This window comes from Streptomyces shaanxiensis (assembly GCF_039537145.1).
Classification (GTDB): Bacteria; Actinomycetota; Actinomycetes; order Streptomycetales; family Streptomycetaceae; genus Streptomyces; species Streptomyces shaanxiensis.
This window is the reverse complement of sequence record NZ_BAAAZY010000010.1, coordinates 1252980-1295100: the sequence shown is the minus strand read 5'-3', so window position 1 is coordinate 1295100 and position 42121 is coordinate 1252980. Positions and strand designations below refer to the sequence as shown.

Annotated in this window: 43 protein-coding genes (1 of these 43 running past the window's edge); 16 read left to right on the top strand and 27 right to left on the bottom strand. The window is 71.0% G+C overall.

All coding sequences use genetic code 11. From position 1 onward, the window contains the following. Positions 1-20: 20 nt before the first annotated feature. The 8 genes from ABD932_RS19225 to crcB (ABD932_RS19190) form a co-directional block, all read right to left on the bottom strand. Positions 21-962: a glutaminase gene (locus ABD932_RS19225; protein ID WP_345014261.1), complete on the bottom strand. Its 942-nt coding sequence runs from the start codon at positions 960-962 to the stop codon at positions 21-23. A gap of 50 nt (positions 963-1012) precedes the next feature. Beyond that, positions 1013-2425, bottom strand: a complete 1413-nt coding sequence (gene aspA, locus ABD932_RS19220) for an aspartate ammonia-lyase (protein ID WP_345014260.1) — start codon at positions 2423-2425, stop codon at positions 1013-1015. Positions 2426-2541: 116 nt separating this feature from the next. Then, complete coding sequence (locus ABD932_RS19215) at positions 2542-3558, bottom strand: asparaginase (protein ID WP_345014476.1); 1017 nt, start codon at positions 3556-3558, stop codon at positions 2542-2544. A 50-nt stretch (positions 3559-3608) separates the two neighbouring features. Further along, positions 3609-5048 (bottom strand): amino acid permease, encoded by a 1440-nt coding sequence (locus ABD932_RS19210; RefSeq protein ID WP_345014259.1) that lies wholly within the window; start codon positions 5046-5048, stop codon positions 3609-3611. Then, positions 5045-5722 (bottom strand): FadR/GntR family transcriptional regulator, encoded by a 678-nt coding sequence (locus ABD932_RS19205; RefSeq protein WP_126397614.1) that lies wholly within the window; start codon positions 5720-5722, stop codon positions 5045-5047. Before ABD932_RS19205 ends, ABD932_RS19210 begins: the two co-directional genes overlap by 4 nt. Positions 5723-5922: 200 nt before the next feature. Then, positions 5923-6297, bottom strand: coding sequence for a fluoride efflux transporter CrcB (crcB, locus tag ABD932_RS19200; RefSeq protein WP_345014258.1), 375 nt, complete (start codon positions 6295-6297; stop codon positions 5923-5925). Beyond that, positions 6294-6674, bottom strand: coding sequence for a DUF190 domain-containing protein (locus ABD932_RS19195; RefSeq protein WP_345014257.1), 381 nt, complete (start codon positions 6672-6674; stop codon positions 6294-6296). Before ABD932_RS19195 ends, crcB (ABD932_RS19200) begins: the two co-directional genes overlap by 4 nt. Beyond that, a complete protein-coding gene (gene crcB / locus ABD932_RS19190; protein WP_345014256.1) occupies positions 6671-7132 on the bottom strand; it encodes a fluoride efflux transporter CrcB in 462 nt (153 codons plus the stop codon). The genes ABD932_RS19195 and crcB (ABD932_RS19190) overlap by 4 nt, the downstream gene beginning before the upstream one ends. A 290-nt stretch (positions 7133-7422) precedes the next feature. On the opposite strand from crcB (ABD932_RS19190), the gene ABD932_RS19185 reads away from it, so the two are divergent. Further along, entirely contained in the window at positions 7423-7893 is a 471-nt protein-coding gene (locus tag ABD932_RS19185; protein ID WP_345014255.1) for an SRPBCC family protein, read from the top strand. A 30-nt stretch (positions 7894-7923) separates the two neighbouring features. Here the strand turns inward: ABD932_RS19185 and ABD932_RS19180 are convergent, their stop codons facing one another. The 3 genes from ABD932_RS19180 to ABD932_RS19170 all read right to left on the bottom strand — a co-directional run bounded on the left by ABD932_RS19180 (position 7924) and on the right by ABD932_RS19170 (position 12115). Beyond that, positions 7924-8211: an ArsR family transcriptional regulator gene (locus ABD932_RS19180; RefSeq protein WP_345014253.1), complete on the bottom strand. Its 288-nt coding sequence runs from the start codon at positions 8209-8211 to the stop codon at positions 7924-7926. Positions 8212-8404: 193 nt separating this feature from the next. Further along, entirely contained in the window at positions 8405-9979 is a 1575-nt protein-coding gene (locus ABD932_RS19175; RefSeq protein WP_345014250.1) for a glycoside hydrolase family 53 protein, read from the bottom strand. A 114-nt stretch (positions 9980-10093) separates the two neighbouring features. Next, a complete protein-coding gene (locus ABD932_RS19170) occupies positions 10094-12115 on the bottom strand; it encodes a beta-galactosidase (protein WP_345014249.1) in 2022 nt (673 codons plus the stop codon). A 183-nt stretch (positions 12116-12298) separates the two neighbouring features. Here ABD932_RS19170 and ABD932_RS19165 point away from each other — a divergent pair, with 183 nt between their 5' ends. From ABD932_RS19165 to ABD932_RS19140, 6 genes are all read left to right on the top strand, one after another. Continuing rightward, positions 12299-13627 carry an ABC transporter substrate-binding protein gene (locus tag ABD932_RS19165; protein ID WP_345014247.1) on the top strand — a complete coding sequence of 443 codons (1329 nt, stop codon included), beginning with the start codon at positions 12299-12301 and terminating at the stop codon, positions 13625-13627. Further along, on the top strand, positions 13624-14547 hold the full coding sequence (locus ABD932_RS19160) for a carbohydrate ABC transporter permease (protein ID WP_345014245.1): 924 nt from the start codon (positions 13624-13626) through the stop codon (positions 14545-14547). Before ABD932_RS19165 ends, ABD932_RS19160 begins: the two co-directional genes overlap by 4 nt. Further along, positions 14544-15452 (top strand): carbohydrate ABC transporter permease, encoded by a 909-nt coding sequence (locus ABD932_RS19155; protein WP_345014243.1) that lies wholly within the window; start codon positions 14544-14546, stop codon positions 15450-15452. The genes ABD932_RS19160 and ABD932_RS19155 overlap by 4 nt, the downstream gene beginning before the upstream one ends. Beyond that, on the top strand, positions 15449-16480 hold the full coding sequence (locus tag ABD932_RS19150; protein WP_345014242.1) for a LacI family DNA-binding transcriptional regulator: 1032 nt from the start codon (positions 15449-15451) through the stop codon (positions 16478-16480). Before ABD932_RS19155 ends, ABD932_RS19150 begins: the two co-directional genes overlap by 4 nt. 295 nt (positions 16481-16775) lie before the next feature. Then, a complete protein-coding gene (locus ABD932_RS19145; protein ID WP_345014240.1) occupies positions 16776-17126 on the top strand; it encodes a VOC family protein in 351 nt (116 codons plus the stop codon). A gap of 94 nt (positions 17127-17220) precedes the next feature. Then, entirely contained in the window at positions 17221-17610 is a 390-nt protein-coding gene (locus ABD932_RS19140) for a MarR family winged helix-turn-helix transcriptional regulator (RefSeq protein WP_345014238.1), read from the top strand. A gap of 60 nt (positions 17611-17670) precedes the next feature. Here ABD932_RS19140 and pqqB read toward each other — a convergent pair whose 3' ends face one another. Next, positions 17671-18522: a pyrroloquinoline quinone biosynthesis protein PqqB gene (gene pqqB / locus ABD932_RS19135; RefSeq protein WP_345014236.1), complete on the bottom strand. Its 852-nt coding sequence runs from the start codon at positions 18520-18522 to the stop codon at positions 17671-17673. Positions 18523-18648: 126 nt separating this feature from the next. Next, positions 18649-19134 (bottom strand): LysR substrate-binding domain-containing protein, encoded by a 486-nt coding sequence (locus ABD932_RS19130; RefSeq protein ID WP_345014234.1) that lies wholly within the window; start codon positions 19132-19134, stop codon positions 18649-18651. Between ABD932_RS19130 and ABD932_RS19125 the strand changes: the two genes are divergently transcribed. The 3 genes from ABD932_RS19125 to ABD932_RS19115 are packed head-to-tail and all read left to right on the top strand — an operon-like array spanning position 19055 to position 21941. Then, on the top strand, positions 19055-19435 hold the full coding sequence (locus ABD932_RS19125; protein WP_345014232.1) for a type 2 periplasmic-binding domain-containing protein: 381 nt from the start codon (positions 19055-19057) through the stop codon (positions 19433-19435). The genes ABD932_RS19130 and ABD932_RS19125 overlap by 80 nt on opposite strands. Beyond that, the gene (locus ABD932_RS19120; protein WP_345014230.1) at positions 19432-20568 is read left to right on the top strand and encodes an acyl-CoA dehydrogenase family protein; all 1137 of its coding nucleotides are present in this window, start codon (positions 19432-19434) and stop codon (positions 20566-20568) included. The genes ABD932_RS19125 and ABD932_RS19120 overlap by 4 nt, the downstream gene beginning before the upstream one ends. Continuing rightward, positions 20565-21941: an FAD-binding oxidoreductase gene (locus ABD932_RS19115; protein ID WP_345014228.1), complete on the top strand. Its 1377-nt coding sequence runs from the start codon at positions 20565-20567 to the stop codon at positions 21939-21941. The genes ABD932_RS19120 and ABD932_RS19115 overlap by 4 nt, the downstream gene beginning before the upstream one ends. Positions 21942-21962: 21 nt before the next feature. Here ABD932_RS19115 and ABD932_RS19110 read toward each other — a convergent pair whose 3' ends face one another. The 3 genes from ABD932_RS19110 to ABD932_RS19100 all read right to left on the bottom strand — a co-directional run bounded on the left by ABD932_RS19110 (position 21963) and on the right by ABD932_RS19100 (position 24591). Beyond that, complete coding sequence (locus ABD932_RS19110) at positions 21963-22364, bottom strand: SseB family protein (protein ID WP_345014226.1); 402 nt, start codon at positions 22362-22364, stop codon at positions 21963-21965. Between the two features lie 111 nt (positions 22365-22475). Then, complete coding sequence (locus ABD932_RS19105) at positions 22476-23717, bottom strand: acyl-CoA dehydrogenase family protein (RefSeq protein WP_345014224.1); 1242 nt, start codon at positions 23715-23717, stop codon at positions 22476-22478. A gap of 133 nt (positions 23718-23850) precedes the next feature. Beyond that, on the bottom strand, positions 23851-24591 hold the full coding sequence (locus ABD932_RS19100) for a Type 1 glutamine amidotransferase-like domain-containing protein (RefSeq protein ID WP_345014222.1): 741 nt from the start codon (positions 24589-24591) through the stop codon (positions 23851-23853). A 218-nt stretch (positions 24592-24809) separates the two neighbouring features. Here ABD932_RS19100 and ABD932_RS19095 point away from each other — a divergent pair, with 218 nt between their 5' ends. Both ABD932_RS19095 and ABD932_RS19090 read left to right on the top strand, forming a co-directional pair. Beyond that, positions 24810-26156 (top strand): phosphoribosyltransferase family protein, encoded by a 1347-nt coding sequence (locus ABD932_RS19095; protein WP_345014220.1) that lies wholly within the window; start codon positions 24810-24812, stop codon positions 26154-26156. Between the two features lie 128 nt (positions 26157-26284). Next, on the top strand, positions 26285-27196 hold the full coding sequence (locus tag ABD932_RS19090) for a peptidoglycan-binding domain-containing protein (protein ID WP_345014218.1): 912 nt from the start codon (positions 26285-26287) through the stop codon (positions 27194-27196). 7 nt (positions 27197-27203) lie between these two features. Here the strand turns inward: ABD932_RS19090 and ABD932_RS19085 are convergent, their stop codons facing one another. Both ABD932_RS19085 and ABD932_RS19080 read right to left on the bottom strand, forming a co-directional pair. Continuing rightward, positions 27204-27752, bottom strand: coding sequence for a cysteine hydrolase family protein (locus ABD932_RS19085; protein WP_345014216.1), 549 nt, complete (start codon positions 27750-27752; stop codon positions 27204-27206). Beyond that, positions 27749-29251: a purine-cytosine permease family protein gene (locus ABD932_RS19080; RefSeq protein ID WP_345014214.1), complete on the bottom strand. Its 1503-nt coding sequence runs from the start codon at positions 29249-29251 to the stop codon at positions 27749-27751. Before ABD932_RS19080 ends, ABD932_RS19085 begins: the two co-directional genes overlap by 4 nt. A 158-nt stretch (positions 29252-29409) precedes the next feature. Here ABD932_RS19080 and ABD932_RS19075 point away from each other — a divergent pair, with 158 nt between their 5' ends. Beyond that, on the top strand, positions 29410-29706 hold the full coding sequence (locus ABD932_RS19075) for a hypothetical protein (protein ID WP_345014212.1): 297 nt from the start codon (positions 29410-29412) through the stop codon (positions 29704-29706). Positions 29707-29715: 9 nt separating this feature from the next. Here ABD932_RS19075 and ABD932_RS19070 read toward each other — a convergent pair whose 3' ends face one another. Continuing rightward, positions 29716-30357 (bottom strand): TetR/AcrR family transcriptional regulator, encoded by a 642-nt coding sequence (locus tag ABD932_RS19070; RefSeq protein ID WP_345014210.1) that lies wholly within the window; start codon positions 30355-30357, stop codon positions 29716-29718. A 3-nt stretch (positions 30358-30360) separates the two neighbouring features. Next, positions 30361-31056: a type 1 glutamine amidotransferase domain-containing protein gene (locus ABD932_RS19065; protein WP_345014208.1), complete on the bottom strand. Its 696-nt coding sequence runs from the start codon at positions 31054-31056 to the stop codon at positions 30361-30363. Positions 31057-31185: 129 nt separating this feature from the next. On the opposite strand from ABD932_RS19065, the gene ABD932_RS19060 reads away from it, so the two are divergent. Next, positions 31186-32145 carry a LysR family transcriptional regulator gene (locus ABD932_RS19060; RefSeq protein ID WP_345014206.1) on the top strand — a complete coding sequence of 320 codons (960 nt, stop codon included), beginning with the start codon at positions 31186-31188 and terminating at the stop codon, positions 32143-32145. A gap of 11 nt (positions 32146-32156) precedes the next feature. Here ABD932_RS19060 and ABD932_RS19055 read toward each other — a convergent pair whose 3' ends face one another. From ABD932_RS19055 to ABD932_RS19040, 4 genes are all read right to left on the bottom strand, one after another. Beyond that, positions 32157-32762 (bottom strand): helix-turn-helix domain-containing protein, encoded by a 606-nt coding sequence (locus ABD932_RS19055; protein ID WP_345014204.1) that lies wholly within the window; start codon positions 32760-32762, stop codon positions 32157-32159. 64 nt (positions 32763-32826) lie between these two features. Further along, positions 32827-33303 (bottom strand): (2Fe-2S)-binding protein, encoded by a 477-nt coding sequence (locus ABD932_RS19050; protein WP_190071949.1) that lies wholly within the window; start codon positions 33301-33303, stop codon positions 32827-32829. Positions 33304-33321: 18 nt separating this feature from the next. Continuing rightward, on the bottom strand, positions 33322-35664 hold the full coding sequence (locus ABD932_RS19045; RefSeq protein WP_345014200.1) for a molybdopterin cofactor-binding domain-containing protein: 2343 nt from the start codon (positions 35662-35664) through the stop codon (positions 33322-33324). 163 nt (positions 35665-35827) lie between these two features. Next, positions 35828-36496: a hypothetical protein gene (locus ABD932_RS19040; RefSeq protein WP_345014198.1), complete on the bottom strand. Its 669-nt coding sequence runs from the start codon at positions 36494-36496 to the stop codon at positions 35828-35830. Between ABD932_RS19040 and ABD932_RS19035 the strand changes: the two genes are divergently transcribed. Then, on the top strand, positions 36468-37340 hold the full coding sequence (locus tag ABD932_RS19035) for a hypothetical protein (RefSeq protein WP_345014196.1): 873 nt from the start codon (positions 36468-36470) through the stop codon (positions 37338-37340). The two genes, ABD932_RS19040 and ABD932_RS19035, sit on opposite strands and share 29 nt — an antisense overlap. On the opposite strand, the gene ABD932_RS19030 is transcribed toward ABD932_RS19035, so the two are convergent. Further along, positions 37306-39273: a collagenase gene (locus ABD932_RS19030; protein ID WP_345014194.1), complete on the bottom strand. Its 1968-nt coding sequence runs from the start codon at positions 39271-39273 to the stop codon at positions 37306-37308. The genes ABD932_RS19035 and ABD932_RS19030 overlap by 35 nt on opposite strands. A 150-nt stretch (positions 39274-39423) precedes the next feature. Beyond that, the gene (locus ABD932_RS19025; protein ID WP_345014192.1) at positions 39424-40377 is read right to left on the bottom strand and encodes a LysR family transcriptional regulator; all 954 of its coding nucleotides are present in this window, start codon (positions 40375-40377) and stop codon (positions 39424-39426) included. Positions 40378-40501: 124 nt separating this feature from the next. Here ABD932_RS19025 and ABD932_RS19020 point away from each other — a divergent pair, with 124 nt between their 5' ends. Beyond that, positions 40502-41947 (top strand): glyceraldehyde-3-phosphate dehydrogenase, encoded by a 1446-nt coding sequence (locus ABD932_RS19020; protein ID WP_345014190.1) that lies wholly within the window; start codon positions 40502-40504, stop codon positions 41945-41947. A 74-nt stretch (positions 41948-42021) separates the two neighbouring features. Here the strand turns inward: ABD932_RS19020 and ABD932_RS19015 are convergent, their stop codons facing one another. Then, positions 42022-42121, bottom strand: the end of a protein-coding gene (locus tag ABD932_RS19015; RefSeq protein WP_345014188.1) for a thiamine pyrophosphate-binding protein. 1541 nt of this gene lie beyond the right edge of the window; only the last 100 of its 1641 coding nucleotides appear in the window; the start codon falls outside the window, past its right edge; the stop codon is at positions 42022-42024.

Genomic DNA, 42121 nt, shown 5'->3' with positions numbered 1-42121 from the left:
CCCCGCGCCGAAAAGTTCCGTCAGAACACCGACACGCCCGTCAGCGTCGTGAATCTGTCCAGGGCCGCCACCCCCGCAACCGAATTGCCGCGTTCGTCCAGCCCCGGGCTCCACACGCACAGCGTGCACCGCCCCGGTACCACCGCGATGATGCCGCCGCCCACGCCGCTCTTGCCGGGCAGGCCCACCCGGTACGCGAAGTCGCCCGCCGCGTCGTACGTTCCGCAGGTCAGCATCACCGCGTTGACCTGCTTGGCCTGGCTGCGGGTGAGGAGGCGGGTGCCGTCGGCGCGGATGCCGTGGCGGGCCAGGAACGTGGTGGCCAGGGCGAGGTCGGCGCAGGACGCCGTGACGGAGCACTGGCGGAAGTACTGGTCGAGCAGGGCCGGGACCGGGTTGTCGATGTTGCCGTAGGACGCCATGAAATGGGCCAGGGCCGCGTTGCGGTCGCCGTGGGCCGACTCGGAGGCGGCCACGTCCTTGTCGAAGTCCAGGGTCGGGTTGCCGCTCTCGGCGCGGAGGAAGGCGAGGAGTTCGCCCGAGGCGTCGCCGGTACGGGTCTGGAGGCGGTCGGTGACGACGAGGGCGCCCGCGTTGATGAACGGGTTGCGCGGGATGCCGTTCTCGTACTCCAGCTGGATCAGGGAGTTGAACGGGTTGCCTGAGGGCTCGCGGCCCACGTGCTCCCAGAGTTCGTCGCCCTCACGGGCCAGGTCGAGCGCGAGGGTGAAGACCTTGGTGATGGACTGCGTGGAGAACGGCTCACGCCAGTCCCCCACGCCGTACACCGAGCCGTCGAGTTCCGCGACGGCCATGCCGAAGCGACGCGGGTCGCAGGCCGCGAGCGCCGGGATGTAGTCGGCGGGCCGGCCACGGCCGGGGGTCCGCCCGATCTCCTCCGCGATGCGCTCCAGGATCGGCTGGAAGGTCAGTGACGACGTCGACGCTGCCATGATCACCATTGTGCCTCCCTGCCGGTCCCGGTGCGCATCCGCGGTTGGGGGGGGGTGGGTCAGGCCAGTGCCTGGCCGCTGCCCGCGACGACCTCCGGACGGAGCAGGTCGGCGAGGGTCTCGGCGGGCAACAGGCCCTTCTCCAGGACGAGTTCGGCCACGCCCCGGCCGCTGACGAGGGCCTCCTTGGCGATGTCGGTGGCCGCCGTGTACCCGATGTGCGGGTTCAGGGCGGTGACCAGGCCGATGGAGTTCTCCACGGTCCGGCGCAGCGCCTCGGTGTTGGCGGTGATGCCGTCCACGCAGCGCTCGGCCAGGGTCAGGCAAGCGGCCCGCAGATGGGTGATCGACTCCGACAGGGAGTGCAGGATGATCGGCTCGAAGGCGTTGAGCTGGAGCTGTCCGGCCTCGGCTGCCATGGTGATGGCGACGTCGTTGCCGATCACCTCGAAGGCCACCTGGTTGACGACCTCGGGGATCACCGGGTTGACCTTGCCCGGCATGATCGACGAACCGGCCTGCACCGGCGGCAGGTTGATCTCACCGAGCCCCGCACGCGGCCCGGAGGAGAGCAGCCGCAGGTCGTTGCAGCTCTTGGACAGCTTGACGGCGATCCGCTTGAGCACGCCGGACATCTGGACGAACGCCCCGCAGTCCTGGGTGGCCTCGACCAGGTTGGCGGCGGTGACCAGCGGCAGCCCGGTGATCTCGGCGAGGTGGCGGCGGGCCGACTCGGCGTATCCGGCGGGGGCGTTGAGGCCGGTGCCGATGGCCGTGGCGCCCAGGTTGATCTCATGGATCAGCTCGACGGCCTCGGCAAGCCGGGAACGGTCCTCGTCGATCATGACGGCGTACGCGGAGAACTCCTGCCCGAGCGTCATCGGCACCGCGTCCTGCAACTGCGTACGGCCCATCTTGAGCACGTCGCGGAACTCGACGGCCTTGCGGGCGAAGGCGTCCTGCAGGACGGACATCGCCTTGAGCAGACCGCGCACCGCGAAGACGGTAGCGATCTTCACTGCGGTCGGGTAGACGTCGTTCGTCGACTGCCCGAGGTTGACGTCCTCGTTGGGGTGCAGGTGCCGGTACTGGCCCTTCTCGAACCCCAGCAGCTCCAACGCCCGGTTGGCCACGACCTCGTTGGCGTTCATGTTGGTCGACGTGCCGGCGCCGCCCTGGATGACGTCGACGACGAACTGGTCGTGCAGCTTGCCCGTGCGGATCTCGCGGCAGGCCGCGACGATGGCGGCGGCCTTCCTGGGGTCGAGCAGCCCGAGCTCCTCGTTGGCGAGGGCGGCGGCCTCCTTGACGGCGGCGAGGGCGTCGATGAGGTGGGGGTAGGCGGAGATCGGCGTCCCGGTGATGGGGAAGTTCTCCGTGGCACGCAGGGTGTGGACACCCCAGTAGGCATCGGCGGGTATGTCACGGTCGCCGAGCAGGTCGTGTTCGCTACGGGTGGAGGCGACGGTCATGAGGGAACGAGTCCTCTTTCAAAGGGGTTGAGGGTGAGCGCCCCATCAGGGGCGCGGGGAACTGCGCGACCAGCCACGAAAGCCCGCAGCCGCCGACAAAGAAGACCGGCACATACTTAGGCGCACGCCGAGACAACAACCGGCTCCAGCGACCGAACGGGCCGCACACACCCGACCTCCCGGCCGCCCCCAAGAAGTGCCTCTCCCTGGAACTCGGTGAGCAACTCCGGATCCACCCCGGCCCAAGCAAGAGCGGCGGCAGCTACCGGCACCCGCGCCCGATTCGCCCCATCGGCGATCTTCACCGCGATGGCCCGACCGTCCGGCAGCGCAGCAACCTGCACGCCCTCGAACCCATCCTTGGCGAGCAGCCCCGGCACGGCCCGCATCAACGCGGCAACGTCCCGCCCCGAGCCGGAGGCCATCTCCGCATGCTCCCGCATCGCGTCGGCGACCCGCGCCTCCGGCGTACCCGACACCGCGGTGGTGATCCGTGCGGCGGCCCGGGCAAGGCCGTGCAGCGACACGGAGAACAACGGCGCCCCACATCCGTCGACGGTCACGCGCGCGATCCGCTGCCCCGTGAGATCCTCGACGATCTCGGCGATCGCCTGCTGCAGCGGGTGCCCGGGGTCGAGGTAGTCCTCCAGGGACCAGCCGTTGAGCCGGCAGGCGTACAGCATGGCCGCGTGCTTGCCGGAGCAGTTCTGGGCGAGCCGGGAGGGCAGGCGGCCCTCCCGGACCCATGCGTCGCGGACGACCGGGTCGTACGGCATGTCCGGGACGTTGCGCAGGTGGTCCTCGGTGAGCCCGGCGAGTTCGAGGATGCGCCGGGTTCCGGCGAGGTGGCGTTCCTCGCCGGAGTGGCTCGCCGCGGTGAGCGAGAGCAGCTCGCCGTCCAGCGGGAGCCCGACCCGCGCCATGGCGACGGCCTGTACGGGCTTGAGCGCCGAGCGCGGGTAGAAGGCGGCCTCGATGTCACCGAGCTGGAACCGGACCTGGCCGTCGGCGCCGAGGACGACGACGGAGCCGTAGTGGATGCCTTCGGTCATTCCGCCGCGTACGAGGTGGGCGACGGGGGCGTGGAGGGGTTCGCGGACAAGGGGTGCGTCCGCTATGGAACTGCTGTACATCACTGCCTGGTTGTCGTGGGTCGATGAGGGGTCGTCGACCGACACGGGTTTCACGCGTCGGCCTTCGGGGTGGTGCGCGCGGCCCGGGCACGGATGCCGTACCAGCCCGCGACCAGCGCTCCGACGATCAGCGGCAGGCACAGCACGGTGGTGCGGCCGGCGCCTCCGTCGGCGTACATGAGGACCAGGACGGAGGCGAGGAAGGCCAGCGTCACGAGTTCGGTCCAGGGGGAGCCCGGCAGTCGGTAGCCGGGGCGGGTGAGCTCGCCCTTCTGGGTCTTCTGCCAGAAGAGCAGGTGACAGATCATGATCATGCCCCAGGTGGCGAGGATCCCGATCGCCGCGAAGTTCAGCACGATCTCGAACGCGTCCGCGGGGACGACGAAGTTGAGGCCGACGCCGAGGACACAGATGCCGCTGGTGAGCAGGATGCCGCCGTACGGGACCTGGCTGCGGCTCATCACCGAGGTGAACTTGGGGGCGGAGCCGGACATCGCCATGGAGCGCAGGATGCGGCCGGTGGAGTACAGGCCGGAGTTGAGCGAGGACATGGCCGCGGTCATCACGACCAGGTTCATGACGCCGCCGGCGGCCGGGATGCCGATGTTGGACAGCACGGTGACGAAGGGGCTCTCGCCCGCCTTGTACGACGACCAGGGCAGCAGCATCGAGAGCAGCACGACCGAGCCGACATAGAACAGACCGACGCGCCACATGATCGAGTTGATCGCCTTCGGCATGATCTTCTCGGGGTTCTCGGTCTCACCGGCCGCGACGCCGACCAGTTCGACGGAGGCGTAGGCGAAGACGACGCCCTGGATGATCAGCAGCATGGGCAGCAGGCCGTTGGGGAAGAGGCCGCCGTGGTCGGTGATCAGGGACGGGCCGGGGGTCGTGCCGTCGACCGGGTGCTGGGTGACCAGCAGGAAGATGCCGATACACATGAAGACGACGAGCGCGCCGACCTTGATGATCGCGAACCAGAACTCCAGTTCGCCGAAGATCTTCACCGAGATCAGGTTCACGGTGAGGACGACGGCCAGGGCTATCAGCGCGATCACCCACTGCGGGATGTCGGAGAACATGCCCCAGTAGTGCGTGTACGTGGCCACCGCGGTGATGTCGGCGATGCCGGTGGTGGCCCAGTTCAGGAAGTACATCCAGCCCGCGGTGTACGCGCCCTTCTCTCCCATGAACTCCCGGGCGTACGACACGAAGGCGCCGGAGGACGGGCGGTACAGGACGAGTTCGCCGAGGGCGCGCACGACCAGGAAGGCGAAGACGCCGCAGACCGCGTAGGCGATGAACAGGGACGGGCCGGCGTCGGCGAGTCGGCCGCCGGCGCCGAGGAACAGGCCGGTGCCGATGGCTCCGCCGATGGCGATCATGTTGACGTGCCGGGACTTCAGCGACTTGCTGTAGCCGAGGTCTCCGGCGTCGACGTGACCGGACTGGGGGCGCGTCTCGTCTTTGAGGTGCTGCTCGCTCACGCCTCGGGTCCGCCTTCCGTGGTGCTGTCCGTGCGCGGGGGGCGCACGATGTCGGTGAGGGTCGTTTCGACGCGGTCCAGGTGGTGGGCCATGGCATCGGTCGCGTCGAGTTCGGAACCGTCGATCAGCGCCTCGACGATGGCCCGGTGCTCGCGGTTGGACTGCTCGCGGCGGCCGCCCAGCTCATTGAGGAAGGCCGACTGACGCGCCAGTGCGTCGCGGATCTCCTCGATGACCCGGCGGAAGACCGGGTTCTGGGCGGCCTCGGCCACGGCCAGGTGGAAGAGGGTGTCCATCGCGACCCACGCGGTGGTGTCCGTCTCCCGCTCCATGCGGTCGAGCAGGTGGGCCAGGTGGTCGAGGTTCTCCGGGGTGCGGCGCAGTGCCGCGTACCCGGCGACCGGGATCTCGACATGCCGGCGCACTTCCAGCAGGTCGCTGGCCGCGTAGTCGCCGAAGGTGGGGTCCTCGACGGCGTTGGCGACGACGAAGGTGCCCTTGCCGGTCTTGGAGACGGTCAGCCCCATGGTCTGCAGGGCCCTGAGGGCCTCGCGCAGCACGGGACGGCTGATCTCCAGGGTGCGGCAGAGCTCCGCCTCGGAGGGCAGCTTGTCGCCGATGGCGTATTCGCCGCGCTCGATGGCGCTACGGAGGTGCGCCAGGACGGCCTCCATGGCGCTGATGCGACGCGGAGGCTGTCCGGCTGTCCGGCTGTCTGACAGGTTCACGGGAGAGATACTCCGGGTGAGCCGTGGGTGGTGTCAAGGGATGCGAATGGCGAGATTCACCGGGGACGGCGCTTGAGAGCCGCCATCCCGCCCGGTCGGCCGTGACATACAACGACGCGAACCGGTCCCCCATGGCCACACGGCCGCTACGACCACACAGTCTCGGCGATCGACACCCCGAGGAACGCCGCCCCGAGTCCGGCGGTCACGCTCCCCACGACATTGGCGACGGCGTACAGCCCGGCACCGGTCTCGGTCAGCCGCAGGGTCTCGTACGAGAAGGTCGAGTACGTGGTCAGCGCCCCGCACAGGCCGGTGCCCAGGAGCAGCTGGAGGTGGGAACTCGCAGCGCCCGCGGATGCCGCGCCGGTGAGCAGGCCCAGGATCAGGCAGCCGGTGACGTTGACCGCGAAGGTGCCCCAGGGGAACACCGAGTCGTGCCGGGACTGCACGGCCCGGTCGGTGAGGTAGCGCAGGGGCGCGCCGACGACCGCACCCGCGATCACCAGGAGCCAGTTCACGGCGACTTCTCACCCTTCGTGTCCGATGTGCGCGCGGTGTCGTCGCGCCCGGTGTACCGGATGACCTCACAGTCGTCGAGCGTGACGAGCCCTTCGGTGACGAGCTCGTCGAGCTGGGGCAGGAAGGCCCGTACGCGCTCGTCCGCGTCAACGATCACGATCGCGACCGGCAGGTCCTCGCTCAGGGACAGCAGCCGTGAGGTGTGGATCAGGGAGGACGCGCCGAAGCCCTCGATGCCACGGAAGACGCTGGCGCCCGCGAGGCCGGCGGCGTGGGCGCGACGGACGATCTCCGAATAGAGGGGCTTGTGGTGCCAGATGTCGTTCTCGCCGACGAGGACGGTCAAGCGCAGGGCTCTGCCGGTCAGCCGTGTCATGGCTGCCTCCACTTCAGAACACGGCGGGTCGCCGCCGCCGCGAGCCAGACCGCCGCGAGGGCGGCGATCAGGGTCCCGGCGAGGTAGGCCAGTGCGGTACGGGGGTGGCCGTTGTCGGCCAGGTGCTGGATGTCGACGGCGTAGGTGGAGAAGGTGGTGAAGCCACCGAGGACTCCGGTGCCGAAGAAGGGGCGGACGAGGCGGTGGGCGGCCCACACGTCGGTGATGACCACCATGAACACACCGATCACGGCGCAGCCGACCACGTTGGTCCAGAGGGTCGCCCAGGGGAATCCGCCCTGCGGGGTCGGCCACCACAGGGCGAACGCATAGCGGGCCGTGGCGCCGATGGCGCCGCCGAGTGCGACCACCGCGACGACCGGCGCCTGTGTCCGCCAGGCGGGCTGCCGCGGAATGCGGGCGGGGGCGCTGAGGTTCTCGGTGTCCGGGGCTGTCATGGGCGTACGTCTCCTACTCGCCGGGGCCCGGGCATGCGGGCCGCGTCGTCGCAAGTAGGGACCGTTGGCGGCAGCACTGCCGCGGTTCGGGTACGGCGGGCCCCACCGCCGCGCCGCGAGGGTCGTCGCGGCCGGGAATCAGGGTAACTCCGGGCGGCCGGAAGGGTCACTTCGGAACCTCGGCCTGCGCGGGCCCGCCCGCTGCGGATGCTCCGAGTGCGCCGCGCCGCTACTGTCGAAGGGCCCGCTGAGCAGCAGAAGCCCTGTACTCCAGAAGGAGCGTGGTCGGCGTGGCCCGCAATCGCCGTCTGATCCTGAGCTCGCCGTCCGAGGTCTGGAGCCTGCTGTCCGACGGCCGTCGCTACGGGGAGTGGGTCACGGGAACCCAGCGGGTTCTCGCCGTGGACCCGGATTGGCCCGACGTGGGCGCCCGGCTGCGCGTCCGGGTCGGTATCGGCCGCGTCACCCTCGACGACACCGTCGTCGTACGCATCTCCCAGCCACAGCAGCGCCTGGAGCTCGAAGCGAAGGCGGATCCCTTCGGGGCGGCCCGGATCGCCATGAAGCTGATCCCCTGGGGCGAACACACGCTCTTCGTCATCGACTGGCACCCCCTGCGGGGCCCCGGTACCCGGATGCACGGGCTGCCCGTCGACTACGTCGTCGCGATCCGCAACGGCATGATGCTGACGAAGCTGGCCCGGATCGCGGTGCGCGAGCATCACGAGCTCAGCCCGGAATCGGCACTCCGCACGGGCTAGGGGACGGCCGGTGCGGTTGCTGTCCTGCGGCTACCAACCCTTCTCGAACATGCGCGCCACCTCGGCGATCCGCATCTCGTCACGCCGGTAGTGCACGCGCCGCCGGATCCGCTTGGTGCGCAGCAGGCCGAGGTCCACGAGGAGGCCGAGGTGGGTCTCGGCGACCTTGCGCGACACGCCGAGCTTCTCGGCCATGGCGTCCGCGGTGACGCCGTCCTCGACCGGGTCGCCGTGTCGCGGCTTGGGGAAGTGCGCGGCCGGGTTCTTCAGCCATTCGAGGATGTCCAGGCGCCTTGCGCTGACGGGAGTCCTCAGCATCTCGTCCCTCCCTCTGACGGGCCGCGTCCTCACGCGGCTTCCCACTGTCCCGCAGTCGAAGCCACCGCGTCCGGGACTCTCGGACCCTTGTCCGGTACCGAACGGCCGTACGACACAAGGCTGTTCACCCGTAACGCGGCGGGGCCCGGCCGCATGGGGATGGCCGGGCCCTTCTGTCGTGGATTCAACGAACTCAGCGGTGGCTGAACCACGCCGTCGACGACAGCGCCTTGTCGTCGTAGCCGAACAGCGCCTGGTTCTCCCAGCCGTTGCCGGAAGAGGCGTCGGTCGGGTCCCAGCCGTTGCCGGAGACGGCGGTCCAGGTCGCCTCCCAGTAGAAGACACCGAGGCCGCGACCGTTCGGGACGGCCTCCACGATGCTGGCCACGTCGTTCATCCACCGGCGCTGTCCGGCCGTGTTCGCCGGGTAGCCGGAGACCAGTTCGCCGGTGGTGTTGATGATCTCCTCGTGCGAGTCCTCGCTGTCCAGCCGGAACGGGTAGGCCGTCTCGGCGACGAAGACCGGCTTGCCGTAGCGGGAGGCCGCGTCGTCCAGGGTGGTCTGGAAGTCGTAGAGCGAGCCGTGCCAGTAGCCGTAGTACGACAGGCCGATGGCGTCGAACTTCACCCCGTTGGAGACCGCGCTGTCGAACCACCAGCGGGTGCCGGACAGGTCACCGCCCTTGGCGAGGTGCAGGGCGACCGCGGTGGAAGAGTTCACCGCCTTGACCGCGTCGTAGCCCGAGTTGAGCAGGCCGGCGAGCTGTGACCAGTTGTTCGTGGAGCCCTCGTTCCACAGCATGCCGCCGTTGATCTCGTTGCCGACCTGGACCATGTCGGCGGTGGTGCCTTGAGCCTTCAACGCGTTCAACACGTCGTACGTGTGGTTGTACACGTCGGTCTTGAGCTGGCTGTACGAGTGGCCGGCCCAGGCAGAGGGCTTGCTCTGGGCACCCGGGTCGGCCCAGGTGTCCGAGTAGTGGAAGTCGACCAGCAGCTTCATGCCGGCCGCCTTGACCCGCTTGGCCATGGCGAGGACGCGCGTCTTGTTGTTGTAGCCGTCGGCCGGGTTGACCCAGACCTTCAGGCGCGCGTAGTTCATGCCGGCGTTCTTCAGGATGGTGACCGCGTCGCCGGTCGTGCCCGAACTCGTCTTGTAGACACCGCCCTTGGCCTCGCTCTTGGCGAGGGAGGAGATGTCGGCGCCGTGGATCGACGTGCCGCCCGTGCCGGAGGCGAAGGTCAGGTCGTCGACGTTGATCCAGTTGCCCGCGTTCGCGTCACTGTTGATGCTGATCGTGCACTGGTTGTTGGTCACGTTGACCGGCACGACGATCCGGATCCAGCCACTCGCCGAGACCGGCAGGTCGGTGCGCTGCTCCGTGCCGCCGCAGTTCTTCAGCGCAAGGTACGCCGAGTTCTGGCCACCGCCGGAGCGGACCCAGGCGGTGAGCTTGTAGTTCCCGTTGGTGAGCCCGGACAGGTACTGGTACGTCTCCACCTTGTAGGCGGAGGACGAGTAGTGGGTCAGGCGGTAACTCCCGCCGTGGCCACCGGCTTCGGTGAAGGAGGCCGAGTTCTGGCCGCCCGCCGAGTACGTGGACCAGCCGGACGGTGTCGCGGTGCCGGTGCCGTCGGACTCGAAGCCGCCGTTGGTGAGCGTGCTCGCCGCCGAGGCGGTCTGCGCGGGCAGGGCGGTGAGGGCGAGTCCGGCGGTGAGCGGAATCAGCAGGCCCCGGAGGGTGCGGGTGCGTCTGGGATGGAACATCTTCGTCCGTCGTCCCTTCGACGTATGGGGATGGGGGTGTCCCTCGCCAGGAAGTCGGCGAGTGAAGCCCCTCCGCCCGCGGCTCGCGGCACGCGCGGGCGGAGGGGAGTCGGCTCAGCCGTCGAGTCGTACGACCCGGACGGCTCCCGCGGGCACCTCGAGACGGCCCGCGGCGCGTTCACCGGTCAGCAGCTCGGTGCCGGGCGTCTCCAGCGGCACCTTGGCGTCCGACGCGGTGTGGTTGATCGCGAACAGGTAGCTGCCCGACTCGCCGGCGCGGCGCACGACCTCGACATCGCGGGGCAGGTCGACACGCGGTGCGACCTGGGCGTCCTCGATCGCCCAGCCCAGCAGCGCGTCGAGCCCCTCGGCGCCCAGGCGGGTGGAGACGTACCAGGCGGTGCCCTCGCCGAGCCGGTGCCGGGTGACGGCCGGGTGGCCTGCGGTCAGGCCGTCGGCGTAGGTCCACACGGTCTCGGCGCCGCGCGGGACGACGAACTCCGTCCACACGTCGCCGCTGAGCTCGGAGCCGTCCGGGCCGGTGATCCGCACCAGCTGGTCCTGGAGGAGCGGCGAGAACTCCTCGACCGTCAGGCCCAGGACGTCCCGCAGCGGGCCGGGGTAGGCGCCCTCGTGCACGGCGTCGTGCTCGTCGACGATGCCGGAGAAGTACGACACGACGAGGGTGCCGCCGTTCTCGACGTATCGGCGCAGATTGCGGCCGGCCGCCTCCGTCATCAGGTACAGGGCGGGTGCGACGACCAGGGGGTGGGCCGACAGGTCGGCTTCCGGGTGGGCGAAGTCGACCGTGAGGTGGCGGTCGTAGAGCACCTCGTAGAAGGCGTCGGCGCGCTCGCGCGGGTCGTGGTCCTCGCTGGGGCGCCAGTCGAGGTTCTGTGCCCACCAGGAGTGCCAGTCCCACAGCATGGCCACGTCGGCCTGGGTGCGGGTGCCGCGCACGCCGCTCAACGAGTCGAGGGCGGCGCCGAGTTCGACCACCTCGCGCCACACGCGCGTGTCGGTGCCGCCGTGCGGGACCATCGCCGAGTGGAACTTCTCGGCACCGCGCCGGGACTGCCGCCACTGGAAGAACATGGCGCCCTCGGAGCCGCGCGCCACATGGGCGAGGGAGTTGCGGGCCATCTGGCCGGGGGCCTTGGCCGGGTTGCGGGCCTGCCAGTTGACGCCCGAGGTGGAGTGCTCCAGGAGGATCCAGGGCGCTCCGCCGGCCACGGACCGGGTGAGGTCGGCGGCCATCGCGAGGTTGACATGGGTGCGGCGGCCGTCGGTGATCAGGTAGTGGTCGTTGGTGACGATGTCGACCTCACGGCCCCAGGCCCAGTAGTCGACGGAGTCGCACTGGCTGAGGGCCGTCATGAAGTTGGTCGTGACGGGGACGCCCGGCGAGAGGCGGTGCAGGATGTCCCGTTCCATGACGAAGTTCTCGCGCATGGTGGCGTCGGCGAAGCGCTTGTAGTCCAGCGCCTGGGCCGGGTTGACGGACGTCGGCGTCAGGCGCGGCGGGTTGATCTGCCCGAAGTCGGCGTAGCGCTGGCCCCAGAAGGCGGTGCCCCAGGCCTCGTTGACCGCGTCGACCGTCCCGTACGTCGACTCCAGCCAGCGGCGGAAGTGCGCGGCGCAGGAGTCGCAGTAGCAGGCCGAGACGGGGACGCCGTACTCGTTGTGCACGTGCCACATCGCCAGCGCCGGGTGGTCGCCGTAGCGTTCGGCGAGCTGGGTGGTGATGGAGGCGGCCGCCGCCCGGTAGTCCGCGTTGCTGTGACAGATCGCGGCGCGGGAGCCGAACTCGTGGCGCACCCCCTCCGGCGTCACGGGCAGGGCCTCGGGGTGGGCCCGGTAGAACCACACCGGCGGGCAGACGGTGGGCGTGCCCAGGTCGACGCGTATGCCGTTCTCGTGCAGCAGGGCGAACAGGCGGTCCATCCAGCCGAAGTCGTACACACCGGGTGAGGGTTCCAGCAGGGCCCAGGAGAAGATCCCGACGCTCACCATCGTGACGCCGGCCTCCCGCATCAGCCGGACGTCCTCCTGCCAGACGCTTTCCGGCCACTGCTCGGGGTTGTAGTCCCCACCGAAGGCGAGCCTGGCGAGGCCCCTGGGGGTGGTATCCGGCATGGATCTCTCCCGTTTAATCGATCATTTGGGAACGTGCACACACCCGTTCAGCGGTGCGAGCCCAACATAACCGCACAGCAACAACCATTGACAAGTGTCCGGGATGTTTCTCTACTGTGAACGCTCACAGAAGCATGGCGGGCCCTCGCAGCAGGCGGAGGCCCCAGGTCAGGGGAGAGATCCATGCCCAACACCAAGCGGCGGTTCTTCGTCAGAAGCGCAGCTGTGTCCGTCGCCGTCGCCCTCGGCGCCACCGCCCTCGCCGCCTGCGGCTCGTCCGAGGACGACAGCGAGGCCGAATCCGGCCCCGTCTCGCTGACGTACTGGACCTGGACGCCCGGCATGGACAAGGTCGTCGACCTGTGGAACAAGGGCCAGGGCAAGAAGGACCAGATCACGGTCACGGTGAAGAAGCAGGCGTCCGGCGACACGCTGGTCACCAAGATCCTCACCGCGCACAAGGCCGGCAAGGCCCCGGACCTGGTCCAGGCCGAGTACCAGGCGCTGCCGACACTGGTCAGCAATGACGCGGTCGCGGACATAGCGAGCGAGGTCGGCGACGCGAAGAGCAAGTTCGCCGACGGCGTGTGGCAGCAGACCACGCTGGGCACGGACGCGGTCTACGCGGTCCCGCAGGACATCGGGCCGATGATGTTCTACTACCGCGAGGACCTCTTCAAGAAGTACGGCCTGACGGTACCGACGACCTGGGAGCAGTTCGCCGAGACCGCCCGTGCGCTGAAGAAGAAGTCCCCCGACACGGACCTCACCACCTTCTCCGCCAACGACTCCGGCCTCTTCGCGGGCCTCGCCCAGCAGGCCGGCGCCAAGTGGTGGACGACCTCCGGCGAGAAGTGGAAGGTCGGCATCGACGACGCCGCCTCCCAGAAGGTCGCCAAGTTCTGGGGCGACCTCGTCAAGGAGGGCGCCATCGACAACCAGCCGATGTACACACCGGCCTGGAACAAGGCGCTCAACACCGGTAAGCAGATCGCCTGGGTCAGCGCCGTGTGGGCCCCGGGCACCCTGACCACGGCCGCGCCCGACACCAAGGGCAAGTGGGCCATGGCCCCGCTCCCCCAGTGGTCGCAGTCGGAGAACGTCACCGGCAGCTGGGGCGGCTCCTCCACCGCCGTCACGACGGACTCCAAGCACAAGGCGGCCGCCGCGAAGTTCGCCGCCTGGCTGAACACCGACGGCGACGCCCTCAACGCGCTGGCCAAGGAGAGCGGCATCTACCCGGCCTCCACCTCGGCCCAGCTCAGCGGCGCCTTCACCACGCCGCCGGACTACTTCTCCAACCAGGCCGACTTCTACACGAAGGCCGCCGAGATCGCCGAGACCACGGCTCCGTCGGCGTGGGGCCCGAACGTGAACGTCGCCTACACGACCTTCAAGGACGCCTTCGGCAAGGCCGCCAAGAACAAGTCGGACTTCGTCGCCGCCCTGACCACCATGCAGGACGACACGGTCGCCGACCTCGAGAAGCAGGGCTTCGAGGTCTCCGAGTGACCAGCACAAGCCGGAGGGCGTACGGGGTGAAGGGGGCCCCGTACGCCTTCCTCCTCCCCGCAACGATCCTCTTCGCCCTGTTCTTCGCACTGCCCATCGGCTACGCGATCTGGCTCAGCTTCCGCAAGGTGAAGGTCTCCGGGCTCGGCCTCGGTGCCGGTGCCCGCAAGGAGGTCTGGGCCGGTCTGGAGAACTACACCGACGCCCTCACCGACAGCGAACTGGTCGACGGCGCGCTGCGCGTGCTCGGCTACGGCTGCATCGTGGTCCCGGTGATGCTGGGCCTCGCCCTGCTGTTCGCGCTGATGCTCGACTCCGAGAAGGTGCGCCTCGCGCCCTTCACCCGGCTCGCGATCTTCCTGCCGTACGCCATCCCCGGCGTCGTGGCGGCGCTCCTGTGGGGCTTCCTGTACCTGCCGGACGTCAGCCCCTTCTACTTCGTGCTCGACAAACTGGGGCTGCCGCAGCCGGACCTGCTGGACGGCGGTCCGCTCTACCTCGCCCTGTCGAACATCGCGGTCTGGGGAGGCACCGGCTTCAACATGATCGTCATCTACACCTCGTTGCAGGCGATCCCGGCCGAGGTGTACGAGGCGGCCAAGCTGGACGGTGCCACGCCGCTGCAGGTCGCGCTGCGGATCAAGATCCCGATGGTGACGCCCTCGCTGGTGCTGACCTTCTTCTTCTCGATCATCGCCACGCTCCAGGTGTTCAACGAGCCGACCACCCTCAAGCCGCTCACCAACTCCGTGTCCACGACGTGGAGTCCGCTGATGAAGGTGTACCAGGACGCCTTCGGCAAGGGCGACATCTACGCGGCGGCCGCGCAGGCCACGATCATCGCTCTGGCCACGCTGCTGCTGTCCTTCGGCTTCCTGCGGGCCGCGAACCGTCGTAACAAGCAGGAGGCAGCGCGATGAGTTCTCTTGCCGTGAGCAAGACCAGCCCGGCCGCCGGTACCACGCCCGGTACCGCCCAGAGCCGCCCGCCGCTGCGGCGCCGGATCGCGCTGATCCCGACGGTCACCCTGGTCCTCGGCGCGGTCTACTGCCTGCTGCCCGTCGCCTGGGTGGTGATCGCGGCGACGAAGTCCGGCAGTGAGCTGTTCTCCACGTTCACCTTCCTGCCGGGCACGGGCTTCGCCGACAACTTCTCGGACCTGAGCGCCTACCGGGACGGCGTGTACTGGCAGTGGATGGGCAACTCCGCCCTGTACGCCGGTGTCGGCGCCCTGCTGTCGACGTGCGTGTCGGCGTTCAGCGGCTACGCCCTGGCGATGTACCGCTTCCCCGGCCGCGAGGCGATCTTCAACGTGCTGCTGGCGGGTGTGCTGATGCCGCCGGTGATCCTGGCCATCCCGCAGTACCTGCTGCTGGCCGAGGCCGACCTGACGGACTCGTACCTCTCGGTGCTGCTCCCGCAGATCCTCTCGCCGTACGGCGTCTACCTCGCGCGGATCTACGCGGCCGCGGCCGTCCCCGCCGACGTGGTCGAGGCCGGCCGGATGGACGGCGCGAGCGAGTGGCGGATCTTCACGCGGGTCGCGCTGCCGATGATGGTGCCCGGCATGGTGACGGTGTTCCTGTTCCAGTTCGTGGCGATCTGGAACAACTTCCTGCTGCCGTACATCATGCTCAGCGACGACGAGCGGTTCCCGATCACGCTGGGCCTGTACACGCTCCTCGAACAGGGCGCCAACACGCCCGCGCTGTACACGCTGGTGATCACCGGGGCGTTCCTCGCGGTGATCCCGCTGGTGGCACTCTTCCTGGTCATCCAGCGGTTCTGGAGCCTCGATCTGCTCTCCGGAGCCGTAAAGTCATGACCATGAGCAACACGGGGGGCCGACGCAGACCGCCGACGATCCACGACGTGGCGCGCGAGGCAGGAGTCTCACGGGGCACCGTCTCGCGCGTGCTCAACGGCGGGCACTACGTCAGCCCGACCGCGCAGGAGGCGGTCAACGCGGCGATCCGCAAGACGGGTTACGTCGTCAACCGGCATGCGCGCTCGCTGATCACCGGGCGTTCGGACTCCATCGGGTTCCTGCTGACCGAGCCGCAGGAGAAGTTCTTCGAGGACCCCAACTTCAACGTCCTGCTGCGGGGTTGCACCCAGGCGCTGGCCGCGCACGACATCCCGTTGCTGCTGATGCTGGCGGGCACGAAGGACGAACGGCGGCGCATAACGCGGTACATCACGGCGGGGCACGTCGACGGGGTGCTACTGGTCTCCAGCCACTCCGGTGATCCTGTGGCCGAGGAGCTGCGTGAGGCGGGTGTGCCGCTGGTGGCGTGCGGCAAGCCGATCGGGCTGGGCTCCAAGGTCAGCTATGTGGCGGCGGACGACCGGGACGGCGCCCGGGACATGGTGCGCCATCTGCTGTCCGTCGGCCGCCGCCGTATCGGCGTGGTCACCGGTCCGCTGGACACCCCGGGCGGTGTGGAGCGGCTCGCCGGCTACAAGGAGGTGCTCGCCGAGGCGGGCATCGAGATCGACGACCGGCTCATCGTGTCCGGCGACTACAGCCGGGCCAGCGGTGAGGCGGGCGCCGAGCGGCTGCTGGCGCAGGCGCCGGACCTGGACGCGGTGTTCGTCGCATCCGACCTGATGGCACAGGGCGTGCTGACGGCCCTGGGGCGGACCGGGCGCCGGGTGCCGCAGGACGTCGCGGTCGGCGGCTTCGACGACTCCCCCGCCGCGCTCGCCGCACGCCCCGAGCTCACCACGATCCGGCAGCCCTGGGACCGGATCAGCGCGGAGATGGTGCGGGTGCTGCTGGCGCAGATCGGCGGTGAGGATCCGGCGGCGGTGATTCTGCCTACGGAGCTGGTGCGGCGGGAGTCGACGTAAGGGCGCGTGAACGGATCCTTGTCGTCCGCCCGAAGGGCGCGCCCGGACGGCGGCGATGGGGGGGCGCCACACGCAGCGGCGCGCGGGGATCTGTTCACGGGCCCCAAGGGCGCGAGCGGACCGTGAGGGCGCACCGCCCGGCGCTACGGCCGGCGGCGGGCCCTCGACCCGGCGGTCGGCGGCGCGCTCCCGCCGTGCGATCGGTCAGGAATCGAGAAGTACGCAACCGCTCCCCCGTCCTAGCGTGAAACCACCGACGAGACGCGTCGGAGCACGCTTCACCGAGGAGAGCGCCATGACCGCCGGACTCAACACGATCATCTACCCCGTCAAGGACCTCGACCGGGCGAAGGCCCTGTTCAGCACCCTGCTGGGCACACAGCCGTATGCGGACGAGCCGTACTACGTCGGCTTCAAGGACGCCGGACAGGACGTCGGCCTGGACCCCAACGGCCACGCGAAGGGCATGACCGGCCCGGTCCCCTACTGGCACGTGGCCGACATCAGGGCGACCCTGGCGGCCCTGTTGGAGGCGGGGGCGGAGACCCTCCAGGACGTGAAGGACGTCGGCGGGGGCAGGCTGATCGCCTCCGTGAAGGACGCCGACGGCAATCTCGTGGGGATCCTCCAGGACCCGACCGAGTGACGGCCCTAACCTCGCCTACCCCGATCCGCACATCTGTTGCGCGTGCACTAGTTGCATAGTCAACGAATGGCTGAATCGGTGCTACCGTTCCGGTATGGCACTGAAGACGGCCGACGCGGGGCTCGAGGAACGGTGGCGGGACATCCTGGCGGTGCACGCGCGCACGATGTGCGAGATCGATCGCGTCCTGCACCCGCACGGGCTGGGCGCGAGCGATTTCGAGGTGCTCGACATCCTGGCGTCCGCCGCGCCCGAGGAGGGCGACCAGTGCCGGGTGCAGAACCTCGTCGGACGGGTTCATCTCAGCCAGAGCGCCCTGTCCCGGCTCATCGGCCGGCTGGAGAAGGACGGCCTGGTGGAGCGTTCCATCTGCGCGGAGGACCGGCGCGGGGTCTTCGTCACTCTCACCCGCAAGGGCCGTGACCTGCACGCCGAGGTCCTGCCGCTGCAGCGCGACGCGCTGGCCCGGATGCTGGGCGCCTGACGCCGCAAGCCGGAGGCCCAGCGGCTGGAGCCGATCGCCTGAAGGCCGCGACCCGACCGGCTAGAGCACGAACTCCGCCCCGTCCGCGAGGACTTCGACGCCCGCCTCCGCCACCTGTGCGCGAGCCGTCGAGGCCGGGTCGAGCAGCGGATTCGTGTCGGCGAGGTGGGTGTAGACACGGCGGACGTGCGGGTGGCGGGTCAGGGCGGTGAGGCTGCCGACGGGCCCCGAGACGGGCAGATGCCGTCCGGCCCGCGCCGCCTCGTCCGCCGCGAAATGGGTGCCGTCCAGCACGACGCAGTCCGCCGCCGCGACGAGGTCGTCCAGCACAGCGGTCCAGGTGCCGACGCGGGGCGCGTACACGAGGACGCCCCCGGTGGCCAGGTCCTCGATCCGGTACGCCGTCACCCAGCGACGGTCCTTCGCCCGGCCCGGCACGTACGCGGGCGGCTCCCCCACGACGGGGTGCGCCGTGACGACCAGACCGCCGGACAGCACGAACCCGCCCTCCGTCAGGCTGTCCGCCCACTCCCACGGGGCGTGGCGGTCCAGGGCCACCCGGGCCGGAGCCAGCGCGGCGAGCACCGGAGGAGCGGCGTACGTCTTCATGCCCGCGGCCTCGCGCAGCACCGCCAGGCCGGCCAGGTGATCGGCCTCGCCGTCGGTAAGCAGCACGCCGCGCACCGGAGTGTGCCGGGGTCCGGGCCACAGGGCGGAGGCGGCGGTGAGCTGAGCACGGATGTCCGGCGAGGTGTTCAGCAGCCACCAGTCCCGGGAGTTGCCGGTGACGGCCGCGCACTCCGGGGTACGGGTGGGCAGCTTGCCGTCACGGGCGGCGGCGCACCGCGCACAGGCGCAGTTCCACCGTGGGAAACCACCCCCGGCGGCGGTACCGAGCAGGACGACCCTCAAGACGACCCCCCACCCTTTCGCTCGGCCCTCCCGATGGGATCTTCCCTCTCCATACGGCCGAACCACCCCCGAACAGGGAGCAGTTCCGGCCGACCTTCACCGAGCCGGGTAGATCACCGCCGGACGTCACCCCTGGCGCAGCAGTTCCCGTACGGCACCGAAGGCGGCCTCGGTCGTCGCCGGATCCGCGCCCGGGCGGGCGAGTGCGCTCATCGCGATCGGCGTGACGGCGGGCAGGCCCTCGCACGGGGCGAGCCCGTCGGGCGCGGCGCCGACCGAGGCGAGCAGGGCGACGCCCTGGCCGGTGCGGGCGATGTCGAGGACGCCCGCGAGGTATCCGGCGTCACCGACGACCGTGGCGGCCACTCCGTGCCGGGCGAGGGTCGCGATGGCGCGGCGGCGGATCGCGCACGGTTCCTCGATGGCGACCAGCGGCACCGGAGCGGGTGCGGCCGGAGGCGCCCAGCCGGGGACGGCGTGCCAGGTGAGCGGGAGGCCGCCCACGGGGGTGCCCTCGGTGGCGGCGGCCTCCGTGACGTACACCGCGACATCGACGCTGCCGCGTTCCACGGCCTCCACGAGCCGGGCCGAGCGGTCGATCCGGAACCGCACCCGGCAGCCGGGGCGCACCTCCTGGACGGCGGCGGTCGCCTACGTACGCGACGGCCACCTCGACGGCTTCGCGAAGATCACCGCCGACGCCACCCACCAGCCCCTCGCCCAGGCGAAGAAGGACCTGGTCGACGCGCAGGCCCAGCGGCCGACCCAGGCCCGGACGGTCGGCGACGACACCATCGCCTCGCAGCAGAAGGTCGCCGACGTCTTCACCGAACTCGGCGCGCTGAAGGAGCACTTGGACGTGAAGTCGTTCTGGACCACCGACCTGAACGCCGATCTGAAGAAGGCCCTGTGACGACCGAGACGACAGCGCCAACCGGGACGACCGCGCGTATCGCCGATCTGGCCGTCGAGTACGACCGCTCGGCCGCCTTTCCCGTCGAGTCCCTGCGGATCGCGCACGAGGCGGGACTGCTCACCGCGACGATCGGTGAGCGGTACGGCGGCCGCGGCGGGGGCGTCGAGGAGACCGCCCGGATCCTGCACTCCCTGGGGCGGCTCGACCCGTCGGTCGCGCTGATCACGGCGATGACGCTGAACACCCACGCCCGGCAGGCCGCTCAGCCGCACTGGCCGCAGGAGCTGTACGCGCGCGTGGTCAAGGAGTCGTTCGAGCGGCCGGTCCTGATCAACCACGCGCGTGTGGAGCCCGAGTTGGGCTCCCCCGCGCGGGGCGGGCTGCCCGCGACCCGGGCGCGCCGTACGGCCGACGGCTGGGCGGTCAGCGGGACCAAGCGGTTCGTGACGGGCGCCGAGGGGCTGGACTGGTTCCTGGTGTGGGCGCACACCGACGAGCCGGAGCCGCGAGTGGGCACCTTCCTGGTGCCCGGCGGCTCCCCGGGCATCGAGACAGCGACCCGCTGGGACCAGTTGGGGCTTCGGGCCAGCGGGAGCCACGACGTGACGTTCGACGAGGTGGAGGTCCCGTACGAGCACGTGATCGGGATCGGCCCGTACGGTCCGGCCGCCGAGCAGGACAACCGGGCGGGCGCGGCCCTCCATGTCCCGCTCGCCGCGCTCTACTTGGGCGTCGCCCGCGCGGCGCAGGCCTACTTCCACGCCTTCGCCCGTGAGCGCGTGCCCGCCAACCTGGGCCATCCGGTGGCCCGTACGGAACGCTTCCGGCGCACGGCCGGGGAGATCGAGGTGCTGCTCGCGGCGGCCGAGCAAGTGGTGTTCGACGGGGCCGCGAAGCTCGACGCCGGCGACATCTCGTACAGCCCCGAACAGGCCCTCGGCGCCCGTGTGCTGGCCGATCGGCACGGACTGCGGGCCGTCGAGCTGGCGGTACGCCTCCTCGGCAATCCGGGGCTGGCCCGCGGCAACCCGCTGGAGCGGCACTTCCGCGACATCCAGTGCGCGCCGGTGCACGCGCCCCAGGCGGACGTCTCCCTGCTCGCGATCGGAACAAAGGCACTCACCCCATGACGGCAGCACCCGAGACGACCGTGTCCGCCCGGCTCCTGGGCCTGCTGGCCCGGGACCTGCCGCCCGACCGGCTGACCACCGACCCGGCCGTCCTCGCGGCGCGCTCCACGGACCGCTCCGGCACCCGGCCGGGCGGCGAGCCGCTGGCCGTCGTGCACGCCCGGCGCACGCAGGACGTGACGGTGACGCTGCGGCACGCGCACGCCCTGCGTGTCCCGGTGGTGCCGCGTGGTGCGGGCACCGGCCTGTCCGGCGGAGCGACGGCATCGGAGGGCTCCCTGGTCTTGGACCTGTCCGGCATGAACCGGATCCTGGAGCTGTCGGCGGACGACCAGCTCGCCGTCGTCGAACCCGGTGTGATCACCGCCGAGCTGGACCGGGCGGCAGGCGAGCACGGGCTGCGGTACGCGCCCGACCCGGCGAGCGCTGCGCTGTCCACGATCGGCGGGAACATCGCGACCAACGCGGGCGGACTGCGCTGCGCGAAGTACGGGGTGACCCGGGACAGTGTGCTGGGTCTGGAGGCGGTGCTCGCCGACGGGACGGTGATCGCGACCGGCCGCCGTACCGTCAAGGGCGTCACCGGCTACGACCTCACCGCGCTGCTCACCGGCTCGGAGGGCACCCTCGCGGTGATCACCTCGGCGACGCTGCGCCTGCGTCCGGTGCCGGTGGCGACGGCCACGGTCGCCGCCTACTTCCCCTCCTTCGAGGCGGCCGCCGAGGCCTCGTACGCGATCGGCCGGGCCGGTGTCGTGCCCGCGCTGGCCGAGCTCGTGGACGGACCCGTGCTGGGCGCCATCGACCCGGCGCTGCGGGAGCGGGGGGCCGCGCTGCTGGTCGTGCAGTGCGACGGTGCCGGCGCCGCGACCGAGGCGGACGTGGTCGCGCGGCTGCTGACGCCCCTGGCCACGACCGTCGAGACCACCGAGGACCCCGCCGAGGCGGACGCCCTGCTCGCCGCCCGCCGGCTCGCCCTGCCGGCGCTGGAGCGACTGGGGCGCCCGCTGATCGAGGACATCGCGGTGCCCCGGTCCCGCCTCGCGGAGGCGGTGCGGGAGATCCGCACCATCTCCGTGCGCCACGACGTGCCGGTCTACACCCTCGCGCACGCGGCGGACGGGAACCTGCACCCGATCATCGTCGTGGACCCGGCCCTGGACCGGCTCCCCGATGCCGCGTGGGAGGCGGCGGGCGAGATCTTCGCGCTGGCCCTGCGGCTCGGCGGAACGCTGACCGGGGGGCACGGGGTGGGGCTGCTGAAGCGGCAGTGGGTGGCCGACGAGCTCGGTCCCGCCGCCCATGCCGTGCAGCGGCGCCTGAAGGACGCGTTCGATCCGCGGGGCATCCTCAACCCCGGAAAGGCCCTGTGAGAGCGGCTGCCTCGCGCCGCGCTACGACCGCGCCAGCAGGGTCCGTACGCCCTCCGAGGACAGCGTCAGGGGGTGCGGCGAGCCGGCGTCTATGGTGAGGGCCAGGTCGTCGGACGGCCACTGCGAGGCGAGTGCGCCCAGGGGTACCAGGCGGTAGCGGGAGACGAAGGGCAGCAGTGCGGCCATCGCGGGCTCCGAGGTGAACACGGGGACCGTCGGGTCGCCGCCCGGCTGTTCCATGACCGGCAGCGCGACGGTCGCGGGGTCCAGGGCGTCCTCCGTGGCGGCGTCGTCGGGTACGGGGATGAGCACATCGCTGCTCGCGAGCGCGTCCATCGCCGCCCTGTCCTCCGTGTCACCGGCCAGCGCGTCCAACGCTCGGCGGGCCGGAGTGGCGTTGTAGTCGTTCGCGGGTGTGTGCATGGTGGATCCCCTGGTAGCGGCGGTCGTACGGTCCTGCTCGCGTACCCGATCCGGACCGGAGCATTCCTATGGCAGTCCAGTGGATCGGCCGGGTCTTCGGGAGATCATTTCTCAGGGGATCAACGGAATGTGGTCGGACGGCAGCCCCAGGCGGTCGCAGCCGACCCGGCGGGCGAGCGGCTCGGCCATGCTGGGGCCCACGTGGGTCCAGTACGTCGCCGCGTCCCGGAAGTAGCGCTGCATCCGCTCACCGTCGCGCGCGTGCCGGGAACCGGCCGTGCGGAACAGGGTGCCCTGGAGGACGTCCCAGGTCATACGGCCCGCGTTCAGGAACATGAGCGCGAGGCGGTTGTCCTCGGCGAGGGTGAAGGGGGCGATGCCGGCCGTGTTGCGGTGGCAGGTCTCCATCCACTCCTCGGCGGTGCGCTGGAGTGCCGCCTCGGCCGTGTGGATCACGCCGAGGGCCTCGCCGAGGTGGCGCTGGTAGTCGTGGAGTTCGGCGCGGGTGCGGTCGGGTTCGTGGAGGAGGGGGCGGCCGGCGACGGCACGGGCGTACTCGTCGGCGGCGGCGTACGCGGTGCCGATCATGATGGCGGCCAGCTCGCCGTGGAAGAAGCTCGGCGCACGACCGGCGTACATCGGGTTGCCGTGCAGCTCCGAGCCGACACTGCCGCCCTCGACGGGCAGATCGAGCAGGCTCGCCTCTCTGGTTAGGTGGCCGGGAATGCGGGCCTGCTCCATGAGGACGCTGTTCGAGCCGGTGCCGCGCAGGCCGAGGATGCCGTGCCAGTCGTCGAGCACCGTCCACACCGAGCGCGGGGCGACGAACAGCACCGGCGGCCCCGGCGGGCCTCCGGGCCGGTCGGGGGCGCTCAGGGTCTGGCCGACGTAGTGGGTGGAGTACGGGGCGCCGGAGGAGTACGGCCAGGTGCCGTCGAGGACGACATGGCCGTCGCCGTCGGGCCGCGCGACGCCGATGGGCGCGACGGTGGACGCGGCCCGGAAGTCGCCGTCGCTGCCGAAGATCTCGTCCTGCGCCCGCTCCTCGAAGACCGAGGCGACCTGGAGGACGTGGGCGGAGGTGAGCGTCAGGGCCCAGCCGGTGGAGGGGCAGCCGCGCGCGATCTCGGTGGCCACGCGGTAGAAGGTGGGCAGGCCGAACTCGTAGCCGCCGTACCGGCGCGGCTGGAGCATCCGGTAGAAGCCGGCCCGCAGGAAGTCGTCGTGGGTGTCCTTGGGGTAGTGCGTCAGCCGTTCGGTCTCCGGCTGGCGTTCGAGCAGTACGGGCCGCAGGTGCACGGCGCGTTCGACGATGTCGCGTTCGGTCAGACCGGGCTCGGGAGCGGCGATCACGATGCCTCCTGACGTGGGGGGCCGTCCGTTCGTGCCGTGATGCGTGACGCGATACGAGTGATTGAACACCGCAACTGCCGCCGGGTACCGACGGGATATCGCCAAGTCCCGGGCGGCCGGGACGGAATCGTGATCAGTGGTGCCCTTCGGGTGCGGCTCGCAGATCGCGACACGGCACGGCGCGCTCATGGACGCCGTCTCCTGCCTCGTCCGGCTCCACCCGGTACACCCGCGCACCCGGAGCGCGCGTCACCGCCTCCGTCGGGAGCCCGTCCGTGAAGAGGGCCCCGGTGCCGTCGTCCAGGGCCCACCCGGCCGGAAGCGCTCCGCTCGCCACCGCCGCGTGGTAGGAGGGGCGGCGCCCCGGTTCGCTGTCGTAGTGCGGGCAGACCGAGCCCGGCAGCAGTCCCAGCCCGTCCGACAGGGCCGTCAGCGGGCCGAAGGAGTCGGTGTGCGAGGCCTCGGCCCAGCAGTTGGCGCCGGCGCTGATACCGCACAGCAGCGTGCCGCGGTCGTAGGCCTCGCGCAGCAGCCGGTCCACACCGTGCACGCGCCACACGGCGAGCAGGTTGGCGGTGTTGCCGCCGCCCACATAGACGACGTCCTGGGCGAGCAGGAAGGCACGCAGCGCAGCGTCGTCGAGCGTTCGCTGGAACAGGGACAGCACGGACGGCACACAGGAGGCACGCGGACCGAAGGCGGCCAGAAACCTCTCGGCGTACGCGGGGGCGTCTCCGCTCGCGGTGGGCAGAAAGCAGACCTTGGGCCGGGGCGTGCGCGCGTGGCCCAGGAGCCAGTCGTCCAGCAGACCGTCCTCCTCGGTGGAGAAGCCTCCTCCCAGGAGGGCCAGGCGGCGCGGGGGAACGTCGGACACCGGTATCTCCTCGGCGGACAGGACGGCGCGGGCGGATGTCCGGGCACGATGCCGGGTCCGGGGACGCGCACGCAATCGAATTGGCGCTGCGGCGCGCCGCAGATCCCCCGATGCCCCGGCAGCCCCGCACCCTGCGTCCGGCACCGGCCGCGGGCGAACAGTCGTAGCCTGAGAAGGACGGGACAGGCTCCCGCCCTGGTGGGCGCGGGAGGCGGTGTATGCGTTACGACGACCGCGGTGCGGCCGGGCGGCTGCTGGCCGAGAGGCTTCAGGAGCTGCGCGGTCAGGATGTCGTCGTGCTGGGGCTGCCGCGCGGCGGCGTGCCCGTGGCCGTCGAGGTGGCCCGGAGTCTCGGCGCCGCGCTGGACGTGCTGGTGGTGCGCAAGCTGGGCGTGCCCGGGCAGCCGGAGTGGGGCTTCGGGGCGATCGGCGAGCACGGGGTCCGAGTCCTCAACCAGGACGTGATCGACGCGGCCGGGCTGCGGGCCGGTGAGCGCGAGTCCGTGGAGGCCGCCGAGCGGGACGAGCTGGAACGGCGTGTGCGGAGCTACCGGCGGGAGCGGGCCGCGCTGCCGGTCGCCGGGCGCACGGCCGTCATCGTGGACGACGGACTCGCCACCGGGGCCACGGCCGAGGCCGCCTGCCGGGTCGTACGAGGTCAGGGCGCGGCCCGGATCGTGCTCGCGGTACCCGTCGGGGCGGCCCACAGCGTCGCCCGGCTGCGGCGGGTCGCCGACGACGTGGTCTGCCCGCACACACACCGGATCCTCGGCTCGGTGGGCGCCTGGTACCGGGACTTCGCCCAGGTCACGGACGCCGAGGTCACGTCCCTTCTCACGCAGGCCGCCCGCGCCGCGCCCCGCTCCCCCGCCGCAGCCACACCGTCGGGCGCGCCCGCATCGCCGTCGGAGCGCGAGGTGCTGGTCCCGGCCGCGGGCGCGCGGGTCGGCGCCCGTCTGGTCGTGCCGGAGGGGGCGCCGGCGGCCGTGGCATTCGCGCACGGCAGCGGCAGCAGCCGGCACAGCCCGCGCAACCAGTACGTCGCCACCGCCCTCAACCGTGCGGGCCTGGCCACGCTGCTGCTCGACCTCCTCACCGACGACGAGGCGCACGACCGGCACAACGTCTTCGACATCCTGCTGCTGGCCCGGCGCCTGCACGCCGCGTCCGTGTGGCTGCGCGGTGAGACCGGCCTGCCCGTCGCCTACTTCGGGGCCAGCACCGGGGCCGCCGCCGCACTGGAGGCCGCCGCGCTGTCCGGCTCCGGCATCCGCTCGGTCGTCTCCCGCGGCGGCCGCCCCGATCTGGCGACCCCGGCCGCGTTGACCCGTCTGCGGGCGCCGACCCTGCTCATCGTCGGCGGCCGCGACACCCAGGTGCTCAGCCTCAACCGCCTCGCCGCCGACCGCATGCACTGCGAGCACCGGATCGCGGTCGTCCCGGGCGCCACCCACCTCTTCGAGGAACCCGGCACCCTCACCACCGTCGCTGAACTGGCCCGGGACTGGTTCACCACCCACCTCGACCGGCCCGGCACGGGGACGCCGCCGCGCCGGTCGGCGTGAGGGACCGGGTCTTCGCGGCTTGTTCCGGGCGGCCTGGAGGCCTCGGTTCCGCCCATCGCAAGGGGCATGGAGATTGCGTGCAGAACGTATGTCTAAACTCTGGATCCTGCACGGAGAGGGACGCCTGAGTGAGTGAACCGAACGGCCCCGTCTGCCCGGAGTGCGGTACGCCCCGGGCAGCGGACGGAACCCCCGCCTGCTCCTGCACCCACCGTGCGTCCGAGGCCCGTCGCGAGGCGCGCACGGCGGAGGCGGCGGCCGCGGAGGACTTCGATCCGGTGCGTATACGGCCGTTCGTGGAGCTCGGTGACGACGCCGGGACGGATCAGGAGGAAGTTCCGCGGGAGCCAAGGGAGTTGGCGAACGCAGCGGTCGTACCCACGTCCCCCGATCCTTCGGAGGCGCCATCCGGCCCGCCGCTCCCCCTCGATGCGGATGCCCGCGAAAGTGCGCGGCGCAGGCGTCGCACCCTGCTGATCACCGGAGCGGGCGCCACCCTGGCCGTCCTGCTGACGGCCGCTTTCCTGAGCGGGCTGTTCACCTATGACAGACCGTCACGGGACGACTCCGTGACCGGCGGCATACGGGCGCCCGTCCCGAACGGTTCGGCACAGGACGGAGCCTCCCCCGGGGGCCGGTCCTCGGGCCCAGCGTCCGCCTCGCCGTCCCGGAGCGCGACGCCCTCACCCGACACGACCCCGTCCGACAGCTCCCCTGCCCCGACCGAGGCCGCCGCCACCCCGACCGCGGCCCCCTCCAGCGCGGGCACCACCCCGGGCGGCACCGCCCCCGAACCGACCGACGCGGAAGGACGGCCCCCGGTCCTGCGCTTCGGCGACCAGGGACCGGAGGTGGTCGAACTCCAGCTCCGGTTGCGCCAGATCGGCTTCTACGGCGGTGACGCCGACGGCGACTACGACCGCACGGTCGAGGGCGCGGTACGCACCTACCAGGTCACCCGCGCGGTCCTCACCGACGAGTCGGGCGTCTACGGCACGGCGACCCGGGCGGCGCTGGAGTCCGAGACGTCGGAGCCCTGACCTCCGGTCATGCCGGGTCCTCCAGCAGCTCGGCGAGCGTCGTCACCCGGATCAGCGGCCGGTACAGGTCCAGCACCTGCAACGCCTTGGCGTGCGAGTCGTCGTCCGCACCCGCGCAGGCGTCGGCGACGACCAGCACCTCCACACCCGCGTCGGCGGCCGCCAACGCGGTCGACAGAACGCAGCAGTCGGTGCTGACGCCGGCCAGGACCAGGCGGCCCTCCGAGGTGGCGCGTCGGGCCAGTTCCGGGGTCCATTTGCCGAAGGTGGGGGCGTCCAGCACGTGGTGCGCCCCGGCGGCGAACTCGTCCGTCAGCTGCCAGAGTCGGGCGTCCGGAGGTTGCAGGGCGAAGGGCCACTGCTCGTAGTACGCCCGCCAGGCGCCTTCCGGCTTGTCGGGGGCCACGAAACGGGTGAACGTCACCCTGTCCCCGAAGTTGGGCAGCAGACGTCGTACGCCCGCCGCCGCTTCGGCGAAGCGAGGGGCGGCCCAGGGGCTGTCGGGGTCGGCGAAGACGTGCTGCATGTCGATGACGGCGAGCAGCCCGGGGGTCATGCGGTCGCTCCTTCGCCCGCCGTCGGGCTCGGTGCCTGCGCTTCCTGTGCGCGGATGGTTCCGCGGCGCAGCGCCAGAGTGCCGAGGAAGCCGAGCGCGAGGGCCGCGAGGACGCCGAGGTTGGCGTACGCCCAGGCGCCGGACCTGCCGCCGAGGCCCAGCGGGCCGAGCAGATAGCCCTGCCAGTCCAGCCAGTTCGCCGTCGAGTTGGTCACCAGGCCCCAGCCGAGGGCGGTGGCCGTGAGGGTCAGGAGCAGCGGGGTGAGCGGTACGTCGCCGTAGCGGCCCGTCGGGCGGTAGAGGTCGGGCTCGTCGTAGTCGCGGCGGCGCAGGGCCAGGTCGGCGAGCATGATGCCGCACCAGGCGGCGATGGGGACGCCGAGCGTGGTGAGGAAGCCCATGAACGGACCGAGGAAGTCGTCGGCGACGAACACGATGTAGATCGAACCCGCGATCATCAGTACGCCGTCGAACAGGGCTGCCACATAGCGCGGCACGCGCAGGCCCGCCGAGAGCAGGGCCAGGCCGGACGAGTAGATGTCGAGGACCGCGCCGCCGACCAGGCCGAGGACGGCGACGACAGCGAACGGGACGAGGAACCAGGTCGGCAGGATCGTCGTCAGCGCGCCGATCGGGTCGGCGGCGACGGCCGCACTGAGCCCGCTGGAGGAGCCGGCCAGCAGGAGCCCGAAGACCAGCAGGAGCAGCGGTGCCAGCGACGCGCCGAAGGCGGTCCAGCCGATCACGCCCCGGCTCGACGCGGTACGCGGCAGATAGCGGGAGTAGTCGGCGGCCGCGTTGACCCAGCCGAGGCCGAAGCCGGTCATCATGAAGACGAGCGCGCCGATGAACTCCTGCGCGGAGCCCGCCGGTACGGAGCTGACGGCGGACCAGTGGACGTGGTCGGCGACGAGGGCGACGTATACGACGGTGAGCACGCCCGTGACCACGGTGATCACGGTCTGGAAGCGCATGATCAGGTCGAAGCCCATGACGCCCACGACGACCGTCAGCGCGGCCACGACGGCGAGGGCGACCACCTTGGTCTCGGTGCCGCCGCCCCAGCCGAGCCTGCCGAACACGGTCGCGGTGGCCATGGTGGCAAGGGCGCAGAGCACGGTCTCCCAGCCGACGGTGAGGATCCAGGAGATCACCGACGGCAGCCTGTTTCCGCGCACGCCGTACGCGGCGCGGCCGAGCACCATCGTCGGCGCGGAGCCGCGCTTCCCGGCCACCGCGACGAACCCGCACAGCAGGAACGAGAAGACGATTCCGACGACTCCGGCGGCGAGCGCCTGCCAGAAGGAGATCCCGAAGCCGAGCGCGAAGGCACCGTAACTCAGGCCCAGGATGGACACGTTGGCGCCGAACCAGGGCCAGAACAGGGTGCGTGGTGTGCCTTTGCGTTCGGAGTCGGCGATCACGTCGAGGCCGTGGGTCTCCACCTGGAGCTTTCGGCCGGAGGATCTGCCGTCGACGGGGTCCGAGGATGTGATCACCCCCGCATCGTCGCACCGCTCACCCCGCCGGGGAACTCCTCGATCACAACGCGCTGGTTGCCATGCGGCGGTCACTCGTCCGAGTGGCTCCTGGTGTACCTCTTGCGTTCAGAGGGTGATCTTCATGAGACAACACCACCCACACCACAGGAGTACGCATGCGTATTCGCACCGCACTTGCCGCCACCGCCCTCGGAACCATGGTCGTCCTCGGCGGCGCCACCACTGCCACCGCGGACGGCGACGACCAGAGCACCTCCGGTGCCGCCTTCGGCAACGAGAGCTGGCAGGGGCCGTCGTTCAACAAGGACCAGGGTGGCGCCGCTTTCGGGAGCGGGAGCTGGGAAGGGCCCTCGTTCAAGGACCAGAGCGCCGGCGCCTCCGGCAGTGAAGCCACCCAGGACAGCGGAAAGGGACAGGGCTTCGGTGACGCCGGGGCCGCGTTCCAGCAGTAGGAAGGCGAATCAGACCTCGGCCGCGCACAGTGTCGGCAGCCCGGAGGGGCCGTGGGCACCGTCGCGGCCGAGGCCGGCCGGCCCGTCGTGACCGTGGGTGTCGCCCGCTGTCATCAGGCCGGTCAGCAGCGCCTCCGTCGCGGGGCCGAGCAGTCGCTCGCCGTCCGGTGCCGCTTCCAGGCCGGTGACCAGCGCGAGGCAGATGTCGGCGGCCTCGGCGGGCTCGATCGTGGCGCAGGTGCCCGCCTCGGTGAACAGAGCGGTCAGCAACTGCCGTAGGTCGGCGGTGAAGGTGCCGCAGATGTCGCCGAACAACCGGGCCTTGTCGTCGAGGAGTTCCGCGGTGTGCGGGGAGTCCCCGGTGAGCCCGCGGGCCAGGTCGAGCTTGGCGCCCAGGACGCCTCGTACGCGCGTCGCGTACGGGGCGTCCTCGGCCGTGGCGGCGTCCCGGGCCCGCCGCAGCGCCCGGGTGTGCAGGCGGGCGGCGAGCTGCCGGAAGGCGTCGTCCTTGCCGCGGACGTACTGGTAGACCGCCGAGCGGGACACGCCCATGCGCAGGGCGATGTCGTCCATCGTGGTGCGCCGCACGCCGTACCGGGTCAGGCAGTCGTAGGCGGCGTCGAGGACCTCGTCGAGCCGGTCGGCGGCCATGGTTCAGCCCAGCTTCTTCAGCAGTTCGGCGGCGAGCGGGGCGGCGGAGGCGGGGTTCTGGCCGGTGACCAGGTTGCGGTCGACCACCACGTGCGGGGCCCACGGCTCGCCCACCTGGACCTGCACGCCGGCCTCGGTGAGCCGGTCCTGTAGCAGCCACTGGGCCTTGTCCGCCAAGCCGGCCTGGGTCTCCTCGGCGTTGGTGAACGCGGCCACCCTCGCGCCGGCGAAGGCGTTGGTGCCGTCGGCCCTGGTCGCGGCCAGCAGGGCGGCCGGGGCGTGGCAGACGACGCCCAGCGGCTTGCCGGACTCCAGGGCGCTGGTCAGCAGCCTGCCGGAGTCGGCGTCGACCGCCAGGTCCTCCATCGGGCCGTGACCGCCGGGGTAGAACACGGCGGCGTAGTCGTCGAGGTCCACGTCCGCCACCCGGAGCGGCTCCCGCAGCTCCGTCATGGCGGCGAGTACGGCGGCGACCCGGTCGGCGTTCTCCTGACCGCCGTTGACCTCGGCCGCGAGGCTGCCCTGGTCGACGGGCGGTACGACACCTCCCGGCGTGGCCACGACGACCTCGTGACCGGCGGCCTTGAAGGCCTCGTACGGAGCGACGGCCTCCTCGGCCCAGAAGCCGGTGGGGTGCTTGGTGCCGTCGGCCAGCGTCCAGTGGTCGGCGCCGGTCAGCACGAAAAGGATCTTCGACATGGGGGCTCTTCTCGAGATTCGGGAGGCGGGTTTCCTGGGGGCTCCTGACGCTGTGCGTACAGATCGTCAGGACGTCGATACCCCGACCGTACGCGCGCCCTGCCATTGGAATCCAATAGGCTCACACATATGAGGCATAGGGATTCCAATGAGATCGGGGAGGGAGGCCGACTCGGCGGCGCGGCACCGGTGGACCTGAACCTGCTGCGCACCTTCCTCGCCGTGTACCGCACCGGGTCCTTCACCGCCGCGGCCCGTCTGCTGAGCCTGTCCCAGCCCACGGTCACCACCCAGATCCGCGCCCTGGAGCGGCAGCTGGACCGGGAGCTGTTCGAGCGTCTGGCGCGCGGCGTCGCCCCCGCTCCCTACGCGGACGAGCTCGCCTCCCGGATCGTCGAGCCGCTGGACGCCCTCGCCGGCGTCACCGGGCCGGGTGGCTCGGCCGACGTCCATCCGGCGGAACCGGTGCATCTCGCCGGCCCGGCCGAGTTGCTGACCGACCGTGTCATGCCCTCCCTCGCGCCGCTGGTCGACAAGGGCGTACGGCTGCGTGTCACCCCGGGCCTGACCGAGCCGCTCCTGGAGGAGCTGCGGGCGGGCCGCTACGACCTGGTGCTCTCGACCTACCGGCCGCGCGGTCGCACGCTGGCCGCGGTGCCGCTGATGGACGAGGAGTTCGTGCTGGTCACGGCTCCCGTCTGGGCGGAGCGGATCGGCGGACCGGCGCGGATCGCGGCCGACGGGCCCGCAGCGCTGCACGGGGTGCCGCTGGTCGCCTACGCCGAGGACCTGCCGATCGTGCGCCGTTACTGGCGTCATGTCTTCGGCAAGCGTCTGGTGTGCCACCCGGCGGTCACCATGCCCGCCCTGAACGCGGTCAGGAACGCGGTGGCGGGCGGTGCGGGCTTCAGCGTGCTCCCCCGGTACCTGTGCGCCGCCGAACTGGCCTCGGGCGCTCTGGTCCTGCTGCACGACCCGGACGATCCGCCCATCAACACCGGCTTCCTCGTCCAGCGCCCGGGCTCGTCGGGCAACCCTCATGTCGCCCTGGTCCGCGACCACTTGATGGAGATCGCCCGTAACTGGTGACTCCCCGAGACTCAGCCGGTAGTGGGCCGCAGGGCATGGGTGCGCAGCACCAGCAGGGCCTCGAACCGGAAGCGCGGGTCGCCGAGCCGGTCGCCGAACAGCGCCTCCAGCTGCCGCAGTCGCTTGCGCGCCGTCTGCGGATGAATGCCCAGCTCCTGCGCCACCTCGGGAGCCGTACGCCCCCAAGACATCAGCAGGGCGTCCAGGGTCTCGGTGAGCCGGGCGGCCCGTCCCCGGGGCAGGTCGGCGAAGACGCCCAGGACCCGTCGCCCGAGCAACTGCCCGATGGGGGCACCCCGGAGCAAGTGCAGCTCCGCCAGCTCGTCGTCGACATGCAGGAAGGCCCCGTCGCAGGCCCTGTCGCCCTGCTCCGCCAGCTGTTGCGCACGACGGTCGAGGGCGAGGCGGGCGCACTGCAGGGACAGCCAGGCCTCGTGCGCCGGGACCGTGGGCCCCACGACGGCGACACGGCCCCGGGCGGCGCCCCGCACCCGGTCGATCAGCCCGCCGGTCTCCGGTTCGGGGACGATCAGGACCACGTCGCTGCCGCGGTTGGCGGAGAGCGGTTCACCGTCCGCGCCGGGCACGGAGAAACGCAGCGCCGACCGCACCACCACACACGCGACGGCACTCGGCAACGTCCAGCGAGCCCGCTCGGCCAGCGGTCCCAGCGGTACGCGCTCAGTACTTCTTCGCGCCCGCCACGATCGCCTCGCGGATGCGGTGGTACGTCCCGCAGCGGCAGACGTTGCGGATCTCGTCCAGGTCGGCCTCGCTGATCTCGCGGCCCTCCTCGCGGGCCTGGCGGACCTTGGCGACGGCCGTCATGATCTGGCCCGGTTGGCAGTAGCCGCACTGGGCGACGTCGTACTCCAGCCAGGCCTCCTGCATCGGGTGCAGCTCGCTGCCGACCGTGGCGGGCAGGCCCTCGATGGTGGTGACCTCGTCGGTGGGCCGCAGGTCCTTCACCGGGACCGAACAGGGGTTGAACGCCTTGCCGTTGATGTGGCTCGTGCACGCCTGGCACACGCCGAGCCCGCAGCCGTACTTCGGTCCGGTCACGCCCAGGACGTCCCGCAGCACCCACAGCAGCCGTACGTCGTCCTCGATGTCCACGGTCACGGACTCGCCGTTGAGGATGAAGGTGTGTTCAGGCACGGAGAGCCTCCTGGGCTTCTAGTAGGCGCGGCTCAGGCCGTCGGTCGGGGACGCGGGGATCGGTGGGGTGGTGGGCAGCGGCTCGAAGCCGAGCGGTTCGCCGTGGTTGAGCGGGAACGTCGTCGGCATCGTGCCCGTCGCGCGTCCGTAGGCGCAGGCCACGGCCGCCATGGCACCCGCGACGGCCAGTTCGCCCGCGCCGCCGGGGGTGTCGGTGGTCGGCGGCATGACGACGATCTCCAGCTCCGGTGGGGTGTTCCACTGGCGGGTGTAGAAGTAGTTGTCCCAACTGCCTTCCAGGAAGTGCCCGTTGTCCAGGTGCAGCCCGGAGCTGAGGGTGATCGCGATGCCGTCCATGATGCCGCCCATCATCTGGGCCTGGAGGCCACGGGGGTTGACGGCGAGACCCACGTCGACGGCGCAGACGACCTTCGTGACGCGCGGGCCCGTGTAGGCGTCGGGGATCTCCCGTCCGGTGGTCTCCGGGCGGCAGTCGATCTCGGCGAGGACTGCGACGTACGCGTGGTACTCGGGGTGGATCGCGATGCCCTGCGCCGTCCCCTCCGGCATGCTGCGGCCCCATTCCCCCACCTCGGCGACCTTGTCGAGGACGGCCCTTGCCCGCTCGTCCTTGAGGAAGGCCCGGCGGAACCGGTAGGGGTCCTTGCCCATGCGTTCGGCCAGCTCGTCCACCACCAGCTCCTGCGCGCACCGCACGTTGGGCGAGTAGATGTTGCGCATGGAGCCGGTGTTGAAGCGCTTGTCGGTCTCGCTGAGGAGCTGGGTGACGACGCCGAAGTGGTACGGGGTCTGCTGGGTGAGCGTGAAGATCGTCTCGGAGAAGGTGAGGTCGCCGACGGGCAGCCGGGCGGCCTCGGCCGTGAGGATCTCGCCGACGCCGTGGCCGAAGTCGGTGGACACGGAGGTGTGGCGCTGGTCGTAGGTGAGCACCTGGCCGAGGGCGTAGGTGGCGCGTACCCGTGAGGTGGACATGGGGTGCGTACGACCCTGGCGGAAGTCGTCGGTGCGGTGCCACATCAGCTTGACCGGCTTGCCCGTCTCCCGCGAGATCTCGGCGGCCTCGGCGGCGGCGTCGTAGAAGAGCTTGCGGCCGAACGAGCCGCCGCCCTCGGTCACATGGACCTTGACCGCGCTCACCGGCAGTCCGAGCCTGAGGGCGATGTCCTCCTGGGCGACGATCGGCGACTTCAGGCTGGCCCAGATCTCGGCCGAGTCCTCGCGTACGTCGGCGACGGCGCAGTTGGTCTCCAGGGCGCTGTTGCTGGCGAAGTGGAAGGTGAAGCGGGCGTCGACCGACTTGGTCAGCAGGTCGAGGCCGAGCAGCGGGAGTTCGGCCTTGCGGAGTTCGGCGCGGATGGTGTCGTCGGAGGCGTCCTCGGCCGTTCCGGGTCCCCAGGTGACATGCAGGGCGCGTACGGCGTCAATGCACTGGCCGAAGGTACGGCCGCGTACGGCGATGCCGGTGGAGATCCGTACGACGTCGGTGATGCCGGGCATGGCCCGCACCTCGGCCAGGTTCTCCACGGAGCGGACGGTGCCGTTGATCGTCGGCGGCCGGCACACCATCGTCGGCAGCGCGTCCGGCACCTGCACGTCCATGGCGAACTTCTTGCGGCCGGTGACCGCCTCCAGCGCGTCGATGCGGCGCCGCGCGGTGCCGATGACCTTGAACTCTCCGCGCTCCTTCAGGGTCACGGAGACCTGGCCGGTGGCCACCGAGGCGGCCTTCTCGGCGAGTTCGCCGTAGCCGAGGCTCTTCCCGGTCACGGTCGAGACGACGACCCCCGCCTTCGCGGTCAGGGTGTCGACGGCCTCTCCCAGTTCGAGCGCGGCGGCCCTCAGCAGGCGGCCACGGGCCACGGCGGCCGCGACACGGATCGGGGTGAAGGTGGAGATGGTGGTGTTCGAGCCGCCGGTGACCTGGTTGAACAGCAGCTCGGGCCGGGCGTCGGCAAGCGTGACGTGGATCTTCTCCAGCGGCAGGTCCAGTTCCTCGGCGATCAGCATGGCGCTGGAGGTGGTGATGCCCTGGCCGACCTCGGCGCGCGGCAGCGCGAAGGATGCCGTGCCGTCGGTGTCGATCCGGATGGTGATCAGGTTGGCCGTGGGCAGCGCTGCGTGGGTGAGGGCGTCGTTGAGGTCGTAGATCTCGGCCGGGCCGGGTACGGAGGGGACCACCGCGGCCGCCTCGGTGGGCGCGAGGAACGTCTCGCCGAGGGGCGCGGCGACGGTCAGCGTGGAGGCGGCCACCACGTAGCCCAGGAATCTGCGCCGGCTGACACCGTCGGAGTCGGCGGCGGATGCGGTGTCCGGCCGCTCATGGCGGTGGTGAGCTCCCATCGACTGTCCTCCCGACGACGTGCCGTGCGCCGATGCGTGGCGGCTCCTGACTGTGCACGGCCCGCACGCGTTCCGGAAGATCCTTGCGGCGTTTCGACACGTAACACCCACAACGCGGGTCACGTGTGAAGCCCCGGGCGGTGGCCCGGCCACGGCCTTCGGCTCAGAAGCGGCCCTCGCGGAACTCGTCGTCGGAGTCGGTGGCGACGGCGGTGACGCTGTAGAGGTCGCGGGCCGCGTCGCGGTTGCCCTGGTCGTGGTTGTACTGAACCTTGAGGACATAGGTACCGGGATCGAGCGTCACGGCCGGCTTCAGCGTGATGACGTGCCCCACCTGACCGCTGGCGGCGTTCTGGCCCACGGTCACCTTGTCACCTAGGGAACTCCAGGCCCCGGTGCTCGACACGCCGCCGGTCTGGATGATGCGGACGACGACCTTGAGCGAGGTGAGCGGCTTGGTGGACTTCACGGTGACGGTGCTCTGGTCCCAGTAGTCGTTGGTGTCCGCGTCCACGCTGCCGTCGGACCACAGGTAGCCGGTCGTGGTACCGGACTGCGTGCTCCGCTCCTTCGACGAGGAGCTCTGCTCCTCCTGGCCGCCGGTCGTGCCGGAGGTGCCCCCGGTGGTGCCGGCCGGGTCGGACTTCGGGGCGGACTCCGGCGCAGGCACGGCCCCGCCCGCTCCGGCGCCCCCCGACACGGGCACATAGACGATCTCGGGGTCCTTCTTGCCACTGTCCTCCACCTTCGGGGACGGGACGACCGTCGGCTTCTCGATGCCATCGGCAGGGGCCTTCTCCCGCGTGTCCTCCTTGTCGGCCGCGGTCGTCACGACCGAGGCGGAACCGGCGATCACCAGGACCGCGGCCGCGGAGCCGCCGACCGCCGCCGGGCAGGAGCAGGCCGAGGCACTTCGCCGGATCGGCGCCGAGGCGACCCGGCGCGACGCCGGACTCCCCGCGGACCGCAGGCCCGCCCGGATCGGCACGCTGCCGGTGAAGGTGACCTTCACGGACGCGTACGAGAAAGTGGGAGAGGAGTTCCGTCGGCCGATGTGGGGCCTGCTGGGACTCGGGGGCGACGACGTCTCGCCCGTGGGCGTGGACTTCGCGGACACCTCCCCGACCTTCTCGGTCGTCGGCCCTCCCGGCTCCGGCCGCAGCACCACGCTGGCCGCACTGGCGGTCTCGCTGCTCGTCTCCGGTACCCGGCTGGTGGTGCTCGCGCCCAGGGAGTCGCCGCTGCGTGCGCTCGGGAACCATCCGGGAGTACGGCTGATCACCGCGACGGAGCCCACGGTCGAGGAGTTCACCGAGGCCTTGGAGTCCGGCAGCGGCCCCCGGGTCGTCATGGTGGACGACGCCGACCTGTTCGTCCTGCCGGACATCGACCAGAACCTGCGCTCCCTGGCCCAGTCGGGCAAGGATCGCGGCATCGGTCTCGTCATCGCCACCACGGCGGAGACGATGACGGGAGCGATGGGCTGGCTCGGCGCCCTGAAGCGACACCGCAAGGGCGTGCTCCTCGGCCCGCAGAGCGTGCTGGAGGGCGACTTCATAGGCGCCCGCCTGGCCCACGCCCATCTGCGCGGCCGCAGGCCAGGACGAGCACTCACGGTCGAACCGCGCTCGGGAGAACTGATCAGCCTGCAGATCCCCGAGACGACGCTCGACTGACGACGGCCGGCGCCGCCATACAGGCACCGGCGGCGCACTGCGTCAGCCACTCGTCGAAGTCCGCGTCGTAGCGGGTGCCGATGTCGGTGGCGTAGACGGCGTACCCGCCCGCGTAGTCGCCCACGCGGAAGCGGGCGAGCATGCGCTGGATGTCGTCCGGGTGCTTCTCGAACATATAGCGGACCGCGAGGTAGCCCCACGCGTAGGTGCGGGTCACGTCGCTGTTGGAGTAGGTGTTCTGGAACAGCGTGCTCAGCCGGTACGTGTGCCGGCCCGCCTCAGCGACGGCCTGGTCGTAGGTGACGCGACGGTAGCCGTAGGAGACGTACTCGGCCACGCCCTCGATCCACCAGACGTCCGGCACCGAAGTCTGCTGCGCGAAGTCGCCCTTCATGTTGTGGACGGCGTCGAGGTAGTGCATGTACTCGTGGTTGAGGTTCCAGATCCTGGCGGCGTGTCCGGTGTCCTGGCTCTTCTGGTACATGACCGCGAAGGGCTTGTTGGCGGGGTCGGCCGGGTCGTCGATCACGGTCATGCCGCCGTTGTCCGTGCTGATGCCGAAGATCGCTCCGGCGTATGTGCGGTAGTCCTGGGCGCTGGCGAAGACGGCCAGGTCGAGGGTCGACAGGTACTGGCCCGGGATGGGTCCGTCGTCCTTGACGAGGTCGTGGACGTAGGCGTCCTGGCCCAGCAGGCTGGCGCACGCCGCGGCGAGGTCGGCCGAGGTGAGCGACTGGGCGCGGATGGTGCGCGTGGCGTCGCAGTCGTGGGTGGTCGGCAGGGCGGCGCGCATCAGCTGGCCGCTCAGGTCGCAGACGCTGTAGTAGGCGCAGTTCGCGCGGTCGTAGGCGTCGGCCTGGGTCGCCACGGCCACCCAGAGCCCGGCTGTGGGGCCGGTGATCCGGGACGAGTCCAGCAGTTGCTTGGCCCGGGGGCGGACCGTGGGCTGCAGCGCCGGGTGTTCGACGTAACGGCCCAGGTTCATCCCGGCGTTGGAGGTGAGGTAGGCGCGGTCGGTGCCCAGCAGGTCCAGGTGGGCCAGCGCGAAGTTCTGCAGGGTCCGCGTGATGGACGGGTCGGCGGTGACCGCCTTGACGTAGTCCGCGTTCCAGTTGCCGCGCCACAGCGGCGTGTAGACGGCGTTCACGGCGGCGAGCATGCTGCGGATGGCGTCGTAGGAGCTGTTGTAAGCGTTCAGCATCCGCTGATAGACCCTCAGATAGCGGGCCTGCTGGTCGGCACTGTCGGTGAGGATGACGACCTCGCCGAGCACGTCGCCGTTCGCGGCGGTGACGTCCCCGGAGCGCGGGCGGGCGAAGAAAGTGTCGAGGCCGCGGGTGGTGTGCCGGGCCAGCGATGTGCCGTACGGGCCCACGTCGTCCGGGTGGTTGAACTGCACGTAGTAGCCGGCGCGCAGGAACAGCACGAGCTGGTGCACGCGGGAGGAGTTGTCGCCGTTGTAGGTCCGGGCCGCGCTCGTGAAGGCCTGGGAGATGGTGACCATCTGGGGCTCGCGGAAGATGGCGCGCGCGTCCGAACCGGTCACCGCGAACAGGGTGTTGACGCATTCGGTGGTCGACGCCTTGACGAACGCGACGAGTGCCGCACCGGTCCGGCCGCCGAAGTCACCCGGAGTGCACGACTTCGGCTTGGCGGTGGCCCGCGTGGGCGGCGGGGCCTGGGAGGGCGTCGGGTTCAGGGGAGGAAGTCGGTCCGGGGTGAGTGCCTGCTTCTGTACGGCGGCCCGGGCGACGTCGCGGGTGAGCGAGGCGGTCGGCGGTGGGGTCGTGCTGACAGGCGCGGTAACGGAGGGCTTGACGTCCGGGCCGGCCGAGGGTGTGGCGAACACGGGCGTCGACAGGAGGCCGGAGACGGTGGCGCAGACGGCGAGTGCGCCGAGCATGCGTCTGGGCAGCACTGAGCGGTAGCGCATCGGGATACCTCCAGGGAGTTGATGCGCCTCGATACGGGTGCTGAGGCGTGTGAGGCACTGTCTCAGCGCCCGCCCGCGTCAACAATGGCGTGTGACATAGCACATGGCACTGACGAGCCATAACACCCGTCAGCCGGTCCGAGCAGCCGCCTACGCTCCGGTCACGCTCCACGTGCGCGCGGCCCAGGACCTCAAGTGCTGGGACTGAGCGGCGAGTTCACGGTACGCGGCCGCGGCCGACTGGAAGAGCGCCTCCGCCGTCTCCGCCGGGACCGCCTCACGTCGCCACGCCAGGACGTAACGGCACCACAGCGGGGTACCGATCAGCGGCTTGATCACGACATGCGGGATCGGGCGCAGTGTCGGCTGGACCGCGGACACGCCGAGCCCGTCGGCGATCATCCCCTGCAACTGCAGCTGGTCACCCAGGAATTCATGCACGGCAACCGGGGTGAAGCCGGCCGCCGAGCACGCCGTGTAGAAGACCCCGGGCCAGCCCGCCCCGTCGTCCGGTGTCACGAACCACGCCTCCTCCGCCAGGTCGGCGAGCGCGATCTGGGCGCGGTGCCGGAGCGGATGACTGGACGGTAGGGCCACGAAGGTCGGCTCGGTCACGATCCCGCGATGGGCCACCGCGTCCGAGTGCTCCAGCTCCCTGCCCGGGTAGTCCGCGGCGATGGCGGCGTCCACCGTGCCCGCCTCCAGCAGTTCGACGATCCGTGAGGAGGAGTACACGCTGTTCACCGCGAGCGAGACGTCCGGCAGCCTGGCCCGCAGACCGGCGACCGTGCCCGCCAGCATCGGTGAATTGGTCGCCGCCACGCGCAGTGTCCGGCGCGGCGACTCGTCGGCCGGCCGGCGACCGATCGCGGCCGCGCGGGTCAGGACGTCGCGCGCCTGAGCGACCACCTCGACGCCGTACCGAGTCGGCCGTACGCCCGTCGGCCCGCGCTCGAACAACGGCTCACCGAAGTACCGCTCGATGCGCCGGAGTTGGGTGCTCACCGCGGGCTGCGTGTATCCCAGTTCCGCCGCTGCCCGGCCCACGCTCCCCGCGTCCGCGAGTGCGCACAGCACCCGCAGATGGCGCAGTTCCAGCTCCATCCACCCCTCCCGTCGGGCAAATCACCTCAACATAGGGCATTTACGCACCCCAAGACCCCTGCTTGAACGATCGTCGCACCCTGCGGTTAGCATATGAGCGCCTCCTAGCTCGAAAGATAGGCCCGTGACTGTCAACGACGACTCGTTCACCAACTGGAAGAACCGCGAGGAGATCGCGGAGTCGATGATCCCGCTCATCGGGAAGCTGCACCGGGAGCGGGACGTCACCGTCCTCCTCCACAGCCGCTCCCTGGTGAACAAGTCGGTGGTCAGCATCCTGAAGACCCACCGGTTCGCCCGGCAGATCGGCGGTGAGGAGCTCTCGGTCACCGAGACCCTGCCGTTCGTGCAGGCCCTCACCACGCTCGACCTCGGCCCGTCGCAGATCGACATCGGCATGCTGGCCGCGACGTACAAGGCCGACGACCGCGGTCTGACGGTGGAGGCGTTCACCGCCGAGGCCGTCGCCGGTGCCACCGGCGCCAACAAGATCGAGCGCGGCGAGGGACGTGACGTCGTCCTCTACGGCTTCGGCCGCATCGGCCGGCTCGTGGCCCGCCTGCTGATCGAGAAGGCCGGCTCGGGCAACGGTCTGCGGCTGCGTGCCATCGTCGTGCGCGGCGGCGGTGAGCAGGACATCGTCAAGCGCGCCTCGCTGCTGCGCCGCGACTCCATCCACGGCCAGTTCCAGGGCACGATCACCGTGGACGAGGCGAGCAGCACGATCTTCGCCAACGGCAACGCGATCAAGGTGATCTACGCGAACGACCCGTCCGAGGTCGACTACACGGCGTACGGCATCAAGAACGCCATCCTGATCGACAACACCGGCAAGTGGCGCGACCGCGAGGGCCTGTCCGAGCACCTGCGCCCCGGCATCGACAAGGTCGTACTGACCGCGCCGGGCAAGGGCGACGTCCCCAACATCGTGCACGGCGTCAACCACGACACGCTCAAGCCGGACGAGCAGATCCTGTCCTGCGCCTCCTGCACCACCAACGCCATAGTGCCGCCGCTGAAGGCGATGGACGACGAGTTCGGTGTGCTGCGCGGCCATGTGGAGACCGTCCACTCGTTCACCAACGACCAGAACCTGCTGGACAACTACCACAAGTCCGAGCGCCGCGGCCGCAGCGCGCCGCTGAACATGGTCATCACCGAGACCGGCGCCGCCTCCGCCGTCGCCAAGGCGCTGCCCGACCTCAAGGCGAAGATCTCCGGCAGCTCGATCCGCGTGCCGGTGCCGGACGTCTCGATCGCGATCCTCAACCTCCAGCTGGGGCGCGAGACGAGCCGCGAGGAGGTCCTCGACTACCTGCGCGACGTCTCGCTGACCTCGCCGCTGCGGCGCCAGATCGACTTCATCACGGCGCCCGACGCGGTCTCCAGCGACTTCATCGGCTCGCGCCACGCCTCGATCGTGGACGCCGGCGCCCTCAAGGTCGACGGCGACAACGCGATCCTCTACCTCTGGTACGACAACGAGTTCGGCTACTCCTGCCAGGTCATCCGGGTCGTCCAGCACGTCTCCGGGGTGGAGTACCCGACCTTCCCGGCACCGGCGGTCTGATCCCACGGGCGTCGCCCTGCCCGCCCCGGCGCATGACGGCGGGCAGGGCGACGTCGCGGGCTTCGAGCCCGTACTCAGTGGCCCCGGAACGCCTCCTCCAGCCACCACGACCCGTGATCGGCGACCACCTTGGCGTCGATGAGCAACGGCGCGGACCGCGGACCGGCCACCCAG

Excerpts from the sequence above, each read along its gene's own strand:
- ABD932_RS19225 (WP_345014261.1), bottom strand. The coding sequence starts at position 962 with ATGGTGATCATGGCAGCGTCGACGTCGTCACTGACCTTCCAGCCGATC.
- aspA (WP_345014260.1), bottom strand. The coding sequence starts at position 2,425 with ATGACCGTCGCCTCCACCCGTAGCGAACACGACCTGCTCGGCGACCGT.
- ABD932_RS19215 (WP_345014476.1), bottom strand. The coding sequence starts at position 3,558 with ATGTACAGCAGTTCCATAGCGGACGCACCCCTTGTCCGCGAACCCCTC.
- ABD932_RS19205 (WP_126397614.1), bottom strand. The coding sequence starts at position 5,722 with ATGGAGGCCGTCCTGGCGCACCTCCGTAGCGCCATCGAGCGCGGCGAA.
- ABD932_RS19195 (WP_345014257.1), bottom strand. The coding sequence starts at position 6,674 with ATGACACGGCTGACCGGCAGAGCCCTGCGCTTGACCGTCCTCGTCGGC.
- crcB (WP_345014256.1), bottom strand. The coding sequence starts at position 7,132 with ATGACAGCCCCGGACACCGAGAACCTCAGCGCCCCCGCCCGCATTCCG.
- ABD932_RS19180 (WP_345014253.1), bottom strand. The coding sequence starts at position 8,211 with ATGCTGAGGACTCCCGTCAGCGCAAGGCGCCTGGACATCCTCGAATGG.
- ABD932_RS19175 (WP_345014250.1), bottom strand. The coding sequence starts at position 9,979 with ATGTTCCATCCCAGACGCACCCGCACCCTCCGGGGCCTGCTGATTCCG.
- ABD932_RS19170 (WP_345014249.1), bottom strand. The coding sequence starts at position 12,115 with ATGCCGGATACCACCCCCAGGGGCCTCGCCAGGCTCGCCTTCGGTGGG.
- ABD932_RS19165 (WP_345014247.1), top strand. The coding sequence starts at position 12,299 with ATGCCCAACACCAAGCGGCGGTTCTTCGTCAGAAGCGCAGCTGTGTCC.
- ABD932_RS19155 (WP_345014243.1), top strand. The coding sequence starts at position 14,544 with ATGAGTTCTCTTGCCGTGAGCAAGACCAGCCCGGCCGCCGGTACCACG.
- ABD932_RS19150 (WP_345014242.1), top strand. The coding sequence starts at position 15,449 with ATGACCATGAGCAACACGGGGGGCCGACGCAGACCGCCGACGATCCAC.
- ABD932_RS19145 (WP_345014240.1), top strand. The coding sequence starts at position 16,776 with ATGACCGCCGGACTCAACACGATCATCTACCCCGTCAAGGACCTCGAC.
- ABD932_RS19140 (WP_345014238.1), top strand. The coding sequence starts at position 17,221 with ATGGCACTGAAGACGGCCGACGCGGGGCTCGAGGAACGGTGGCGGGAC.
- ABD932_RS19115 (WP_345014228.1), top strand. The coding sequence starts at position 20,565 with ATGACGGCAGCACCCGAGACGACCGTGTCCGCCCGGCTCCTGGGCCTG.
- ABD932_RS19110 (WP_345014226.1), bottom strand. The coding sequence starts at position 22,364 with ATGCACACACCCGCGAACGACTACAACGCCACTCCGGCCCGCCGAGCG.
- ABD932_RS19095 (WP_345014220.1), top strand. The coding sequence starts at position 24,810 with ATGCGTTACGACGACCGCGGTGCGGCCGGGCGGCTGCTGGCCGAGAGG.
- ABD932_RS19085 (WP_345014216.1), bottom strand. The coding sequence starts at position 27,752 with ATGACCCCCGGGCTGCTCGCCGTCATCGACATGCAGCACGTCTTCGCC.
- ABD932_RS19075 (WP_345014212.1), top strand. The coding sequence starts at position 29,410 with ATGCGTATTCGCACCGCACTTGCCGCCACCGCCCTCGGAACCATGGTC.
- ABD932_RS19070 (WP_345014210.1), bottom strand. The coding sequence starts at position 30,357 with ATGGCCGCCGACCGGCTCGACGAGGTCCTCGACGCCGCCTACGACTGC.
- ABD932_RS19065 (WP_345014208.1), bottom strand. The coding sequence starts at position 31,056 with ATGTCGAAGATCCTTTTCGTGCTGACCGGCGCCGACCACTGGACGCTG.
- ABD932_RS19060 (WP_345014206.1), top strand. The coding sequence starts at position 31,186 with ATGAGGCATAGGGATTCCAATGAGATCGGGGAGGGAGGCCGACTCGGC.
- ABD932_RS19045 (WP_345014200.1), bottom strand. The coding sequence starts at position 35,664 with ATGGGAGCTCACCACCGCCATGAGCGGCCGGACACCGCATCCGCCGCC.
- ABD932_RS19030 (WP_345014194.1), bottom strand. The coding sequence starts at position 39,273 with ATGCGCTACCGCTCAGTGCTGCCCAGACGCATGCTCGGCGCACTCGCC.
- ABD932_RS19025 (WP_345014192.1), bottom strand. The coding sequence starts at position 40,377 with ATGGAGCTGGAACTGCGCCATCTGCGGGTGCTGTGCGCACTCGCGGAC.